Annotated in this window: 53 protein-coding genes and 1 pseudogene (2 of these 54 running past the window's edge); 24 read left to right on the top strand and 30 right to left on the bottom strand. The window is 44.4% G+C overall.

Annotated elements, in window-relative coordinates:
- Both GWP40_RS02165 and GWP40_RS02160 read right to left on the bottom strand, forming a co-directional pair.
- Nucleotides 1-356, bottom strand: partial view of an MptD family putative ECF transporter S component gene (locus GWP40_RS02165; protein ID WP_212565867.1) — the 5' portion only. It extends 262 nt beyond the left edge of the window; the window shows 356 of its 618 coding nt (coding positions 1-356); it begins with the start codon at nucleotides 354-356; the stop codon falls past the left edge of the window.
- A 775-nt stretch (nucleotides 357-1,131) separates the two neighbouring features.
- The gene (locus tag GWP40_RS02160) at nucleotides 1,132-2,109 is read right to left on the bottom strand and encodes a helix-turn-helix domain-containing protein (protein WP_212565866.1); all 978 of its coding nucleotides are present in this window, start codon (nucleotides 2,107-2,109) and stop codon (nucleotides 1,132-1,134) included.
- Nucleotides 2,110-2,314: 205 nt separating this feature from the next.
- On the opposite strand from GWP40_RS02160, the gene fusA reads away from it, so the two are divergent.
- The 3 genes from fusA to GWP40_RS02145 all read left to right on the top strand — a co-directional run bounded on the left by fusA (nucleotide 2,315) and on the right by GWP40_RS02145 (nucleotide 5,650).
- Nucleotides 2,315-4,405: an elongation factor G gene (gene fusA, locus GWP40_RS02155; RefSeq protein WP_212565865.1), complete on the top strand. Its 2,091-nt coding sequence runs from the start codon at nucleotides 2,315-2,317 to the stop codon at nucleotides 4,403-4,405.
- Between the two features lie 10 nt (nucleotides 4,406-4,415).
- Nucleotides 4,416-5,099 (top strand): hypothetical protein, encoded by a 684-nt coding sequence (locus GWP40_RS02150; RefSeq protein WP_212565864.1) that lies wholly within the window; start codon nucleotides 4,416-4,418, stop codon nucleotides 5,097-5,099.
- Between the two features lie 383 nt (nucleotides 5,100-5,482).
- Nucleotides 5,483-5,650 (top strand): hypothetical protein, encoded by a 168-nt coding sequence (locus tag GWP40_RS02145; RefSeq protein WP_016522731.1) that lies wholly within the window; start codon nucleotides 5,483-5,485, stop codon nucleotides 5,648-5,650.
- A gap of 49 nt (nucleotides 5,651-5,699) precedes the next feature.
- Here the strand turns inward: GWP40_RS02145 and GWP40_RS02140 are convergent, their stop codons facing one another.
- A complete protein-coding gene (locus GWP40_RS02140; protein ID WP_212565863.1) occupies nucleotides 5,700-5,909 on the bottom strand; it encodes a hypothetical protein in 210 nt (69 codons plus the stop codon).
- Nucleotides 5,910-6,007: 98 nt separating this feature from the next.
- Here GWP40_RS02140 and GWP40_RS02135 point away from each other — a divergent pair, with 98 nt between their 5' ends.
- On the top strand, nucleotides 6,008-6,850 hold the full coding sequence (locus GWP40_RS02135) for a hypothetical protein (RefSeq protein WP_212565862.1): 843 nt from the start codon (nucleotides 6,008-6,010) through the stop codon (nucleotides 6,848-6,850).
- A 43-nt stretch (nucleotides 6,851-6,893) separates the two neighbouring features.
- On the opposite strand, the gene GWP40_RS02130 is transcribed toward GWP40_RS02135, so the two are convergent.
- Nucleotides 6,894-8,915, bottom strand: coding sequence for a hypothetical protein (locus GWP40_RS02130; protein ID WP_212565861.1), 2,022 nt, complete (start codon nucleotides 8,913-8,915; stop codon nucleotides 6,894-6,896).
- A 227-nt stretch (nucleotides 8,916-9,142) separates the two neighbouring features.
- Between GWP40_RS02130 and GWP40_RS02125 the strand changes: the two genes are divergently transcribed.
- The 3 genes from GWP40_RS02125 to GWP40_RS02115 are packed head-to-tail and all read left to right on the top strand — an operon-like array spanning nucleotide 9,143 to nucleotide 12,512.
- Complete coding sequence (locus GWP40_RS02125) at nucleotides 9,143-10,609, top strand: tetratricopeptide repeat protein (protein WP_212565860.1); 1,467 nt, start codon at nucleotides 9,143-9,145, stop codon at nucleotides 10,607-10,609.
- Nucleotides 10,610-10,618: 9 nt separating this feature from the next.
- Nucleotides 10,619-11,794 (top strand): TraB/GumN family protein, encoded by a 1,176-nt coding sequence (locus GWP40_RS02120; RefSeq protein ID WP_212565859.1) that lies wholly within the window; start codon nucleotides 10,619-10,621, stop codon nucleotides 11,792-11,794.
- A gap of 22 nt (nucleotides 11,795-11,816) precedes the next feature.
- Nucleotides 11,817-12,512: a DNA alkylation repair protein gene (locus tag GWP40_RS02115; protein WP_414162754.1), complete on the top strand. Its 696-nt coding sequence runs from the start codon at nucleotides 11,817-11,819 to the stop codon at nucleotides 12,510-12,512.
- A gap of 59 nt (nucleotides 12,513-12,571) precedes the next feature.
- On the opposite strand, the gene GWP40_RS02110 is transcribed toward GWP40_RS02115, so the two are convergent.
- The 5 genes and pseudogenes from GWP40_RS02110 to GWP40_RS02090 form a co-directional block, all read right to left on the bottom strand.
- Complete coding sequence (locus tag GWP40_RS02110) at nucleotides 12,572-13,279, bottom strand: PP-loop family protein (RefSeq protein ID WP_212566510.1); 708 nt, start codon at nucleotides 13,277-13,279, stop codon at nucleotides 12,572-12,574.
- A 61-nt stretch (nucleotides 13,280-13,340) separates the two neighbouring features.
- Nucleotides 13,341-13,988: a helix-turn-helix transcriptional regulator gene (locus GWP40_RS02105; protein ID WP_212565857.1), complete on the bottom strand. Its 648-nt coding sequence runs from the start codon at nucleotides 13,986-13,988 to the stop codon at nucleotides 13,341-13,343.
- A 15-nt stretch (nucleotides 13,989-14,003) separates the two neighbouring features.
- A complete protein-coding gene (locus GWP40_RS02100) occupies nucleotides 14,004-14,930 on the bottom strand; it encodes a tetratricopeptide repeat protein (protein ID WP_212565856.1) in 927 nt (308 codons plus the stop codon).
- Between the two features lie 71 nt (nucleotides 14,931-15,001).
- Nucleotides 15,002-15,166, bottom strand: a pseudogene (locus GWP40_RS13550) (OmpA family protein); the annotation flags it as partial.
- A 46-nt stretch (nucleotides 15,167-15,212) separates the two neighbouring features.
- Complete coding sequence (locus GWP40_RS02090) at nucleotides 15,213-16,322, bottom strand: OmpA family protein (protein ID WP_212565855.1); 1,110 nt, start codon at nucleotides 16,320-16,322, stop codon at nucleotides 15,213-15,215.
- Nucleotides 16,323-16,669: 347 nt separating this feature from the next.
- Here GWP40_RS02090 and vapB point away from each other — a divergent pair, with 347 nt between their 5' ends.
- The 7 genes from vapB to GWP40_RS02060 all read left to right on the top strand — a co-directional run bounded on the left by vapB (nucleotide 16,670) and on the right by GWP40_RS02060 (nucleotide 21,386).
- Entirely contained in the window at nucleotides 16,670-16,900 is a 231-nt protein-coding gene (gene vapB / locus GWP40_RS02085) for a type II toxin-antitoxin system antitoxin VapB (protein WP_212565854.1), read from the top strand.
- Entirely contained in the window at nucleotides 16,900-17,304 is a 405-nt protein-coding gene (gene vapC, locus GWP40_RS02080; protein ID WP_212565853.1) for a type II toxin-antitoxin system tRNA(fMet)-specific endonuclease VapC, read from the top strand. The genes vapB and vapC overlap by 1 nt, the downstream gene beginning before the upstream one ends.
- 1,124 nt (nucleotides 17,305-18,428) lie before the next feature.
- On the top strand, nucleotides 18,429-18,551 hold the full coding sequence (locus tag GWP40_RS13225) for a hypothetical protein (protein WP_269140250.1): 123 nt from the start codon (nucleotides 18,429-18,431) through the stop codon (nucleotides 18,549-18,551).
- Nucleotides 18,552-18,605: 54 nt separating this feature from the next.
- Nucleotides 18,606-18,815: a hypothetical protein gene (locus GWP40_RS02075; RefSeq protein WP_212565852.1), complete on the top strand. Its 210-nt coding sequence runs from the start codon at nucleotides 18,606-18,608 to the stop codon at nucleotides 18,813-18,815.
- On the top strand, nucleotides 18,802-19,176 hold the full coding sequence (locus GWP40_RS02070; RefSeq protein ID WP_212565851.1) for a type II toxin-antitoxin system VapC family toxin: 375 nt from the start codon (nucleotides 18,802-18,804) through the stop codon (nucleotides 19,174-19,176). Before GWP40_RS02075 ends, GWP40_RS02070 begins: the two co-directional genes overlap by 14 nt.
- Before the next feature lie 428 nt (nucleotides 19,177-19,604).
- Complete coding sequence (locus GWP40_RS02065; protein WP_212565850.1) at nucleotides 19,605-21,044, top strand: potassium/proton antiporter; 1,440 nt, start codon at nucleotides 19,605-19,607, stop codon at nucleotides 21,042-21,044.
- A gap of 84 nt (nucleotides 21,045-21,128) precedes the next feature.
- A complete protein-coding gene (locus tag GWP40_RS02060) occupies nucleotides 21,129-21,386 on the top strand; it encodes a SemiSWEET family transporter (RefSeq protein WP_212565849.1) in 258 nt (85 codons plus the stop codon).
- A 69-nt stretch (nucleotides 21,387-21,455) separates the two neighbouring features.
- On the opposite strand, the gene GWP40_RS02055 is transcribed toward GWP40_RS02060, so the two are convergent.
- Together GWP40_RS02055 and GWP40_RS02050 are read right to left on the bottom strand one after the other, a co-directional pair.
- A complete protein-coding gene (locus tag GWP40_RS02055; RefSeq protein ID WP_212565848.1) occupies nucleotides 21,456-23,366 on the bottom strand; it encodes a bifunctional metallophosphatase/5'-nucleotidase in 1,911 nt (636 codons plus the stop codon).
- A gap of 93 nt (nucleotides 23,367-23,459) precedes the next feature.
- Nucleotides 23,460-24,596: a YibE/F family protein gene (locus GWP40_RS02050; protein WP_212565847.1), complete on the bottom strand. Its 1,137-nt coding sequence runs from the start codon at nucleotides 24,594-24,596 to the stop codon at nucleotides 23,460-23,462.
- A 159-nt stretch (nucleotides 24,597-24,755) separates the two neighbouring features.
- Here GWP40_RS02050 and GWP40_RS02045 point away from each other — a divergent pair, with 159 nt between their 5' ends.
- Nucleotides 24,756-26,852 carry a methyl-accepting chemotaxis protein gene (locus tag GWP40_RS02045; protein ID WP_212565846.1) on the top strand — a complete coding sequence of 699 codons (2,097 nt, stop codon included), beginning with the start codon at nucleotides 24,756-24,758 and terminating at the stop codon, nucleotides 26,850-26,852.
- Nucleotides 26,853-26,941: 89 nt separating this feature from the next.
- Here the strand turns inward: GWP40_RS02045 and GWP40_RS12560 are convergent, their stop codons facing one another.
- Complete coding sequence (locus GWP40_RS12560) at nucleotides 26,942-27,412, bottom strand: PD-(D/E)XK nuclease family protein (protein ID WP_230974542.1); 471 nt, start codon at nucleotides 27,410-27,412, stop codon at nucleotides 26,942-26,944.
- Between the two features lie 155 nt (nucleotides 27,413-27,567).
- The gene (locus GWP40_RS02040) at nucleotides 27,568-30,441 is read right to left on the bottom strand and encodes a UvrD-helicase domain-containing protein (protein WP_230974541.1); all 2,874 of its coding nucleotides are present in this window, start codon (nucleotides 30,439-30,441) and stop codon (nucleotides 27,568-27,570) included.
- A 316-nt stretch (nucleotides 30,442-30,757) separates the two neighbouring features.
- Between GWP40_RS02040 and GWP40_RS13545 the strand changes: the two genes are divergently transcribed.
- On the top strand, nucleotides 30,758-30,895 hold the full coding sequence (locus GWP40_RS13545) for a transposase (protein ID WP_371922017.1): 138 nt from the start codon (nucleotides 30,758-30,760) through the stop codon (nucleotides 30,893-30,895).
- On the top strand, nucleotides 30,841-31,161 hold the full coding sequence (locus tag GWP40_RS02030) for a hypothetical protein (protein WP_212565844.1): 321 nt from the start codon (nucleotides 30,841-30,843) through the stop codon (nucleotides 31,159-31,161). Before GWP40_RS13545 ends, GWP40_RS02030 begins: the two co-directional genes overlap by 55 nt.
- Before the next feature lie 360 nt (nucleotides 31,162-31,521).
- On the opposite strand, the gene GWP40_RS13220 is transcribed toward GWP40_RS02030, so the two are convergent.
- From GWP40_RS13220 to GWP40_RS01995, 8 genes are all read right to left on the bottom strand, one after another.
- Complete coding sequence (locus tag GWP40_RS13220) at nucleotides 31,522-31,644, bottom strand: hypothetical protein (RefSeq protein WP_269140249.1); 123 nt, start codon at nucleotides 31,642-31,644, stop codon at nucleotides 31,522-31,524.
- A 351-nt stretch (nucleotides 31,645-31,995) separates the two neighbouring features.
- On the bottom strand, nucleotides 31,996-32,844 hold the full coding sequence (locus tag GWP40_RS02025; RefSeq protein WP_016522500.1) for a carbohydrate ABC transporter permease: 849 nt from the start codon (nucleotides 32,842-32,844) through the stop codon (nucleotides 31,996-31,998).
- Nucleotides 32,845-32,875: 31 nt separating this feature from the next.
- Nucleotides 32,876-33,811, bottom strand: coding sequence for a carbohydrate ABC transporter permease (locus GWP40_RS02020; protein ID WP_212565843.1), 936 nt, complete (start codon nucleotides 33,809-33,811; stop codon nucleotides 32,876-32,878).
- Between the two features lie 250 nt (nucleotides 33,812-34,061).
- Complete coding sequence (locus GWP40_RS02015) at nucleotides 34,062-35,366, bottom strand: ABC transporter substrate-binding protein (RefSeq protein WP_212566509.1); 1,305 nt, start codon at nucleotides 35,364-35,366, stop codon at nucleotides 34,062-34,064.
- Between the two features lie 272 nt (nucleotides 35,367-35,638).
- Nucleotides 35,639-37,414, bottom strand: a complete 1,776-nt coding sequence (locus GWP40_RS02010) for a hypothetical protein (protein ID WP_212565842.1) — start codon at nucleotides 37,412-37,414, stop codon at nucleotides 35,639-35,641.
- A gap of 39 nt (nucleotides 37,415-37,453) precedes the next feature.
- Nucleotides 37,454-37,807, bottom strand: a complete 354-nt coding sequence (locus tag GWP40_RS02005) for a cupin domain-containing protein (protein ID WP_212565841.1) — start codon at nucleotides 37,805-37,807, stop codon at nucleotides 37,454-37,456.
- A 183-nt stretch (nucleotides 37,808-37,990) separates the two neighbouring features.
- Nucleotides 37,991-39,565, bottom strand: coding sequence for an autoinducer-2 kinase (gene lsrK, locus GWP40_RS02000; RefSeq protein WP_212565840.1), 1,575 nt, complete (start codon nucleotides 39,563-39,565; stop codon nucleotides 37,991-37,993).
- Between the two features lie 20 nt (nucleotides 39,566-39,585).
- Nucleotides 39,586-40,512 (bottom strand): sugar-binding transcriptional regulator, encoded by a 927-nt coding sequence (locus GWP40_RS01995; RefSeq protein WP_212565839.1) that lies wholly within the window; start codon nucleotides 40,510-40,512, stop codon nucleotides 39,586-39,588.
- A 298-nt stretch (nucleotides 40,513-40,810) separates the two neighbouring features.
- Between GWP40_RS01995 and GWP40_RS01990 the strand changes: the two genes are divergently transcribed.
- The 5 genes from GWP40_RS01990 to lsrF all read left to right on the top strand — a co-directional run bounded on the left by GWP40_RS01990 (nucleotide 40,811) and on the right by lsrF (nucleotide 46,591).
- Entirely contained in the window at nucleotides 40,811-42,313 is a 1,503-nt protein-coding gene (locus tag GWP40_RS01990; protein WP_212565838.1) for a sugar ABC transporter ATP-binding protein, read from the top strand.
- Nucleotides 42,314-43,318, top strand: coding sequence for an ABC transporter permease (locus GWP40_RS01985; RefSeq protein WP_212565837.1), 1,005 nt, complete (start codon nucleotides 42,314-42,316; stop codon nucleotides 43,316-43,318). It abuts the gene before it with no gap.
- A 4-nt stretch (nucleotides 43,319-43,322) separates the two neighbouring features.
- A complete protein-coding gene (locus GWP40_RS01980) occupies nucleotides 43,323-44,315 on the top strand; it encodes an ABC transporter permease (protein ID WP_212565836.1) in 993 nt (330 codons plus the stop codon).
- A 230-nt stretch (nucleotides 44,316-44,545) separates the two neighbouring features.
- Nucleotides 44,546-45,625: a substrate-binding domain-containing protein gene (locus GWP40_RS01975; protein ID WP_212565835.1), complete on the top strand. Its 1,080-nt coding sequence runs from the start codon at nucleotides 44,546-44,548 to the stop codon at nucleotides 45,623-45,625.
- Between the two features lie 81 nt (nucleotides 45,626-45,706).
- The gene (gene lsrF, locus GWP40_RS01970) at nucleotides 45,707-46,591 is read left to right on the top strand and encodes a 3-hydroxy-5-phosphonooxypentane-2,4-dione thiolase (RefSeq protein ID WP_212565834.1); all 885 of its coding nucleotides are present in this window, start codon (nucleotides 45,707-45,709) and stop codon (nucleotides 46,589-46,591) included.
- A 139-nt stretch (nucleotides 46,592-46,730) separates the two neighbouring features.
- On the opposite strand, the gene GWP40_RS01965 is transcribed toward lsrF, so the two are convergent.
- Nucleotides 46,731-47,393 (bottom strand): methionine ABC transporter permease, encoded by a 663-nt coding sequence (locus GWP40_RS01965; RefSeq protein ID WP_212565833.1) that lies wholly within the window; start codon nucleotides 47,391-47,393, stop codon nucleotides 46,731-46,733.
- On the bottom strand, nucleotides 47,390-48,391 hold the full coding sequence (locus GWP40_RS01960; RefSeq protein WP_212565832.1) for a methionine ABC transporter ATP-binding protein: 1,002 nt from the start codon (nucleotides 48,389-48,391) through the stop codon (nucleotides 47,390-47,392). The genes GWP40_RS01965 and GWP40_RS01960 overlap by 4 nt, the downstream gene beginning before the upstream one ends.
- Before the next feature lie 690 nt (nucleotides 48,392-49,081).
- On the opposite strand from GWP40_RS01960, the gene GWP40_RS01955 reads away from it, so the two are divergent.
- The gene (locus GWP40_RS01955) at nucleotides 49,082-50,584 is read left to right on the top strand and encodes a Do family serine endopeptidase (protein WP_212565831.1); all 1,503 of its coding nucleotides are present in this window, start codon (nucleotides 49,082-49,084) and stop codon (nucleotides 50,582-50,584) included.
- 199 nt (nucleotides 50,585-50,783) lie between these two features.
- Here GWP40_RS01955 and GWP40_RS01950 read toward each other — a convergent pair whose 3' ends face one another.
- From GWP40_RS01950 to GWP40_RS01935, 5 genes are all read right to left on the bottom strand, one after another.
- Nucleotides 50,784-53,162, bottom strand: coding sequence for an adenylate/guanylate cyclase domain-containing protein (locus GWP40_RS01950; protein WP_230974540.1), 2,379 nt, complete (start codon nucleotides 53,160-53,162; stop codon nucleotides 50,784-50,786).
- A gap of 377 nt (nucleotides 53,163-53,539) precedes the next feature.
- Nucleotides 53,540-54,292 carry a sensor histidine kinase gene (locus GWP40_RS12555; RefSeq protein WP_230974539.1) on the bottom strand — a complete coding sequence of 251 codons (753 nt, stop codon included), beginning with the start codon at nucleotides 54,290-54,292 and terminating at the stop codon, nucleotides 53,540-53,542.
- Nucleotides 54,237-54,968, bottom strand: coding sequence for a HAMP domain-containing protein (locus GWP40_RS12550; protein ID WP_230974538.1), 732 nt, complete (start codon nucleotides 54,966-54,968; stop codon nucleotides 54,237-54,239). The genes GWP40_RS12555 and GWP40_RS12550 overlap by 56 nt, the downstream gene beginning before the upstream one ends.
- On the bottom strand, nucleotides 54,934-55,620 hold the full coding sequence (locus GWP40_RS01940) for a response regulator transcription factor (protein ID WP_212565830.1): 687 nt from the start codon (nucleotides 55,618-55,620) through the stop codon (nucleotides 54,934-54,936). The genes GWP40_RS12550 and GWP40_RS01940 overlap by 35 nt, the downstream gene beginning before the upstream one ends.
- Complete coding sequence (locus tag GWP40_RS01935; RefSeq protein ID WP_212565829.1) at nucleotides 55,620-56,195, bottom strand: hypothetical protein; 576 nt, start codon at nucleotides 56,193-56,195, stop codon at nucleotides 55,620-55,622. The genes GWP40_RS01940 and GWP40_RS01935 overlap by 1 nt, the downstream gene beginning before the upstream one ends.
- 169 nt (nucleotides 56,196-56,364) lie before the next feature.
- Between GWP40_RS01935 and GWP40_RS01930 the strand changes: the two genes are divergently transcribed.
- Entirely contained in the window at nucleotides 56,365-56,958 is a 594-nt protein-coding gene (locus tag GWP40_RS01930; RefSeq protein ID WP_212565828.1) for a hypothetical protein, read from the top strand.
- A gap of 218 nt (nucleotides 56,959-57,176) precedes the next feature.
- Here the strand turns inward: GWP40_RS01930 and GWP40_RS01925 are convergent, their stop codons facing one another.
- Both GWP40_RS01925 and GWP40_RS01920 read right to left on the bottom strand, forming a co-directional pair.
- Nucleotides 57,177-57,596, bottom strand: a complete 420-nt coding sequence (locus GWP40_RS01925; protein WP_212565827.1) for a TOBE domain-containing protein — start codon at nucleotides 57,594-57,596, stop codon at nucleotides 57,177-57,179.
- 32 nt (nucleotides 57,597-57,628) lie between these two features.
- A protein-coding gene (locus GWP40_RS01920; RefSeq protein WP_212565826.1) for an ABC transporter substrate-binding protein crosses the window boundary here: on the bottom strand, nucleotides 57,629-57,671 show its 3' end. 1,004 nt of this gene lie beyond the right edge of the window; 43 of the gene's 1,047 nt are visible here — the last part of the coding sequence; its start codon lies beyond the right edge, outside the window — the gene reads right to left on this strand; the stop codon is at nucleotides 57,629-57,631.

The following is a 57,671-nucleotide window of genomic DNA, read 5'->3' as shown; positions in this document are numbered from 1 at the left end:
ACCGGATTTTTGTAGGTATTATTACCAAGCATCAAAAGCTCGCAGATGAGACCTACTACAAGCATCACTGCAGAAAACCATGCCGAGCCGAATGCAGCCATCATCAATCCGCAAAAAATTGCCGTTACAAGGAATGTTCCGTGTTTCGCCGTTTTGTTTGACATAACAATGTAGAGCGGTGCGCAGAAAAAAGCCATCACGCCGACGTAAAAAAGGTAATCGAGTGCGGGCGTTGCCGCTATTGTCATCACCATCTTAACGATAACCATAATCACCAGCATCGCGATATTAAAAATCGAAAGTGTGATAATATCCTTTAACCGCAGCCGTGCTGAACCGTCTGTTTTTACTTCCATATTAGTTCCTCCTCTTGAGTTAACATCTGCTAACTCAAGAGAATACTATAGCGGCAATGAACAGCTGTTTTCCACTCCATTCAGTCAAAACCTATCCGAAAAGCCGTGAAAATTGGCCAGGCAAACGCATCAGGCTGTTTTTTTAATATCCCCGCAGAAAGATTGAGACTATTCGACCAGAGTTGAACCTCTTTGCGGTTCAAATGGTCTCACAGTCTCAATTTTTCCGCGATTTATATCTATTCTGCCTGATGCGTTTACCCCTTTGATGGAAAAATGTGCGAAATTTTATGCAAAATTTCGCACAGAAGAGAGGCTTGAGGATAGACCTTCCGTTAGCCTTTTGAAATAGATGGTACAGATGCTAGGAGTGCACAAAAAACACCCGCAGGCACGACAAAGAATGAACATCCGTGTACATTCTTTGTCTGCGAGTTCGCAGTGCGAACTCGATTCCGTTTGAAACCACTGCCATCCTTGGCAGTTTTGATACGTCGAGGATTTTCAAAAGCGGCACGGATGCCGCCGGTATTAGACAGACGCGATGTTTTGACGTAAGGCAAAACTCGCAGTCAAAAATGTACAAGGATGTACATTTTTGACGTTGCGTTAGGGATTGCAGCGATAGCCTTTTTTGCTGCCGAAAGAAGTCAAATGCAGTTTTCGACGTGAGGAGAAACACTGCTGAAATGATACAAACGCAGCAAAAAGCTATAAGCGTAAAGCCCGACGGGAACCGGAACGCCCAAAATAATTATCCATTACAAATTATCAATTATAAATTATTCCGGCGGTATTCCCGCGGAGAACATCCGAATGTATTCTTAAAAGCGGAAGAAAACTTATTTGGATTTTCGTATCCGATTAGGGAGGCGATTTCCGTAATCGATTTTTCCGTAGTGTGTAATAGCTGCGCCGCTTTTTGCATTTTGTATTCTTTTTGAAAAGCATAGATCGGTTTTCCGTATACCGCCTTAAAACAGTCTTTCATTACCGTTAAACCGATGCCGTATTTTTGCGACAAATCTTTTAACCGCGGATTTTCGCTCCAGTGTTCCGTAATATCAGCTTTAATCGCTTTTATCTTTTTTATATATACTCCTGAAAAACAGGTATGTGCCGCAGACTGCTTTTGCGGTTTATAGTGCTGCAATAAAAACAACAGCTCTAAAACTTTCAGCCGCAGGTAGCCGTTTGTTGTATCAGAGGGAAAGCGGCAATCTTGGGATGCTTCATATAATTCATTGAATATACGGAGCAGCATTGGCGGTGTTTTAATAACTGCGCATTTATTGTCGGGACAATAGTTTTGCAGTAGTGCCGCTAGGTCAATGGATATGCCTTCGATAGTATTCTGAAAAACCATACCTGTCTTTTTGACATCGATAATGATTGTACAGCCGGTGTAATATCCTAACGGGAAATAAGGCTTTTCGGTTTGAGCTTCCAAAACACCGATGGCAAAATCACCTTCACCGATATATGTAAAATAACCGCTTTTATATTCGCATTCAAACCTGCCTGATTTGCAATAGGCTATTTCCAGAATATTCGGTACCGGCTCTTTTCGGTAATCACATGAGGCTGCTTCAAAAGTTGTAAGTGCATAATCAATCCCCGGAAATAAATGAAAGGTTTTCATACGCCCGTTCGGTGTATCGCAGTTGATAGCATATTCCGTTATCAAATTGGTATTAGATATAATAGCGGCGCGTGTCCCGTGCCATTCGGTTGCGTGTACACAAGAGTTCATATTAGACCTTCGCTTTTTTTTAAGAGTATATACAATCTCTATATATGTCAATAAAAAATGAATTTAAAAAACTTTACTCTTGCAATCCAAAACCGTTTCCAGTATAATTTATAATCTTGCTTACAGGCAGCTTACGAAAATTGATATTTTTAGCTGTCGGTTTTTGTGACGTAAAAAAATCTATTAGAAATGAGGTAGAAGAATTATGAGTAGTGATATTTCAAAAATGAGAAATATCGGTATAAGTGCGCATATCGACTCGGGAAAAACAACCCTTTCAGAGCGTATCTTGTTTTATTGCGACCGTATTCATACCATTCATGAGGTACGCGGAAAAGATGGTGTCGGCGCCGTTATGGACAATATGGAATTGGAACGGGAGCGCGGTATCACCATTCAGTCCGCATCGACACAGGTAACATGGAAAGACCACACCATTAACGTTATCGACACGCCCGGACACGTTGACTTTACTATCGAAGTTGAACGTTCATTGCGTGTTTTGGACGGCGCTATTTTGGTACTTTGCTCCGTTGCCGGTGTACAGTCTCAGTCTATCACCGTTGACCGCCAGCTTAAACGCTACCATGTTCCGCGTATTGCCTTTGTTAACAAGTGCGACAGAACCGGCGCTAATCCGTTAAAGGTGCGGATGCAGCTGCGCGAAAAACTGGGACTCAACGCTTACATGATGCAGCTCCCAATCGGCCTTGAGGATAAACTCGAAGGCGTTATCGACCTCGTAACGATGAAGGCGCTTTATTTTGAAGGAGACAGCGGTACCGAGCTCCGCGTGGCCGAAATCCCGGCACACCTTCTTGATGATGCAAAAAAATATCGCGAGGAAATGATCGATGCGGCTTCGATGTTCTCCGATGAGCTTGCAGAAGCATATCTTGAAGGCGCCGAAACGGAAGAGATGATTCGTGCAGCGGTACGTGTCGGTACTTTAAAAGAAGCCTTTGTGCCGGTATTCCTCGGTTCGGCCTATAAAAACAAAGGTATCCAGCCATTGCTCGATGCCGTTACCTACTACTTGCCCAATCCGACGGAAATTACCAATAAGGCGCTCGATTTGGATAAAAATGAAGAACCCGTTGTGCTGACCTCCAACCCCGATGATCCGGTTGTGTCGCTCGGCTTTAAGCTGGAGGATGGAAAATACGGTCAGTTGACGTATGTGCGTATCTATCAGGGAACGCTGAAAAAAGGCGGTGAATTGTACAACACCCGCTCACGCAAAAAGTTCAAGGTTGGACGTCTTGTCCGCATGAACTCTGCCGAAATGGAAGATATTTCCGAAGGCGGCCCGGGAGACATCGTTGCGCTCTTCGGTATCGAATGCGCATCGGGCGATACGTTCTGCGGCGGCGACCTCAACTACGCCATGAGCTCCATGTTCGTTCCCGATCCGGTTATTTCGCTTTCGGTTACCCCCAAGGATAAAAAATCCGCCGACCAGATGGGCAAGGCATTAAACCGCTTTACCAAAGAAGACCCGACCTTCCGCACATACGTTGATCCGGAATCGAACGAAACGATTATTCAAGGTATGGGTGAACTCCATTTGGATGTATATATCGAACGGATGCGCCGCGAATACAAGTGCGAGGTAGAAACCGGTATGCCGCAGGTTGCCTACCGCGAAGCAATCAGCCAGCGTGCGGACTTTAACTACACCCATAAAAAGCAGACGGGCGGTTCCGGTCAGTTCGGCCGTGTTGCAGGCTTTATCGAACCTACCTCCGAGCAAGACTACGAGTTTGTCGATCAAATTAAAGGCGGCGCCATTCCTTCGGAATTTATTCCGTCTTGCGATAAGGGCTTTAGAGCGGCCGTTAAGAAGGGCACGCTTATCGGCTTCCCGATTGTCGGCGTACGGGTTACCATTAACGACGGTCAAACACACCCGGTAGACTCTTCCGATATGGCATTCCAAGCCGCAGCTATCGGCGCTTTCCGCGAAGCGTACAAAAAAGCAAATCCGATCGTTCTCGAACCGATTATGAAGGTTTCAATCGAAGGCCCGCAGGAATTTCAAGGAAATATCTTTGGACTTATTAACCAACGTCGTGGTATAATACTTTCGTCCACTGAAGATGAACAGTTTACCCGCGTTGACGCGGAAGTCCCGTTAAGCGAAATGTTCGGATTTTCAACCATTTTGCGCTCTTCAACACAGGGTAAAGCAGAATACTCAATGGAATTTGCGAAGTACGGCAAAGCTCCCCAAAGCGTTACGGAAGCTTTAATTAAAGCGTACGAAGAAAAACGCAAAGCGGAACAACAAAAATAGGAGGCGGGAAATGGTTAAAGAGGATTTAATCGAACGCAGCGCTGTTCGTAATTTTGAAAAAGCGCTCGGAGGGGCGTTACAACCGGGGGAAATCGGTATTGTAACGGCTAAAAGAGGCGTTGGAAAAACTTCCATGCTGGTTCAGCTCGGATTGGATCAGCTGCTGCAAGGTAAACCGATTGTACATATCTCGTTCAGTCAGCAAACCGATTATGCCATTACATGGTATAACAATATGTTTGACGAAACAGCCGAGAAAAAACACCTTGAAAAAGCTGCTGAATTAAAATCTGAAGTTATCGCACGGCGCATCGTACTCAATTTTAATCAAGATATCGTGCGTACCACTCAGATTATCAAGACCGTAAAGGCGCTGTTTGAAGTAGGTTCAAAGCCTTCCGCACTGATGATCGATGATTTCGATTTTTCTAAAGCGGTTCCCGAAGCGATTCAGCAAATAAAGGCTTTTGCCAAAGAAACCGGTATGTTCGTCTGGTATACGGCTTCCGCCGATGTACGCGAAAAGGCGATCCACCCCGACTTAAAGCCTTATGCCAACGATCTTGATGTTATCCTGTATTTGGAACCGTCGCCGGACGCCATTAAAATATACGCGCTGAAAGCCCGCGGTAAAGCGAATTTTGATACCGGCTGCAAGCTTGACACCAAAACAATGCTTTTAGCGGAAAAATAATTTTCCTTATAGCTCCGGATAAGTACACCGAGGCTATAACGGCTATCGAAAAAGCCCTGTCGATTACATTCGGCAGGGCTTTTTTTTGTGCGAAATTTTAAATAAAATTTCGCACATTTTTTTTGACAGACGGGTAAACGCATCAGGCAGGGTAAATAAAAAGCGCGGAAAAATTGAGACTGTGAGACCATTTGAACCGCGCAGGGGTTCAACTCTGGTCGAATAGTCTCAATTTTTCCGCGGGGATATAAAAAAATGTCTGATGCGTTTGCCCCAGCTCATTTTTGTTTTTCTCTTGACTTTAAGGGGTATAATGGAAGAAAAGTTCTAAACATGAATCAATTCCATAGTTTGGGACACCTTAACGAAAAAGGAGGGCAAAAATGCCGAATACGACAAAACGTCCGGCGGGAAAGAATCATCCTGCGGATATCCAAAATGCCAACAAAGGAACTAACGGAACCAATATTACCTATGATAAAAATCAAGGTAATCGCGGCGCTCAGTTGAATCCGAATCATGCGCCTAATAACAACGGGCAGAGTAAGTAGGAGATATTGATAATGAAAGTTATAAAAAAATATATCTCCGTTATAAGCGCTATTTTATTACTCTGCCTCGCGATTGGGTGCAAAGGATCTGTTGATAATTCGAAGCCAACACCAACACCAACACCAACACCAACACCAACACCAACACCAACACCAACACCAACACCAACACCAACACCAACACCAACACCAACACCAACACCAACACCAACACCAACACCAACACCAACACCAACACCAACACCAACACCAACACCAACACCTACACCTACGCCTACGCCTACACCTACGCCTACACCTACTGCAAACGGGGCGTATGCGCCGACGGATGTAAAGGTTGAACTTAATAGTAATACAGTGAACGGCATAACTATTTCGTGGACAAGTACCGGCGCTAAGAACTACTGGGTGTATTACAACACAAGCAACGATTCATCTACGGCAACCGTCTTGACCAATACGGTTTTTTTATCAAAGTATTCCGCCACATTATCGACGACAGGGACGTACTATTTTTGGGTAAGGGCCGCCGACGATTTTACATCATCAAGCAGTTTGAGCAGTTTCAGTAATGTTGCGTCATTATCGTTTACGTACACGGAACTTCAAGTACCGACTAACGTACAAGTGGAGCTTTCTACGACAAAACTCAATACGGTTACGGTGAGCTGGACTACAACCGGAGCAAAATACTACCGGGTTTATTATGGGACAACCAATGACACGGCATCTGCCATATTATTAAGCGACACGGTTTCATCAACAAGTTATTCTAAGACTTTCTCGGCTTCCGGTACATATTATTTCTGGGTAAAAAGCGCCGACGGATTTCTTGCTACGAGTGCCACAAGTGATTTTAGCTCTGTCGTAAGTTATAATCTTGTTCATCAAGATTTACCGGTACCGATGAATCTTACCGCTGCAAAAGATGGCGCCGGAGAATATTCGGGAATAAAACTTACGTGGGATTCCACTAAAAGCGCTTGGTATCATGTATACTGGGGAACGGCGGATGATATATCGGCTGCAACAGTGCTTGATAGATTTGTGTTAACCAACTCTACGCGAGTGTATGCAAAGCACAACCATCTCGTTTCCGGTAAGACGTATTATTTCTGGGTAAAAAGCGCTGACGGTTATAACACCGATGATAATACAAGCGCCTTTAGCGTTGTTGCTTCATATACATGGACGGAATAAGGCCTTAGGTTGTCTGTTCCGAGACAGAAGTCTCGGAACAGGTTTACTCTGCATCCTCCGGTTGAGCGGGATTTTCCGGTTGCGGAACCGATACAGGCGCTGCGGCTCCTTGCGTTTCCAGCGTTTGTTTAGAGGACGCTTGATCGGAGGCTGTAGGAACCGTAGAAGGAGCGGCTCCGGCATTTGTATTTGAACCGGAAGCAGACGGGGCAGTCCGCACGGAAGCAGGCTCCTGCGGAGCCGAACCGAGCGAGAGGCGTATTGTTTCGTATTCGCTCTTATGTCTCATCTTTAAGTATAAAATCTTACTTCCTGCATTATAGGCATAGCCGGAGGAGTTATACATTTCAAAACGGGCATCGCTCCTAAACGGAATACCATACATCTCAATTCGATAGAACGATCTAATACCGTGCAAGGTAAGATAGTGAGATTGTCCTTCCGGAAAGCGAATTCGCAATACCAAGGTTTTTGAAGTGTTTTCCAAAACCTCGATGTTCTGCGCACAAGTCCACGCCCAAATACCGGCTTCCGCCTGCAACGCGAGCGACTGAGCATGAGGATACCAACTGTTATCCGGTTTTAGCAAAGGATAGAGAGTACCGGCATCCAGCATACTGCTGTCATCGGCAGTAATTACAAGCTGTGTCGATTTGCTGCCGGTTACGGTAAACCCTACGGGCAACCCAGCCGATTCGCTCGAGTATCTCAGCAAAGAGGTTATCAGCATCCGGGCAACGGACTGCCATACCGAAGATTGAACTGCTCCGTACCGCATCAATATTTGTGCAGAAGTTAAAGAGGCTGCACTGTCGATATAGGTGCTGTTATTGCTTAGATATAAACCTTCATTAATCAGCAAGAGGGATTCGGTAATTTTTTTCTCACACAACGGCAGTAAATCTTCAAACAATGCCTTTTGTTCAGGGTAGTAATGCGTACAGTCGAGCCATACTGCCAACAACCCTGCCGCCTGCCGTGCGTCAAGCTGCGCAGCATCCAGCTTTCCTATCAGTCGGAATAAACCTTCTATGCTGCGTTTACTGCCGCGATCGGTTAAAAACGGTATTAAGCTGTCTTGTTCAAAAATTTCAAGCGAATTATCCGTGATAAGGGCAGCATATAACTCTCTTTTTTTTGTGTCGTCAGCTGCCAAACCTACATGGGTTTCCTGTATATTATCGTAAAAAGGATTTGAAAGATATGTTCGAAGGTTCCGCGACAGCGTTTGAGCAGGAGCAGCTTCCATCGCTCCGGCAAATTTGCTGCGCTGTCCCATTTCGGCAATATATGCTGTTAAGGTTTTCTCCGTTATCTGTTTAGATGAAAGCGCCTGCGTACCCGCGCGGATGACTGCCGAGGCAAAAGTGTTCAGCGCCGCCGTATACGATTCCGCAGAAGCCTGCACCATCGATGGGATAGTCGTGATATCGAGCTCTTCAAGCGGCAAATAGGTTTTGTAAGAGGCAATCGGCTGTGTCTTTTCGAGTACCAGATGAGGTCCTTCTAACTGCGCCGCCGTATTTTCCCCATCCGTGTCAAATCCAAAGCTGCCGGTAAACGTATATTGTTTTTTACCGGAACGCACAAAAATCTTATCGTCGGCACGCTCGATACCGGCATTTTGAGTAATTTTCCACGGAAGCAATACTCTTTTTATTCCTTCGGGAAGCATGGCTTCAATCAAGAGGCTATCAACTTCACCCCGCTTTTCGGAAAAAAAAGAAATAACCACATCATCAGAGCAGTGTACCGAAAAACGAGCTTCCGTTTCATAAAATTGGTACGATAGTATACGCATAGGAGAGAGCGTGTCCGCTACATCTACGGCATAAGCAGGATTTTGCTCGCTAATATATAAATCAAGCCCATTCGAGACAACATGCAGAGGTAAAAGAGGAAGCGTCTCGCCCGCTTCGGTACGCTCCTGTCTGCCTGTAACGAGCATAGAGCCTAAACTTAAAGAAAAAGTTTGCCCTTTGGTAAACTGAAGAACAAAAATACCGAAAATAACACTACAATAAAGGACGGTATACGCAACTACTCTGCCGACAATATGCTTCATAGGTTGTTAGTCTAATAAAAGGGGATAATAATTGCAATCCTCCCCTTTGCAAATATACGATACATCTGCGTTGTCGCATCATTAAAAGTGTACACGGATGTACAACTGTTTAACATAACCGCTAGACCAGATTGAAAAACTTGGGTAGACTAGCGGGGTTATGCAAAAGCGAAAGTCTTTGAGCAGTTTCTTTAGTTTTAGTTAATCACCGTTCCGTAGGAGTCTTCATGAAAAATTTGTATGGAAGTATTTCAAAAAAAACCGTATGTATTTGCCTTATAATCGGTATGCTTTCCTGCTTAAGCGCACAGAGTGCAAAACCTCATACACAGTCTAACCGGAAAGTATCCGAAAAGACCGCGGCAACCGACAATACGACGAAAGCTACTGAAGAAATCCCACCGCGTGTTATATTCGGACAGCAGCTTAGTGCATTACTAAGCGAGCAAAAATGGGAAGAAGCCATCGCACTCTTTGACACATTGCCCGAAGAGGACAGAGATTCCCTTTCAATACGGAATTTAAAGGTTGCCGTACTCATTTCAACCGGACGTATAAAGGATGCGGAGACAACGGCAAAAGCTCTGGAAAAACAATATCCCAACGACCTCAATGTTCTGTATTCAATGACAATGATTGCTCAAGCAAAAAAAGATAAAAAAATGCGAAAAACGTATTTAAAAAAGATATTAAAGCTTGAGCCAGATAATGTACAGGCATTACTGGAAGAAGGCATCGATTTTTACGACCAAGGAAACTATAAAGAAGCAGGGAAAACATTCAACAAAATTTTGCAAAAACACCCGAATGATATTGAAGCACTTATTTGGTGCGGTAAGGTGTATTATTTGGATAACAAGATGACGGAGGCGGAGCAATGCTACCTTACAGTCTTGAAGTATCAGCCGAAGAACAGCCTTGCAATTGCCGAATTAGCACGGATAAAATCGGAAACAAATCGCATGGCTGAAGCGATTGCGGATATACAAAAAGCAACTGAATTGGAACCCGATACCGCTTCGCATTGGACAGACCTCGGCTCTTATAATCTACAAATAGGAAGAAGAGAAGAATCACTTGCTGCATTTAACCGCGCCATCGAACTTATTCCCGATTCATATTTTGTCCATATTTACCTTGCGGGATTAAACGATGACCTCGGTAATAAGGAAGATGCGATAAAGCATTACAAAAAAGTAACCGAACTCTATCCTCAATATTACTTTGCGTATGAAGGACTCGGGATTTTGCTGTTTGAAAAAAAAGATTGGGAGGATTCCCGCCGCGCCTTTGTAAACGCCCTGCGTTATGCTCCCACAAATGTCTATTATGCACTATCCGCAACGGTATGCAGCTATAAAATGGGTAAGAAAAAAGAAGCGAAAGATTTTATGTCAAAATATCTTAAAACGATAGACCGCACAAAACACGAAACCGATTACTATCTATGCCGCCTCTTTATCGACTTCGCCGGTGATAGTGATGTCAATAACCGCATCACAAAAGAAAAAGATGAAACGGAACGCTTACGCAAGTTTTTTTATCTGGCTGAATTCTATCGGCTGGCAGGTAAAGGACATCTTGCCGAAAAAGTTCTGCTCGAAATCAAAACAACCCAGACTCCGAGCTTTTTTGAATACCGGCTTGCGGTAAGCGAGCTTACTGCGAATACGGATACTACGGCAAAAAAATAGGACAAGCTCATGAATCAAACGTTGAAACGTATTACCTTAAATGATAAAGAAATCATCTTGCTTGGAACGGCGCATATTTCAAAAGAAAGCATCGATGATGTTGAACAGTGTATCCACGACGAACAGCCCGATTGTGTTTGCGTCGAATTGGATGAACAACGGTACAAAGCGCTTACCGACGAAAAGCGCTGGCAAGAGCTCGATATTATCGAGGTGCTTAAAAGCGGAAAAGGCTTTTTGCTGCTTGCTAATCTCGTGCTTGCCGCTTTTCAGAAACGGATCGGCGCCGATGTCGGGGTTAAGCCGGGGGATGAAATGAAGGCCGCCATTACCGCCGCGAAAGAACTTTCGATTAAAACCGAACTTGTAGACAGGCCGATTCACATCACGCTCAAACGGGCATGGGCAAAGAACAATCTGTGGGGAAAATCGAAGCTTTTGGCAACGCTGCTCAGCAGCGCCTTTTCTACCGAAAAACTCAGCGCGGACGAGATTGAAGCGCTGAAAGACAAAAGCGAGATGGACAGCATGATGGCGGAAATGGCGGAATACTTGCCGCAGGTAAAAGAAGCCCTCATCGACGAGCGTGACCGTTATTTAGCGACAAAAATATGGAATGCGGCAGGAAAGAAAACCGTTGCGGTTTTAGGAGCGGGACACCTTGAAGGTACCGCCGCCTACATCGAAAAACTCCAAAACGGGACAGCGCCGAACGATGTATCCGATATTGCGGACGTACCGCCGAAGAGTGGTTTTGCAAAAATTTCGGGCTGGATATTACCGGCGCTGATTGTGCTGCTTATTGCAGCGGGTTTCATGAAAGGCGGTGTTGCAGCGTCAAGCGCGTTGCTGATGCGCTGGCTACTCTGGAACGGAAGCCTTGCCGCATTCGGCACACTGCTTGCGCTTGGTCATCCGTTGAGCATCATAACCGGCTTTTTGGGCGCCCCGCTTGCAACCCTTAATCCGTTTATCGGCGTCGGCTTATTCACCGGCATTGTTCAAGCATGGGTTCGCAAGCCTCAAGTTGCCGATATGGAAAATCTGACTACCGACGTAACGAGCATTAAGGGTTGGTACAAAAATAAAATTGCGCACATTCTGTTGATCTTCTTTTTATCCAGCCTCGGCGGAGCAATCGGAAACTTTATCGCAGTGCCTGCACTGGTAAGCGGCTTATTATAAGGAAGTGTCCGGCGCGATTGTCATGGAGAGAATGATGGAATCAATTCAAAGTAAGCTTTTAGCGATGCAAGATATATCATATCGGGATTTTAATGCAAAGCTCATCCCTACCGTAGACCCGAAACTTATGATTGGGATCCGAACGCCTCTTTTACGAAAATTTGCGAAAGACCTGTTTAAAACAGAACCGAAGCAGTCTGCTACTTTTATGCAAACCCTTCCGCACCGGTATTTTGAAGAAAACAATCTCCACGCATTCCTCATCGAAAATATCAAAGACTTTGATACCGCCATAACCGAAACGGAACGGTTTTTACCGTTTATCGACAACTGGGCAACCTGCGATACCTTTGTACCGCCGCTCTTTAAAAAATATCCAGATGAGGTATATCAAAAAATTTTGCTCTGGATACGGTCGCCCCGCACTTATACCGTCCGGTACGCCATCAATCTCTTGTTGTCGAATTATCTTGATGACCGGTTTAAACCGGAAATGCTTGAACTCGTTGCCTCTGTAAAATCGGACGAGTATTACATCAATATGATGATTGCGTGGTATTTCAGCTTTGCGCTGATTAAACAGTACGATGCAGCGCTCCCATATATCAAAAAGCAAAGGCTTGCCCCCTTTACCCACAACAAAACCATTCAAAAAGCGATAGAGAGCCGCCGGATTTCTCCGGAAATAAAGGACTACCTGCGAACGCTGAAAGTGTAAAAGAGCCTGCTATACACGCCCGTCGATAAGTGAACAATAACAATATATCGCAAATGTTGCTAGGGTAGGTACGCCACATTGATATTCCGTAACGCATCGAAGAGCTTACGCTTTAACTCATAGTTGCCGCCCGTTAGCTTATCCAATCGGGAACGGGCGATTTTTCTGCCTGAATTATCCTGATAGCTACAGGTACAGGTGGAAGAAATATACCCCTGCATTTCAGCATGACGGATAATCATCGGAATGTCGGCAAGGCAGAGCGGGCGGATAAATGTCAACGGGAATTTATCGAACCTCAGTACCGGAGGCATTGCCGCAAGCTCTCCTTTGGTGAGCGCATTCATCAGCGCCGTTTCAAGGATGTCGTCCAAGTGGTGCCCGAGCGCAATTTTATTAAAGCCGTGTTCCTGCGCATATTTGCTCAGTTCCAACCGGCGCTGGCTGGAGCACCACCAGCAGTTCATCTTTTTGCCGGTTTTAAGCCGCTCTAGTACCGAAATGGTTTTAACGGTTAAATCAATGCCCCAGCTTTTAAAGCGCGCCGCCAATTCAGGGGCAAACTCGGAGCCGATATCCGTAGCAATATGGAGCGCGGCGGCTTCAAAAATCGGATGGCGGCGCTGCAGCCGCGCTGCAAAATATTCCGTAAGGGCGGTCGAATCCTTTCCACCGGAAGCGGCAATCAAAATCCTGTCTCCAGCTTCTATCATGTTATATTCGGAAACAGCCTTATCGATGGTTCTAAACAGCTTGGGGTTTGCCATAGTGAAGAGCCGTATGTGCAAGCAGCCTATTACCGCTGCCGGTATAAAGTGCGGCTTGAAATCATTGATGCCCGTTTGCACCGGCATCTATATAACTGTAGAGCGTGTACTTGGAAATGCCGAAGTGGGTTGAAATCTTATCGCCGGATTTTGTAATTAAAAAAGCACCGGAGTTATTTAAAAACTTAATAGCCGCGATTTTGTCTTCTTTATTCATTAACGCAACAGGCTTACCCACAATACGGACGGACTGTTCGATAAGTTCGTCCAACAAATCGTTGACATTTTGAGGAATATTTTCAGGTTCATTTTTAGTGCTGACGGGTGAAATAAGCTGCTGTAACACATTTTCTGCCATCTGCATCGGCGTAATATCAAGATTGATCGAGAGCACCGCCTCGATTGCATTATCTTCGCCTCTGATAAACATACTACTTGATTTAAGAATGCGCCCGTCCTTTGTTTTGGTCAGATAGCTCAGTTTATCTTCCAACGTTTTATGATCGCTATGCAGCGCCTCAAGCACTACATGAGACGGGCCGTCGCCTAGCTTTCGCATGGTAACATTGCCGTTTTCTATGATAACGATGGAGCTGTTAGTATAGTCAGCCGTCAGATCATGTACAAGAACTTCGCAATTATTACCGAAGTGAATCGCAATACCATGTGCAATTTGTTGTAGCAGCGTAAGGGTGTGTTTGGACATCATACCGTGTAATTCCTTTTATCTTTCATTGTTTTTTAACTGAATATCGTTTTGCAACTTATGTATTGCCTGATTGAGCTGCTGCACCGCGGTGTTTTGTGGATCGGCTTGAATCGCTTTTTGCAGGTATCCAACGACAGTTTCCGTATCGGCGCTTCCTGTCATCAAATAGGAATAAGCGGTTAAATACCATGCAAGTTGCAATTCGGCGGGAGAAAGATCGCCTGTTTCTGCAGCGGCTTTGTACTCATCACCTGCTTTAAGATAATTCCCCTGCTGCGCAAAGCTCTTTGCCCGTATGTCGGCGCTCATCAATACGTACTTTCCTTTGAGTCCCGATTTATTATGAGGATCCAGTGCGGGGACTTGCATGCGTAAAGAATCATAGCGATGCGCCTCCGCATTGCCGACCGTATTTAAAAACTCATCGATCGCACGGGCTTTTTCCGCTCCTTTTGCCGTATTGATACGCTTTCGCGCTTCAACGACGCTTGTCCGCTGTGCAGTCAGCGCTTTGATTTTTTCTATCAACTGAGCTTCTGTTTTTATATCAGCTTCTATAACGGCAGCGGCATACATATCTCGTTCGGCTGTTTGTAGTACGACAAAAGGAACTTCAGGCACTGCATATTCCGAAAACAATAGATAATTCTTTTGCGCCGTCTTTCGTTCACTTTCAGTAGGATTGTGTAACAAGTCGATAAAACGGGCGGCATAGTCCTCCGCTAATTCCGTTTTGCATGATTCGGTAAGGATATTTTTTGAAAACTCTTCCGCTTCTTGTGACCAATCGGAACCGGTAAAGATAAGCAGAATATCCCGACCATCCTTGCCGTAATTTTGAACTTTTCCCCCATCGCGTTTTGCCGAAGAAGTAGAAACACAGCTGCTCACCATAAAGGCAAAGCAGATACATAGTAATCCATATCGATATAATTTATACATAAAGCGATTATATCATTAAACTAACAAATCGCAAAGAGATCTTTTTGTGTATGTCAGTGGGTGGGGATAGTTTATTCCATAACGGTGATTTCGACACGCCGGTTTAGTGCGCGTTCCGCTTCGGTTCTGTTCGACGCAATCGGCTTTGTGCCTCCTGCGCCGCTATAGATGAATACACCGGCCGGGATGCCGCGTTTGGTCAGCTCATCGACAACTGTTTTTGCACGCCGGAGAGAGAGTCCGTGTTGGGTGCTCTTATCGCCGACATCAGCGGTATGGCCTTCAACAAAAAGGTTTTTTAAAGGTCAGCGTTTTTAATATGGCGGCTATTTCATTGAGTTTTTTATCTTCTCCGTGTAATAATTCCGCTTTATCTGCCACAAAGTTTACATTCTTCAAATTCAGCAGTATGCCGCGCGGCGTTTCCTGCACATTAAAAATACCGTCTCCCTTATCTTTTATGCGCTCCTTGTTTGAGCTCTCCGGTTTTGCCGGTACGTGCGGTGTTGTCTCGCTTAGCGTTTTCTCAGATTGCCGGACAGGAGGTTTCGCAGGTTTCTTACTGTCGCCAAGTAATGCCGGTACCGGTATGGAGCCGCCGTTATAAACGGTATGCTGTCCGTAGTTATAAAAATGCAGCAAAAAGCCGCGCTGCCGGATTGTTTCGTCACCCTTGTAAAAAAATGTTTCATCGATTTTTTCTCGAATAAAGAGCGGGCGGCTCCGCTCATCCAGATAAATATCCGCCGTCCTGCTTCCTTCCGAACGGAGCATATCAGCATCGCCTAACTGATCTTCACCGTGATACCGCACGGCAAACACCGCCTTTACATAATGAGTATCCTTTCCATTATATTTCTTTTTGCCGATGTATTGATATTCAGCCAATACCGGAATCCGCGTAGCATTTTTTCCTTGCTGTGGACACACTACGATCACACTTTCTGCTGTCCATTTTTTTCCGATATCTTGCAGGTCAAGCTGTTGTGCGGGGCTTGCCGGAAAGTTCCGCAGCAGCGGATAACCCGAGTCTTGTGTAAAGTCCAGTCTGGAATGGTGTAGTCCTGACCGGTTCGCGTTTCCGACTGCCGGATGAGCCGACTGTGTAAAAGCAATCGGTCTAATTTCATCAAGTTTTTTTGCCATACCAACCATATTCTTGCGGGTTTCTTCCAGCACAAAGGCCTCCCCCTCATATCGATAGGCCGGCTCATCGTTATAAACGGCAGCTTTTTCATCAAGGTAGATATACGCTTCCCGATAGGTAAGCCCCGCATACGCGCCGTTTTTGTAAACCGAATAGTCGGCGCGCTCCGAAATGCTGATTCTCCCGTTCGTAAATGCAATAACCGGAATCAATACACAGGCAATAGATAGTATCGGTCGTTTCACTCATTTCTCCTCTAACAAAGCGTTCACTGCACCGGCTCTTATCGGCTGTCTTTATTATCATCGTCAAATAAAAAAAGATAATTACCGCCTCTGCCGCGGTTGCAGATTCCGAGGTATGTTAATAAAGTTAAATTATGGGGTTCCCCTCACTTCGTTCGGGTCGCTACGTCCGCTGTTCCGCTTTCGCTCCATTCCTCCACTTCGTTTCGGAACACCTTCGGTGCAGCTCCCATCGCTAACCCTGCATACAATAAGATTAAAAAAGCTAAAAATTGATTTCCGGGACAAATAGAAGTTGACGATAATTTTACTCCTGTATATACTATAATGTATACGGAGGCGCTGATATGGTTTGTACAAAAGTATTCACAAGTGGAAATAGTCAGGCTGTAAGGATACCGAAAGAATTTCATATTGATGTTTCTGAATTATTCATCAAGAAAATCGGTTCATCAATAATCCTAACACCAAAAGAAAATAATTGGGAAAATCTTGAAAGAAGTCTTTCCGAATTTTCTGATGATTTCATGGCAGAAGGAAGAAGTCAACCGGCAATGCAAGAAAGGGAAGGTTTTTGATGTATTTGCTCGATACAAATATCTGTATTTTTCTCATAAAGAATAAAAATCAACATTTAAAGAAAAAGATATTTAACTGTAAAAAAGAAGAATTATTTCTTTCTTCTATTACAATTGCTGAGTTGGAGTATGGTGTTTCAAAAAGTCAATTTAGAGAAAAAAATCGCCGTGCTCTTCTGAATTTTTGTTCCGATTTTACTAACATAATAGATTTTACGACAGAAGATACAGAAATATACGGGATGATTAGAGCTTATCTTGAAAATAAAGGGATTCCGATTGGACCTTTTGATACACAGATTGCTGCTCAAAGTTTAGCAAGAAATCTGACTGTGGTTACAAATAATACAAGAGAATTTTCCAGAATACCCGGATTAAGAGTCGAAGACTGGACAAAAGAATAATAAAAACCTACCCCAATTCAAATCTGACATTGCAAAGTCCTATACGGGCAATGTAATAGACCTACTCTGAAACTTTCGTTTTCGAATAGATCGACGAATTCTTGCATCACACAAATAGCACCTTAAAATGCAACAGTTGAACAAAGTGTGAGCTTTGGAAACTACTGCATTGATGCGCTGAACGCGTATATGTTAATAAGCGACATCGTCAATTCACACCATCCGTGGCGTAAATTGACTTGCGAGTTTCACAAAAATATAATTTTTGTGAAACGTCGTTGCTGTTTTATTCGCCCGTCATCCTGAAGCGGTTTTGTGCAAACTCGGCATTCACTACTGCCTCAGGACGGCGGTGGTTCCATGCAGAAACGAGATTTGCTTATCGCAAATCTCGCAGGCAAAAATGTACAAGGATGTACATTTTTGACGAACGCACTATTTCAGTGGCTGAAAATAAACCTACGATGCAGGAACAATTCACATCCTTATACTGATGTAACAAGTAGAAACTCTATAAAAGAAAACGATTCCTTAAGGTTTGAAGCAACTTTGCCTGACGGTAAAATTGTAGAAAATTGGTAATCAATGGTGTTAAACAGGAATATGAAACTGGTGTAAAGATGTATTACGATGTAAAAGCAGCTGATCTTGGAAGCGATAAGATTGAAATCAGCGTTGTTTTTAAAGACATTTAGAGAAATACTATTAGCAAAAATAACACGGTAAAACCGGCTGGCAATCAATCAAATATGCAAAATCCCAATAAGGGAACAGCTGGTGCAAATCGCAGCACGCCCAAAGCCAAGAAAATCGCGGCGAACAACTTAATTCAAATAAAAAAGGGAAGTAATGTATAATAAAAAAAGAATCTAACATCCGCCTGTCGTCCGGCGCACAGCGGCGTCCAACACGCGAATTAAGCTGACGGCGGAACTCAAAAGCCTTACGGCCTTCTCGCTTCTTGCAGCTTATCCGCCGCCCGTTAGATGGATGGCGCAGAGCGCCACTTGCTGTTAGTAAAGTAAATCTTCCGACATTTTTTACCAAGAAAAATATAAAATCGTTGGCGGATTTTATGAAAGGAGTACTATTGGCGATGTATTATTGATAAATGGGGAATTTCTATGGCCATCAATTCCATGCCGTTTGCAAATCGAGGAGAGCAAGCTGCGATTGTTTTTGGAATTTTGGGCGTGGAAATATCGACAAAAATCCAGCAAAGTCAAGCTTGTCTGGATTTTTTATAGAAAAACGTGACTTTTTATGTTATACTATTGGTAAGTTGCAGAAAGGATGTCGTTATGTCTTATGAAACAATGGTTGAACAAATAAAAACAGTTCCTCAAGAATGTCTTGTTGATATTGAAAACTATATTCAGTTTGTTTTGTATCGATATAATCAGAATGTAAAAACTGAAAAAACTCCAAATCTCTCAAAATATTTTGGTTCTGTAAATTTAAAAAAAGATGGTCTTTCAATTCAAAAGGAAATGAGAAATGAATGGAACTGACTTTGTAGCTGATACAAATGCGTTAATTTATCTTCTAGACGGTAATTCTTGCATGAGCCCATTTTTACAGAGTAAACTTGCATTTTCAGTTATATCTGAAATGGAACTCTTGTCTTTATCTGGAATAACAGCTACAGAAGAAAGTAATATAAAATCACTCCTGCTTGATTGTAAAGAAATTTCTCTTACAGGCGAAGTAAAAGAAAAAACAATCGAAATTCGCAAAAAATATAAAACAAAACTTCCCGATGCGATTGTTGCAGCTTCCGCAATTGTAAATAATCTACCACTTATTACCGCTGATAAAAGATTTAATCAGATAGAAGAATTACAATTGGAATTAATTATTCCAGTTATGTAAATAAAACCTAACACTCTTCTTCAACCTGACATTGGGGATGTCTCAAAAGTTGGTTACTTTTTCGCTATCTATGCGAATTTAAGTCTTTATACGGTAATAACTTTTAAATCTACCATGGATGGCAGTGGTTTTAACAATAACAAGTTTTCGATGAGAAAACTTGAAGATAAAAACGGTACAAGGACGTACCGTTTTTATCGTAACATCGCATCTAAATCTAAGGAAACTATCCAAAAACTGTTACACAATACGCTTTAGCGGATATGATAAATCATTTTCTTACAGAAAAAACCGATAGGCTTTCAGTTTTTGGACAGCCCCATTTTTCCAACAAGCGGGCAAACGTCCGATACATTTGCTCTGTCTGGCTCTGTTGATTTTACTGCTAAAATCGGTACAATCGGCATAGCTACAACTTTGAGGTTCCTATGATTCTGTTTGTTTCCTTTCTTATCATTTTGGCCATGCTGTCAACCAAAATCAGTGATAAATTCGGACTGCCGCTCCTTATCGGTTTTATTCTTATCGGTGTCCTTGCCGGAAGTGATGTCTTAAATTTGTTCTATTTTGACAATGCGCTTTTAACCAAAAAAATTGCAGATATCCTGTTGATTTTTATTATTTTTGACGGTGGTTTTTGTATTACAAAGGAGACGTTTCACAAAGTTGCAGGACCATCGATGACGCTTGCGATTCTCGGCGTTGCACTGACTTCGGCGACACTCGGCTTTCTAATTCACTTTGTCCTTGAATTCGATTTAGCGTATTCGATGCTAATTTCTTCCATTATTTCTTCTACCGATGCGGCCGGTGTTTTTATGATTACCAAGTCGAACCCGATTAAGGATAACCTTGCCGCAACGCTCAATGTTGAATCCGCAGCGAACGATCCGATGGCGATCTTGCTTACCCTTACCTTTGTGCATATCGCGACAGGGGCTTTTCAATCTCCAGCTCTGGCTGTTGCACAGCTTATTTGGCAGTTTGTCGGCGGCATTATTATCGGTTATTTTGCTTTTCAAATTTCAGTCTGGTTGTTTAACCGGCTGCAGTCGGATAATAGAGGGAATTATAACGTTTTGATGCTCGGATGCGTACTGCTTGGATACGGTGCAGCGGAGCTTTGCCAAGCAAACGGGATTATCGCGGTGTTCTTTATGGGCTATTGGATCGGCAACACAGCCTTCCCTGCAAAGCGCAGTGTCGGAAATTTTCTCGAAAGTGTTTCCACTATTTTTAATATCACGCTCTTTATTATGCTGGGACTTTTATCGTTTCCGCATCAGTTTGTCCATATCTGGAAAGAAGCGCTCATCATTGTCGGTATTATGATGTTTATCGCCCGTCCGCTTGCCGTGTTGGTTTCTACGTTCCCGTTTCAATATACCCGGAAGGAAAAATTCTTTTTAATGTGGGGCGGCATTAAAGGCGCGGTTCCGATTGTTCTTGCAACCTATCCGCTTTCAAACGGGCTAGATGAAAACGGCTTTATCTTTAATACAATCTTTTTTGCCGTTTTCCTTTCCTGTATTATTCAGGGAACGACGCTTGCGCCCCTTGCTCGATTGCTTAAATTTACCAATCCTAAAAAACCGGAATCGCTGTATTCGGTTGAGTTGTATTCACTTAAAGCAAGCGACATCGATATCTTCGATATTTATATTGAAGATCATTCCGGCAGTATCGGTCAAAAAATCAGTAACCTCCATTTAGATAAAGATACGCTTATCAGTTCAATTGTGCGGGATGGTAAAATCATCTTTCCTAAAGGCGATACCGTCATTCAAAAAAGCGATATTCTCTATGTACTCGCTCATTCGGCAAAAATAAAGGAAATTACGGAAAAGCTTAACGAACCGAGCGAGTGAGATATAGGGCGTGAATATTGCTCAATACCGATAAAACAGATATAGTAAATCCATTAATTCCGGACTAATACAAGAGGAGTCACAATGAGCGAAAATAAATTGAAAATTCTTGGATGGATAGGAACGGCATTGTCGGTTACCATGTACATATCTTATATCCCTCAGATTATGGATAACTTACACGGAAATAAAACCGTTTTTCTTCAACCTTTGGCAGCAGCTGTCAACTGTACGATATGGGTTTTATACGCATTGCTGAAAGATAAAAGAGATTATCCGCTCGCAGCAGCAAATGCACCGGGCGTTATTTTCGGTTTGATAGCAGCAATTACCGCTCTTTAGGCGCCCGCGAGTTTCTAATAAGTCTATAGATATACAGAACTTATTAGAAACCCGCAAATTATACTTTTCCTACTTCTTCAATTCATGAATATTGATGGATTTAATGTTCGGGGTTCTACCGTCTGAAGAGGTCGGAATCTTAATAGTTCCAGCCCTAATCTCATCAAAAATCTTATCCCGTCCGGCAACATTCGGATCAAAGCCGATGAGCTTCCAGTTGTAGCTAACCTTGGGAGTAATAACTCCCTTATCAACATCCTTTACATACGCGCCGATTAAATCACGTATGCGTCCGGCGTCCTGCATCACTTCATACGAATCGTAATACACGTCTTTAGGCGTTGCAAGCTTCAAACTTTGCAGCGTACCAAAGCGGTAGTTGTTGACAGCAACCTTATACACCTTTTTAGGATCAAGGGCTTCCCCTTTTATCTTCGCGTTTGCGATTCTATTCCCAGCCTCTTTTGAAATATCGATGTCGTAGTCGATACCTTCAAACATATCGTAGTTGTAACCGCGAACATTGGGGTTGAACGAAATCGTTACGTCGCCTTCCTTTGCAGTGTTATAATATGATGCCGACCACTCCATGTATTTTAAGAGGTTCTCGCCGGTCATATTAACGCCCATCAGCGTATTGGAATATTTATAGATAAAGGCGACATCTTTTTTCTTAAAATCTCCTTTCTTTAAATTCATGTCAAAGCGGAAGGCGGCCGCAGCAGCAACATCAGCCTTCGTGTAATACAGCTGCACATCATTGATTAAGTCGATAAGGGCGGTATCTTCCAGCTGAATGGTAGGCATGGTGGTAACCTTGTCTTTTCCGGTAATGTAGTCTACGCGCGGGATAAAATCAGCGGTAACCTTTCCGACGATGAGGTTTGCATCCGCAACAGATTTGTCATGCACAAATTCAAACTCTTTTTCCATCGCTTTATCGGCAGCGATTTTGGCAGTTTCGCGGTTTTCCGCTTTTACGGAAACAACCTTCCATGCGCCGTTATCCTTTTTAACCTGTACTTCGCCAACGGCCAAAGCCCAACCGTAGCAGCCCGGCTCAATGATCCATGTTTTATCACCGTTCTGGCCGTCTATAAGGGTGGCATACCGAGCGTGTTCATGCCCGCCGAAGATTAAATCGAACTCAGGGATTTGCTTCGCCATTTCGATAACGCCGCTGTTGGTGCCGTATTCACCGTTACGTCCAAGGTGGAAGGCGCCGATTAAGACATCGTATTGCCCTTTTAAGGAGTCGACGGTTTCGCGCGCAACGGCAATCGGGTCTTCAAACTCCAGTCCCTTAAAGTGAGAGGGGGCGGCAGCTTCCCACATCGGGATATGGGGCGGCACCATACCGATAACGGCCACGCGGACTCCTTCAATATCAAACAGCTGATAGGGCAGTACAAAATTGCTGCCATCCTTGGTGTTTTTGATATTGGCGCTTAATACCGAACCGTTAAAGTGGCGGATATTACGGGCAAGGAATTCTTTTTCAAAATTGAATTCGTGGTTACCCAATACCCAAATATCGTAGTTCATGTAATTGAGCGCTTGAATCATCGGGTGGGTGTCAAGGTCGTTAAACAGGTCGGCGCTGTTATCTTGCACCGTGTCGCCAACGTCGATTAAAACGGTGTTGGGATTCTGTGTGCGAAGTTCCTGTGCAAGCACGTAAGTTTTTACAAAACCTGCTGCCGGTGTTTCTTCGCACACTGCGTAATCGTACGCATAGAGCCGTCCGTGTACGTCGCCTGTTACGCCGAAGGTAAGGGTAACGGCATCCGCGCCCGGTTGTCCCTTTTGGATAATCTTGTGGGTAAGTTTTACCTCATCAGATTGCTTTCCGCGTGCCTTTGCGGTACGTGCAGCGGTCTGTTCCGTGCTTCGTGATGCAGAATTTGTTTCGACGCAGGCTGTCAGCGAAAAAACAAAAACCAGTGCGGCTATAAAGCCGAGCATTCTTTTCTTGATCATGTGCATACTCCTTCACATTTTTTAAGCAAGTCCACCACAACTACATTGGGCTGCAGGAACTTCCTTCTTATCTATAGAACGGATATTATCCGCCTATTTTCTCATTTCATTTGCAGCCGGTATCCGCAGTATAAAAAGCGCAACCAACGCCGTACACGGAACCGCGGCGATAATGCCGATGCTGCCGGAAATGCCGTGCATAATTTCTATGACGATGCGCGGTATATTGATAAACTGCGTAAAACTCATGCCGTAGCCCCAAATCATCATCACCAGCGGCAGCGACGAGCCGGCAAAGGCTAAAATGAGCGTGTTACTCATCGTGCCGGTAATATCTTTACCCACCGTCAGCCCAGACTGAAACAGCTCTTTTTTAGTGAGGCGCGGATTGGCGGCTAAAATTTCCTGCATGGAAGACGCAATCGACATGCTGACATCCATCACGGCGCCGAGCGAGGCAATCAAAATTGAGGTGAACAATAGCCCATCCAGCTTGAGATTGTAGTCGGGCGCTAAGTTGAGTAGCTGCTCGCCGCCTTCCATATTAACGCCGGAAAGCTGCGCCGCGAAGGACACGATTACCGAGATAATGCCCGCAATGGTAATGCCGGCGACGGTGCCTGCGATGGCCGTATAGGTTTTGCGCGTAAAGCCGCCTATCAAAATAAAGCTGACGATGGTCATAACGGAAACAAGCCCGATAGAAACCGGCACGGGCGGGAACCCTGCAAACAGGGCGGGGATCAGTACGGTAACGATGAGCACACAGGTAAAAATGAGTCCAAGTGCGGATTTTAAGCCCTGTCCCCTACCGAGGAGAATCAGTGCAGCAAAGAACAACCCCACCAGCACAAAAACATAGATGTCGCGTTTGAGGTTATAGAGCCACACGGCCGTTTTCCCGCCGCTCTCCCGCAGCGTGAACACCGCCTTTAAGCCCCTATAGGCAAAATTGCTGTGCAAGCTGCTCAGCGTGTTATACACTTCAAATACTTGGTTTTTATATTTCCCTTCGAGAATTTTAACGCGAAGTTTTTGCGTACCGCGATATCTGCCTTGCACGACAGGATCGGGAGAAAGGTCTTCTTCCAAAATCTCCATCACAATCCCCTCAGCAAACTCTTGGATAAACGGAGATTCCGGCTTGAGTTTATTTGAAATTTTCGGCATACCGAAACAGAGAAGCGCTGTAATCACCAGCACTGTCCCTGCAAATACTTTTTCTTGCATACTCTATGGTAGAATTATATCGCGAGATTCCCCCACCCGTCAACATTTTTTCTCTATGTCAATAGTTTTCTCCCTATAGTTTTCTCCCTATTTTCAAAAGATATAAAATATGATATACATACCGCTCAACTCAAAATTATTTAAAGCAGGATACAGAGCATGGTAAAAAAACGTTTTTCAATCAGCAATAAGTTGATTATCATTTTCGGGCTTTTAATTGCAGCTGCCTCGCTGACGGAAGGTGCACTGGCAATCGGCTTTGCACGGAAAGCCGTAATTGAAAAATTGGAAGTGCAGCTTGTCGATAAAGCTTTGGATGAAGCGGAAATTATCGACGCAAAAATCAGTGCTTTTTTTCAATTTTTAGAAGGGTTATCTCATATCCCAATACTGTATGATTCAACCGCTTCCTATCAAGAAAAAATAGAACAACTGCAGAAAAATACAATGAGCAACGATATAATAGAAGAACTCAACATCAGCGATACCGCAGGTATTTGTTATGCAAAAAGCGGCACGGTAAATGTAAGCGACAGGGCATGGTTTAAAGCTTCAATGAAAGGGGAACATTTTGTTTCCGACTTACTGATTTCAAAAACAACTCAAAAGTTGATCAGTACGTTTTCGATTCCGCTTTATGATGAGGAGCAACGCATCACGGGTGTTTTATCAGCCGATATTTCCGGTCTATGGTTCAGAGATAATATCAAAGATATTACCATCGGCAAAAGCGGCAATTGCTACATCATAGGGCCGACGGGAGCAACGATTGCCGATCAGGATATTGATGCAGTAACAAGTATGCTCAATCCCAGTCAGGAAGGACAGAGCAATATGGAATTAGATTCTTGCGGAAGATTTGAACGGAATGCTATCGCTTCTTCGCAACCCGGCATCGGCTATTATGAGTACGAAGGGGTTCCTAAAATTGCAGCTTATACGAAACTGAAATCAGCCGCATGGACTACTATTGTATGTGCGCCCGTACACGAATTTATGGAAACCGTCAATACACTCCGGCTCAGTCTGATTTTAATCGGATTTGGTATTTTTGCAGGATCTGTTATCATTGTCTATTTAGTAGCCCGAGGAATGATAAAACCGGTTAAACGAACGGTTTCGGCTTTAAAAAACATCGCACAGGGAGAAGGTGATTTAACCATAAACCTTCCTGTAACGGGGAATGATGAGGTAACAGACTTATCCGAATATTTTAATGAGACGATTGCAAAAATAAGAAACGCGATCAAATCGATAGGCGTAAATTGCAATGAAATGGAAGAAATCGGAAACGAGCTCTCTACCAATATGACCGAAACGGCGAGCGCGGTGCATCAAATCAGTACGAATATCGACAGCGTAAAACAACAGGCAATGACTCAAGCAGCAAGCGTTACTGAAACCGCTGCAACCGTTGAAGAAATTGTTCGCACTATCAAACAATTGAATACAGGTATTGAAATGCAGGCAGCGAGTGTTGCTCAGTCTTCGTCCTCTATCGAAGAAATGGTCGCAAATATTGCCTCCATCACACAGACGCTTGCTAAAACCGACAACGCTATTAAAGACCTTACAACAGCGACAGGCGACGGCAAAGCAACACTTGTAACATCAAATACCGTAACTCAGAAGATTGCGGAAGAATCAGGTTCACTGATAGAAGCTTCGAGCGTTATTCAGCACATTGCATCGCAAACCAACTTACTCGCAATGAATGCTGCTATCGAAGCAGCGCATGCAGGAGAGGCTGGAAAAGGCTTTGCTGTCGTCGCCGATGAAATTCGCAAGCTTGCTGAAGATTCCGCAACACAAGGAAAGACAATTACCGCAACCTTAAAAATGCTCTCAGCGGAAATAGAAACGCTTTCCGCTTCATCAAAGACGGTAGAAGATAAGTTCAATGCAATATTCAACCTTGCTCAGCAAGTTAAAGAAATGAGCGCCAGCCTAACGGAATCGATGAAGGAACAGGAGCATGGCAGCAAAGAAGTTTTAACCGCTATTAAAAACATCAACACGGTAACAGCGGAAGTACAAGCCGGCTCCGAAGAAATGCTGAAAGGCGGTGAAGGGGTCGCTCAGGAAATGCGAAAGCTTGATAATCTTACCCGCATCATAACTGACAGCATGAACGAAATGGCGGCGGGCGCGATGCAGATTAACAATACCATGCAGGAAGTAAACGAGATTACGCAAAAAAACAAACAGAGTATCGATAATCTAGTAGAAGAAGTGAATAAGTTTAAAACTCATTAGGGGTTATCCTAAGAATCTAAGGAAACACTGATAATGCATTACGCTTCTGTCGTCTTGCTTTTATTATAATAACAAGACGGATGCTAGCCCTACACTACCTCTACGGCGGTCTTGCTGCGGAGATAGAAAATATAGGCTTTAACCGATTTGGGCGACTGTTGTCCGCCGGGGGCTTGACCGAACCCTTCCATTTTATAAAAATTTTCTACGGCAGCTTTGTAGATTAAAAGCTGCCTTCGATGTTGTTCAGGATAGATTTTTTGATCGGTTTTATAATCGATGATATACGCGGTATCTTCGTATTCAAAAAGCAAATCGATTTGCCCTATGACGAGCTTCCCTTCGTAGAGGGTTAAAAAGCCGTATTCGGTCTTTCTGAATGAAGCCTCTGCCGCCTTTTGTCCCAGCGGAGAAGAAAGAAAAGCGGTGCACAGTTTTTCCACTTCCCGGGCGTACTTTGCAGGCAGTGTACACGGGCGGTCTAAAAAAGCGGGCTTCCATCGCTTTGTGCACCAAGGTTCCGAACTCGGTGGAGGAAAGCTCATCGCCGTCCTTTTCACCGGTATTGTCGCCCTGCTCGATATGTTCATTTAATTCGGTATGTTTCATAGTTTTAGATTGAGCCATCGTTTGTGAATATTCCATACTTTGCGCTTCCTTACTTTGAAGCATTGCAAGCGGTGCTTCGCTTAACCGGAGCCACTGCCGGTCTTTTTCAAATTGAGTTGCCGGTATGACGCGCGGTTCCGCAAGTGGAAAGTTTTTTTTCCGCAGCCTGTCGGTATAGGGCACGGGTTTTATCAAGATTGAAGTGCTGCCGGTCTTCTGCGGTGTACTGTACGGTCGAGGCGGGGAGCGGTAACACTTCCGTAAAATGTACGCAGTTGATATCTCCGGATAGCGCCGGTAATAAGAGCTGAAAAAAACTTCGGTTATTTTCTTCCTTCTGAGGTTGTACAAGCTGTTGGCGGATTTCGTCCAAAGTTCGGGGCGTTTCCGATAGTTCCTCAATATCGCCGTCGGTTTCCTGCACACCGCTCATCAGCAGCCGAACCTTAGCCCGCGTAACGGCGACGTAAAGGAGCCGCTTTGTTTCGGCGAGGTGTTTAGCATTCGCTTCCTGCCGCAGTTCCTCAAAAAAGATATTGACGGAAGGATCGTTTTTTGTTTCCGGCGGCAAATGGATAACCGGCCCTAAATCCTTGTGCAAAAAGACCATGCCTTCCTTTTTTTCAGACTTTCCCGCATTGCCGCAGTCGGGAATACAGACAATCGGGAACTCCAAGCCCTTGCTCTTATGTACCGTCATAATTTTAACCGCGTCGCCGCCGTGTTCGAGCGGAATTTCCATATCTTCGACCCGCTCTTCCGCGTGAATATACGAAATCAGTGTGTCGATAAAAGCCGAAAGACTCTGCCCCGTGGCATCCGCTTTTACCGCAAGCGCAAACAGGTAGTCGTATAGTTCCAGATAGCGGTGGTAGCGCGGCTCCGTAAGCAATATGTACCGGTACCCTTCGTCATACCACAGTGCGGTAATCAATTCGGCATTACTCTTTTTTTTGATAGAGCCTTGGAGCCGCTCAAAAAGGGCGCAGGCATTTAAGAAATACTGCCGGTCTTCCGTATCCAGTTCTTCGGCAGCGGAGGGAGTAAAAGGTTGGGGGGCATGCTCAAGGCTGTGCAGCATCAATCGGGTAAAAGAGCGGTCGCTGAGGTGGACAAACGGCGAGCGGAGTACTTGGGCATACACGGCTCTGTCATGCGGGTACACCGCTAGGCGGAGCAAGGCGCAGATATCGTTGAGCGGCGCGTCGTGGAACAATCCTTTTTGCTGTACGGAAATGTACGGGATTTTAAATGCACGGAAAAACCGTTCGTAGACTGCTTGATGCGTCGAAGCGCGCAGCAGCACGGCAAAATCCGACCATGTACAGGGACGGGTAGACTGTGAGGCGTCATCGTATACAAGGTAGTGTTCGTCATGGAGCGCGGCTATTTTTTGCGCAAGTGTATACGCCTCGCATTCAATCGGTTTGAGAAAAGCGGTATCGGTGTCGGCGCCCTTCGGAAAGCGTTTTTTGTCGATAAATAAAATATCCGTCTGAGGCGCTAAATGGGGAACCGCCTCTCTGCTGAGGATGGGAATAAATTCCGCTTCAAACGCAGGCACGGTGCCGATAAGGGGTCGATTGGTTTCCGAATAAAAGACCCGCATAAATATGCTGTTAAAAAAGTTGAGCAGTTCCGGTTCAGTGCGGTAATTTGTTTGCAAGTTAATAGAAGCGGAACCGCCTCCTTGCCGTAAGTCCTGTGACAGCGTGCGGAACACCGAAACATCGGCGCCCCGAAACGCATAGATCGATTGTTTTTCGTCCCCGACAAAGAAAAGTTTATCCGGCACCAGCTCATCCGGCTTCGGTATCGATTGGTCGGTACGTTCTTCTTTTTCCGCAAGCAGAAACAAGAGGTCGCGCTGAAGGCTGTTATTATCTTGAAATTCATCGATCATAATTCGATGGGTTTGTTTTTTATAAAAGAGCCGCAAGTCGGGATCGGTGATGAGCGCGTCAACGGCAAGCTGAGCAATGTCGCCGAAATGCAGTATGCTCCTCCGCTTTTTTTCGGCAATGAACCGTTCCTGCAAAATACTGCAAAGCGCGTATATCTTTTGCATCTGCTCTTTGTGTGCATAAAAATGATACAGACTTTGCAAGCGGCCGGAGCTTCCGCTCAGTTCACCGCAGAGCGCCTTGCACGCTTTTACGTCCTCATCCTTTTTTGAACCCATCGTTTTTTTAACGCTGCAAATCGCTTTCAGCCGTTCAAGAAAGACAGGGCTCTGCGGGTCTTGCAGCGTAAGCGGGAATTCAGGGAGTTGCACGTATGCTTCTTTTACTGCGCTGATGTAGTTATCGTTTCCTTCAAGATGAGCGGCAATATCTCCGAGAATGCGTTCGGCTTGTTTGCGATAGCCGGTAAATAATGGTTCGGCAGCGGTCAGCTGATTCTGCAAGGCCTCAGAAAAATCAATCGGGCGGGAGACCGTAACGTAATCGTTTAATATTTTGACAAAGAAGTCGTTGATAAAATCGGTAATCGGTTTATCGCCGAGTAGATATTGCAGGTTTGTGTCCGCGCGGTGTTCAAGGAAAAAATCCAGCGAAAGGTTATAGGCGAGCCGTTTCGATTCGGTAAGATCGATAGTGAAATCCGGACTGATACCGAAGCGTCGGCATGCGGTTACGGCAATCTTATGACAGAATGCATCGATAGTCATAATTTGCGCCTTAAAAAAAGAATCCAATGCAGCGCCGGCGCGGTTCCGCTGTACCGCATCATCGGTTCCCGCATACATCTTTTGCAGCTCCCGATAAATACGCCGGTGCATTTCCGCCGCCGCCTTGTCCGTAAAGGTGAGGGCAAGGATATTTTCAACCTGATAGTTTTTTTCGGTAATCAGGTACACATAGCGGCTTGCCAGCACCTTTGTCTTGCCCGAACCGGCGCCCGCCGCCACAACGGCATTTTCATCCGTTTTTACCGCCTGTTTTTGATGTTCGTTTAAATCTTTGCAAATGTCTATCATGGTTTCTGCCCGTGTGTTCTTTGCGTGAGGGATTGCAGCGATAGTTTTTTTGCCGTTGGTTTAAGCAGCAGCAGTTTATGAAGCGAAACGTAATAACACTGCCCGGAACTTTTCAGTAATGGCAAAAAGCTACAAGCGGAAAGCCCGACGGTTTTCGCGAATGCGTAAACCGGCACGCCACTATTCTTAATTAAGCATTCCATAATCCTCAATCACTCATTAAATAAATTGAATCTATATCTGTGAGAAGCTTATGGAGTCAGTGTAGGATATGCGGTATATTCTGTCAATTATATAGTAAGGTTATCACCGACTCATGGCGGTGCCGCAGATGCTGTTAAAAGTATTGATATACTGCTACCTTACCGGTTGCTATTCGTCGCGGCAGATTGCCAAGCAATGCCGAGAAAAAGTGCAGCGAATAAATATACGTTTGTGTGGAAAGGCTCGGTAGAAAAGTACGAAAAGAAACTTGATGAGAAAGTAAAAGAGTTGATAAAAGAAATTAACACGATTGCCGAACAAGAAAATGAGATATATGGAGATAAAGATTTACAGGAGCTTGGAGAAGGAGCAACGGTTACGAGTGAAGAGATCAAAGTGGTTGCGCAAAAGATAAACGACAAGCTTGAAGCGTTGGCAGAAAACAGTGAAAAAAAAGCAAAGACGGTTAAAAAAAACCGGAGAAAGCGAAGAAAGCACTTGAGAAAGAGTTACTGACGCGAAAAGAAAAATACAGTTAGTTCTGTGAAGCAGGGACTATACAATTGGTAATAAAACAAAACTTTTGGGACAGCCCCTGTCGTTGAGCGATATACTCGGACGTACATCGCTCAACAGCGGCACGGATGCCGCGCGTATTAAGCAGAAACAAGTTTGACACTGGTCAAACTTGTGTTCAGCGAAGTACACGGACGTACTTCGCTGAACGAGCAACGCCGTAGATGCGTCGTATCTCCAGCGCTTTTGAAAATAGTGGCACAGTAGATGCCCCTTTCCGTAAGCCTTTTGAAATAGACTGTTAAAAAACGTACATCCGTGTACGTTTTTTAACGACAAGTTTTTCTAACGAAAAACTTGCTACTGCTCACAACCACCGCCGTCCATGGCGGTACTGATACGTTGAGGATTGTCAGTAGCGGCACGGATGCCGCTCGTGATAACCGGAAGCGATGTTTCGGCTTCTGCCGAAACTCGCGCCAAAACTATACACGGATGTATAGTTTTGGCGCAGATGTGCCGCCTTTCCAGCGCTTTTGAAAATAGTGGTACCGGATACAAGGCGCAGAGCGAATAACACCCGCAGGCACGCTAACGAATGTACGTCCATGTACATTCGTTAGCTACGAATTTAGCCTTACGTCTAAATTCGTTTCTGCTTCATACCCCCGCCATCCTTGGCGGTTCTGAAAAGCTTTTGCCGTAAGCCTTTTGAAAATAGACGGGGCAGGTACGAGGCGCGAGCACAAATTAACCGCAGGCGTATCTTTGATACGTTGAGGATTAATTTGTGCGCAGCAACGAAGTAGATGCCCCGTATATTTCAAAAGGTGGTTAGCCTTTGCGGGATTCGTATACAACCGACCCCCCAATAAAGTATTTGGAAAGTCCGAAGAAGATCAACATCATCGGAATGCTGGCAATAACGGCAGCGGCCATCATTGCACCTTCGTCGGTGCTCCGTTCTGCCGTAAACGAGGTGATATACTGCGGGATGGTTTTCATCGTATCGGACTGAGAAACCAGTAACGGCCACAGCAGGTTATCCCACTGCGTTCTAAACGAAAGGATTGCGAGCGTTGCAATAACAGGTTTACAATTCGGCAGTACGATATGCGAATAGATGGAAAACTCATGCATACCGTCCACACGCGCTGCATCCAAAAACTCATTCGGAAAGGTAATAAGGTATTGGCGCATCATAAAAATACCGAATGCGCTCACCATAAAGGGCAATATCAGACCTGTGTATGTATTTTGGATATGCAGCTTAGTCGCAATCATGTACAGCGGTATCATAATAGCTTCAAACGGAATCATCATCGTTGCCATAATCAGCATAAAGATGAGGTTCCGTCCGCGGAATCTGAATTTAGCCAGTCCATAACCGGTGATGGATGCGAGCAGAACCGTGGTAAATGATACGCTAATTGCCACGATAAACGAGTTGATAATATTCCGAACGTAAATGTAATTGCCGTCATTGCCTTTAATTGCTGTTATAAAGTTGACATACTGCCAGCTGTCGGGTATCCATTTATACGGCATCTGCATAATCTCTTTTCCCGACATAAATGAAGCGGTCAACATAAAAATAAGCGGCATTACGGTAAAAGCAGCAAGCGCCAGCAATAATACTATTTTGATAACCGAAAGCACTCCTGTCGTCATAGATTGTTTCATATTTAACTCCTATGCATCTTGCGGCGCTCTCTTAATAATCCGTCTCGTCGGGCTTTGACGAGCGGAATTGTAGCCATGTTAAAAAGAGCATGATCAAAAATAATACGATACTCATTGCACTTGCACGACCAATCCGCTGTAACTTAATACCAGTTTGATAGATATTCAACGTGATAACGTTAATCGGTCCGAGCGAGGCTCCGTTCTGGGTAAAAAGATATTGGGTGCTGAACGTTTTTAAACACTGCAGCATCGCCATAATTGAAACCAATACGACCGTCGGTTTCAGGAGCGGTAGCGTAATCGACCAAAAGACTTGGAATCTATTTGCACCATCGATTAAAGCTGCTTCGTATACTACCGGAGGGATGGTCGAAAGACCGGTAATAAAAAGAATAACAAAGTATCCGATATACTTCCAAAAATATACAATCATTGTAGAAAGTTGAAGCATCGTACTGTTTAGCAACCATTGATGGTCAACGCCGGGCGTGGAAAGGAGTTTATTAATCCAGTAATTTCCCAATCCGCGAGGGTCAAAAATAAGCAGCCAAATAGCAGCGGCGACAACCGACGATAGAATAGCAGGCGTATAATAGGCTATCTGAAAAACTTTTTTTAAACTGTTCCGCTGCAATGAGCTGATAAGCACCGCAAACAAGAGACTTAATATCACAAGCGGTATAAATGTTCCCAATGTAAAAACAACTGTTGCACGCAGTGAATTTAAGAATGACATCGGATTATCGTATCGGGAAGCGTCAAAAATATAGAAATAATTTTGTAGACCTACAAACTTAGGGGGGATATTGCTGAGTACACGCTTATCGAAAAAACTTTCGATGAACGCATTTATAATAGGATAAAAACTGAATACCGTAAAAAACAACACCGCGGGAGTAACGAAGATAACACCCCACCGTGCGATTTTTTTTTCGATACCGCCGCTCTTTTTTGAGTTAGACATAACCGCTTTTCCTTTACCGATGAATACTAGACCTGTTCAATAGTTTCGTTGTCGAACAGATTTAATCAACAACCCCGACGCAAGCGTCAGGTACCGTGCTCAATGTTTCGCACGGTATGTTCTATAAGGTGGTTGCAGTCGGCTTTAATACCCTTTGTTACGACGCAAGCGTCGGGGTATTAAACCCTCCGCACGAATAAAACAGCCTCTAAAAACACCGTTTTTTAGAGGCTGTTAATGACTGTTTTAACTATTTGTTTTCTTCGTCAAGAATTTCTTGCGCCGTTGCCCGCAAAGAATCCAGCGCTTTTTCGGGAGCTACGCCGGACAGCATAACCGATTCAACTGCCGAGCGGATTGCTGTTTGCAGCTCTGCACTGTTCGCTCCGTAGTACACCATGTGACCTTTGTTCATATCGTTGATAAACACATCGGAATACGGCATATCTTTGAGTGTTTGCGATTCGAGCAGGGCCTTGGTGGGCTGGATAATGTTACCGCCTTCCCGCAGATAATCTTCCCCGTGCTTGAGTAAAAAGCCGATGAGCTTCCATGCAGCCTCCTGCTTCGCCTTGGAAATATCGTTGTTAACCATTAAGAAATGTCCGTAATAGCAAGCGGGAACTTCTTTAACTGCGTCTTTAAATTGAGGGAACGGAACAACCATCCATTCACCACTATTATAGAAGTCGGGATTATCCTTGCGGATTCGTCCCTGCTGGTATAAACCGGTCGTTGCCATTGCAATATCGTTATTGTCTTTGTTGAACAGGTTACGTGCGCTCTTGTAGGTAGGAGAACCGAGGTTCTTTCCGGAGGGTCCCCAATCGCGCATAAAGGTAAGGAACTTGATCCATGCTTCATCCCCGACAATCGCTGTTTTGCCATCATCGCTGATCAGTTGACCGCCGAGCTGTTCCACCATCGGAACAAAGGCAACAAGATAATACGGATAGCGGAAATCGAACCCTCTGCGTACCAGAATATCACCGTCGCGGATAACCAATTTTTCGGAAACGGCAACCATATCCTCCCATGTTTTGGGATAATCTTTTTCGGGATCCAAACCGGCATCGCGGAAAATTTTCTTATTGATATAGATACACCAGTTGGTAATTTCAAGCGGCAAACCGTATACTTTTCCGTCTTTCGTTACCGCATTGAGGATTTCCGGCAAATAGCTGTCATAGATAGCAGCCTGATCCGCATAACCGGCAGCTTTGGGATCGACCGGAGCAACTCTGCCATTCGCAACGTAAGAATATTCATCTTCGATAGACAAATTAAAAATATCCGGTCCCTGATTAGCTGCAAAAGCGGTCTGTACCAGCTCAATCAGCTTTGCAGCGCCCTGAGTTGTCCGCTCTACTTTGATATTCGGGTTATCCTTTTCAAATTCGGCGATCAGCTTTGTTTCAAGCTCGGTACGGGCGGGATCTTCATGCGTCCAATAATGAAGCGTGATAGGCCCCTCTTCCTTTTTTTCCTGCGCACACGACATAAGAGCCGCAATCATCAGCCCTGCAGACAGAATGCTAACCAATTTTTTTAACATAGGTTTCATACTCCTTCTGACCCTCATCTGTAGATTTGGTTTGTTACGATGAGAACATCTTTTCTATTTTCTCACACTATCGCTGAAAGGTCAATTAGAAAAACAAGACATTGTGGACAGAGAAGAGAGATGGTATCCCCCTTGCCTAAGCGGGACCGGTTAGGCAAAATAGATTAAGCAACATTTCTACCAAGGAGATACCGCACGAATAAAAAAAACGGCCGCGCGTTATGCACGGCCGTTAGCGTTAAAGTATTCGTTCTATGCGCGGATTACTGTTTAATCGTAAATGTACCTTCGTTTATAAAGCGAGATTGCCCCGTTACTCCGATTGACGATGCATTTTCATTTGCACTGATAGGCGTTCCGTTGATTGACAGAGAACCTACCGTCGTCGTCGCGCCTTTTTCGTTGCTTACGAGAACGTAGAAATTTTTATTCGTATTTTCAACCGATACTTTTCCGCCTATATCGACGATACCACCTTGAACGATAAACTGTTCATTGCGTACGTCTTCTGCCTCAGGAGCAATACCGGGCTTGCCGCCTTTTCCCATATCGGGTCCCGGCGGTACCGCGCCGATAAACGGAGCAATTTTTCCGTCATTGTATCCGCTGATTTTGACATCACCTTTTACATAGGTGCCGAAGCCATCAAAGGCTGCACTTTGAAAAAATGCGTTTTTTCCTTTTGCAGTCACTTCTACCGAACCCATCCTCGAAATTGTTTTTTCCGCACCCGTCCATCGATTATGCCCTGTCGCGACGATTGCAGCGGCTCCTCTGTTCGGACATTCCACTTTTACCTTGCCGTCGACAGTCGCCTCGAAAACACCTTGCACGGTGTATATCGCGGAAAGCGGACCGTCTTTGTCTTTTTCGGCTGCATTGTAGACATATACATTGCCCAAGCGAGCTTTCGGTCCTGTCTCCGTTACTTTACCGCCGAGAATACCGCGTGCGGTATTAAAATTCGCCAATGCAACGGTTGCATCCGCTGTCGTTCCCTTGTTATTGCATTTTACGATCATATGATCGACATCGATTGTACCGCTTGGAGCGACGTAGTAAAAGCCTGCCGTCGCGTTGTTTCTATAACCGGGGCTTCCGTCGACAGTGCCATCGGGATTGTAGATGCCTTCAATTCCTTCTGCAACGATTTCGATCGTACCGAGTTTAATAAACGGTTCGTCGATCCAATCCATACCGTCGGAATACTCTCCGCGGTCGAATTCGTTGATTGCAAAGATTGCGTTTCCGTGTATTTTATTTAATCCGTGAATGTACAATCTACCTTGTCCTATCAACGTCGAACCGCCGCCTCTGAGATTTCGTACCGTGCGGATTTTGGCAACGCCTGCACCGGCACCGCATGAAATTTGGAGATCACCGTCAATGCGGATTGAACCCGCGTACGGACTCGGATTCCCATCTGCTCCGACGGATCTGCCGTCTGCAAGCCAGAGAACTGCTGAATCGTTTGCGTTTGCATTGTTTGAACCGAGTATGAGCGTACCACCCTTATCGACATCGATCGCATGATTGAACGTATCGTTTAAAACACTTGTCGCGGCCGTGTCATTTGCTTTTTGCGACACTTCAGGATTGCTTGTTCCGGTACCGCCGACGATAAAATGAAACGTATCGAAATCATTGACGGTTTTTCCGCTCCATATTTGAAGCTTTGCCCCCGATTTTACTTTAATAAATTTTCCTGCCGGAACGAAAAGTGTTTTTTGTCCGTAAGATATAACTTTACCGGGTACGCACACTTTGACGTCTGCACCGCGTTCGATGACGACACCGTCAAACGGCAAACCCGTATCGGCCGCTTTCCATTCGCGGATATCACCGTTCAAAAAACCGATGGTACTGTTTGCCGACCACCCGCCGTTAAAACCAAGCAGTGCGTTCATGTCTTCCTGATTTCGAATGACACGAACACGATCAGTCAGTACTGTAGCGCGGGTCGATACGCAAGATGCGAGAATTGCGATGAATGCCGCTGTAAATATCAGTCGGATTCCCTGTTTCTTCCACTTATTCATATATACCTCCTCCATAAAATTTTTCTAATTTAAAACTCTTCAATTAATGACGGGATTATCCACCTCAATCTTATCGTTGTCTTGATAAGGAGCAAGCGTCGACACCATGCGCATCACGGCATTTGATCGATTGATAACATAATGAACTTCCTTAGGTTCAATATGGATGAATTGTCCCTTTGTCAGATGATGCACGACGTTATCGACAACAATATCTACCTCACCTTCAAGGATATAAAAATTTTCTTCCATTATGTCGTGATAATGCGCTCTAAAATCCTGTCCCGGTTGAAACTGCACTATCGCAAAATTCATTCGAGGGCCTTTCATCAAATACTTCGGCCCGTGATCCTGAAAACGATACTCTTTATCCTTTTCATCTACTATAAACATATTATTCTCCTATTATGCTCTGGGCACCTCTAAAAACTCGGTTAGATTTGCTTCGCATCCTTCGGAATAGAGGTGCCCGTCGAGTTTTAATTTAAGTCTTTATAATATAATGACTTAAATTAAAACATCGCAAGTTACATCTAAAGAAAACTTCTAAAACCTGAAGTTTTTAGAAGTTCCCGTCTATTTTCCGGTAATGCCCGGCGCAACCCACATGTACTGCGTGATGCCACGATCGCTCAAATCGAGTTGGGCATCGTATATATTCCGCCATATTTTATACATTTCCATGTATTTTTTATGATGTTCCATATTCGGCTGTAGTGTCGTTTCGATTTTCACCATCGCCGCCGCCGCTTCTTTTATGCTGCCGTATATACCGACACCTGTCGCCGCAAGCATTGCCGCCCCAAGCGCGGTTGCTTCTTTTACGACCGGTATGCGCAATGGAACACCGAGTGCATCGCATACGATTTGCGCCCACAACCGGCTCTTCGCAGCTCCGCCGCCGAACGTTACCGCGGACGGCATTCCGCCGCCTTTTGATGCAACGAGTTGCATATGACCGTAAGTGATCAGCGCAGTGCTTTCGAGGATGGAACGATAAAAGGTATATTTATTGAACAGCTCCGCTTCAAAGGTGAAGTTCGTAAACGTAGGGGCTGCATGGCGCCATGCAGAAAAATTCATAACATCGCTAAATGTGCAGAACATACCGTTCGAACCGACCGGGATTTTTTCGGCGCGTTCATCCATCAGCGCATAGACATCTTTACCTTGCGCGGCAGCTTCTTTTTGTTCTTCAGTACAAAATCCGTCGCGATACCAGCGCATCATCAGGCCGGGCTTAAATGCAAGCGCTTCATACTGCCAAAGGTTCGGCTGTACATGGCAGTTCACCCGTATATCGCAGTCGTCCGATATGCTTCCGCTTGCGGTGTTATATTCATATTGCCAAAATGTCCCGCCGAAAACAGCCGCTTCGTTCGCTTCCGTTACGCCGACTCCGATTGTGCCGAGCTGAGCATCTCCGCCGCCGACAATAATAGGGGTTCCTTCTTTCAATCCGGTTTCTTTAGCGCCCTCTTTGCTGACGTGGGAAACGAGCGTACCGCATTCCTGTACCGGCGGGAAGATATCGCTTTTAAGACCGCAACGCTCTGCAATCGTTTTATCCCATGTCCGCTTTGTCAATGAAAAAAGCCCGCTTGTAGAGCCGTTACTCGGTTCCACAACCAGTTTCCCGCTCATTTTATAGATGAGCCAGTCGTTAAACATACCGATAGAAGCAATGTTCTCATATACTTCCGGCAAATTATTTTTTACCCAAAGGATACGCGGCAACGCACTGAGCGAATACGTTTGTCCGGTCTCAAGGTAGAGTTCATGTTCAAGGGAGAGCGACTTTTTTTTAAGCTGTACCACTTCGTCGGTACTACGCGCATCGACATTGGCACATGCCCAGATTTCTTTTCCTGTCTTATCGTATAAGATAATCCCTTCGCGCATACAAGTTGTCGAAACGGCAACGATGTCGGCATTGTTGATGTGTGATTTTTCCATTACCCCGGCGATACAGCGGCGCGCATAGTCCCAATTTTTTCCCCAATCGAAGTTCATACTCCCGGGATATTTCGGATCTTCAAGATGTTCCCATTCTTGCTGCACGCATTCGATTTGATTTCCTTTTACATCAAAAATGACAGCGCGAACACTCCCCGTACCGGCATCTATAGCCATCAAATACTTTTCACTCATAATTATCTCCCAATAATCCTTTATTTATTTTCAATGAGCCATTGTGCAGTCGTTTCATCCGTTATGAGAATATTCGGATACTGTCCCCGAAGCGCCGCTCTGATTGCGGGGCGTTTGACCGTTCCTGCAGCAACAGCAATGACATTGTGCAGTTTCTTTAATGCTTCCGGTGAATACGTAATAAGGCGTTCTTCGGTAGAAACCGGAATAAAAGTTCCGTTTTCGTCAAAAAAATGAGCAAGCACATCACCCGCAGCGCCGCGCATTTTGAGAAAATCGAAATCGTTTTTTTGTATGATACCGGACTTAATAACAGTCGCATTATCATCCATACCGCCGATACCGATAACCGAACAACTTGCCGTCGGGTGCATCCGCGAAATTTCAATAACGGCTGTTTCCTTTTTTATTGCGTCAACAATTTCTTTTGTCGATGCAACGAAAGGGGCAGGAATAAGGTAGAGTGATGCATTTCCGGCAGAGAGCTGTGTATTGAGCAGATAAATACTAACGCCACCGGTGAGCGAGATATACGTCGGTTTCTTTTTTGAAATTTGCGAAAAATAGTTCATAAACCGTCCGGTCGTATCACCATATCCGATATTGATGATGGGTGTGTCGGAAAAGTGTTCGTCGATGTACATGGCAGCCGCCTTCGCAACCGCATCGTTAAGCGTTTCGGAGGTATGACGTTCATCGGAAGGGATTACAAAGGCATCATCAAGCCGGTAGATATCGATCAGCTCTTGCTCAGTTTTCAACCTGCCTCTAAAATCGTTATGAATGCTGATTTGCACAACGTTTTCCCGTTCAGCCTTTTCAAGCAATCTTATAACACGCATACGGGAAATACCGAGCATATCAGCTATTTCTTTTTGCGTTTTCTTTTGTATGTAATAATACCATGCAATACGTACGATAAGCTCTTTTTCCCAATCATCCGCCATTGTATTTTTTTCTCCCAAACGAACAAAATATCACACTATGAACATATTATCACATTAGATCTAAAAAAACAAGATTTAACTAACAGATTATTAGGACTAAATATTCGTTTTCTTCATAAATTAATTGATAAAACTTTAAAATAGCAAGAAATCTCTATCTCGCTGAAATTTTGCTATTTTATCAAATATACATTTGACAAATCGTTTTTTTCGTCTTATACTTAATTTATTGATAAATGTTCATATCAAGAACAAAAGTTCTTTAATTTTTACTCTTGAGCGAGAGAGGAAACAACCTATGGATGAAAACGCAGCGCCGTTGCTGTCGGTAAAGAAAATCTATAAATCTTTCGGTTCCAATGCCGTACTTAAAGGCGTTGACCTTAATGTCTACCCGGGAGACATCCTTGCCCTTATCGGAGGTAACGGCGCCGGTAAAAGCACGCTGGTAAAGACCATTATGGGAATAAACAGACCGGAAAGCGGAGATATCCTTGTAGACGGAAAACCTATTCATTTCGGAAGTCCATCGGCCTCGCTGCATGCGGGAGTATATCTTATACCGCAGGAGCCGATGCTTTTTTCAAATATGACGCTTGAAGAAAATATTTTGATGGGGATTCCCGGTAAAAAGAAAGAACTTCATAAGCGTCTTATGGATATTATACAGCAGCTCGGCTGGAAGCTCGATTTTGATAGAACAGCGCGTACGCTCTCGATTGCGGAACAGCAGTTGGTAGAAATCTTACGCGGTCTGATGCGTGAGGCGCGCATCATGTTTTTTGACGAACCGACGTCTTCACTTACGTTTGAAGAGGTTAACTCTCTTTTTAACATTATCGCCGAATTGAAAAAAAAGAAAGTCGGCGTCATTTATATAACACATCGTTTAAATGAAGTATTTGCTATAGCAAACCGCATTGCGCTTTTGATAGATGGTACTATTACGATGGATGGCGACACCAAAGACTTTACATACGATATGTTGTTAAAAGGGCTCGCACCTGAAAGTGTCGAAAAAATGCTCGAAGAAGAAACGATTGATACGACGGAAGCCGAAAAAAAAGAGCCGGTACTTTCACTTAAAAATCTCAGCGGTTACGGTTTTGCCGATGTCAATCTTGATGTCTATCCCGGAGAAGTTCTCGGTATGACCGGTGTCGTAGGAGCCGGTAAAACGGAGCTCGCAACGACGCTTTACGGCCGCGATAAGGTGCTGGGCGGAAAAGTGTATTTAAACGGAGAAGATATTACGGGGTTGAAGACTAAGCGGATCATTGCAAAGGGGATCAATTATCTTCCCGAAGACCGGTTTTTAAACGGGATTTTTAAATTGACAACGGTGCGTAATAATATTACTTCCATAAGACTTACAACGTTAAAGCGAATGCTTATCAATACCGTACAAGAAAAATCGCTTGCAAAAAAATACATCGATGAATTTCATATTAAAGTTACCGGCGACGGCCAGATAATGGGTTCTCTTTCCGGCGGCAATCAGCAAAAAGTGATTATCGGAAGATGTTTTTCTACAAATCCGCACCTTGTTATTCTTGACGAACCGACGCGCGGTGTTGATGCGGGAGCTCGCAGTGATGTGTACGCGATTATCAAAGAGCTTAAAAAAACAGGCGTAGCTATCTTACTGATCAGTTCCGATATGGAAGAAATCATTACGATGAGCGATCGGGTCGTTACCATGTACCGTGGTAGAATTAATCATGAATTTTCAAAAGATGAAATAAACGAACAGGCGCTGATGGCTGCTTCATTCGGTGTAGAAAAAGGGATGGTTGGATAAATGCAGTATATATCCTTTAAGCGGATTTTTAAGGCAAGAAGCCTCTTTTCGCTTGCGGTAGTAGTTATACTTTTTCTTCTTGTCGGTATTGTTAATCCCGATTTTCTCGGTACGCGAAATTTAATGCAGACGGTAAACTCAAGCGTCGTATTTGCGCTTTTGTCTATCGGTATCGCATTTGTACTGATTATCGGTGAAATCGACGTTTCAGTCGGTGCAGTGATGGGGTTGACTGCTGCGGTAAGCGCAACGTTAATTCGTGACGGCAGTCCGTGGTCGCTTGCTATTTTAGCAGCTGTCGGAATCGGTATTGTATGCGGACTCATAAACGGCTATGGGCTCGTATATCTCGGCATTCCTTCCATTATTATGACACTTGGTATGAACGGTGTTATCCGCGGTCTTATCTATGTCTATACCGGCGGAAAATGGGTTGAAAACATTCCGTTTGAGTACAAGGCGGTCAGTCAAGCGACTGTCGGCGGTATCACTTACATTTACTTGGCAACATTCATTATCGCAGTCGGTGGTTCACTGTTGCTGCGGCGTATTGCCATAGGACGAAATTTTTATGCCGTAGGGGACAATATCGGCGGCGCTGAGCTGGTCGGCATTCCCGTAAAACGCACGCGGATAAGCGCCTTTGTGCTCAGTTCGTTCTTTGCCGCCGCAGCCGGTTGTATCTATGTAAGCCGCATCGGATTTGTTACGCCGATTGCAGGAAACGGTTACGAAATGAAAGCGATTGCGGCCTGCGTTCTAGGCGGCATCAGTCTGTCCGGCGGTGTAGGTTCGTTGTTCGGCGCGCTGATAGGAGCCATCATCATGGCGTCGATAGACCGCATCCTCGTATTTTTAAAATTTTCTTCCGATTATGACAGCACGATTACCGGTATTTTATTGATCACGATTGTTACGATAGACGGGCTGGTACAGCATTATGCGGCTGAAAAGGCACGGAGAACGCGCCTCTTAGCAAAGACAGCCGGAACGGAGAGTAGGTAGCTATATGGGAAAGAAACGGTTTGCTTTTACAAATGAATTATTGCTGATTGCCGTTATTGTATGCGAAATTATCTTATTCGGTATGTTGAACCCGCGCTTTTTACGTCCGATTGTACTGCTCGGTTCAATCAATGACTTTATTTCGATCTGCATCATCTCGCTTTTTGTAACGATGGTTATTATTGCCGGCGGGATGGATATTCAAGCAGGTTCAATAGTCGGCCTTTCATCGATTGTTATAGGCGTATTTTTTCAAAGCGGTGTAAATATCTATGTGGCCTGTTTGCTTGCGATTATTGCAGGTATACTGTGCGGACTGTTAAGCGGTTTTATCATTGCGTATACCAATGTACCGCCCATGGTTGTAACACTCGGCGGTTCGTTTTTATATTCCGGTTTAGCGGTTTCGATTACCCGTATTGCAAAGGTTGAATTGTACAAGGGTATTAGCGGTTTCCCTGCTGCATTTACGGCAGTTACGCAGTTCCGTTTTTTTGGAATTATTCCTTCTCAAATTTTATTGTTTTTAATTATGGCAATAATTGCCTATATTATTCTGCACCGTACTGCCTACGGACGTTCCGTGTATTTGTGCGGTATTAACTCGAATGCTGCCGAATTTTCCGGGGTAAATACGCGATTTATCAAGATGACGACGTATGCGCTTTCCGGGGCCGGTGCGGCAATCGCCGGGATTGTACTTACCTCATATCTCGGTACCGCAAAGGCTGACTTTGGTAAAGAATTAACTCTGCCGATTATAACGGCCGTCGTACTCGGCGGTACGGCAATTACCGGGGGGAGTGGCAGTATTTTCGGGACGGCGCTTTCTGCGCTGGTAATCGGAATTATGCGATTCGGTTTATCGATGGCAGGAGTCAATACTCAGTATCTTGATATACCGGTCGGCATGTTACTGCTTATTATTGTTGCATCTCGCGGATTTTCCGGGAAAGGCTTTTCGAGCAATCTAACCGGTATTTTCCGCAAGCGATAGGGGGCATTTTTAAAAAACAAATTTTATTTTTTAAAGATGTCTATAGGGCATCTCTAAAAACTCGGTTAGATTTTTAGAGATGCCCGACGAGTCTTTTTGATAAGTCTTTATATTGTTATGACTTATCAAAAAACATCGCAACTAAATCTAAGGAAACACTCTAAAAACTTGCGGTTTTTAGAGTGTTTCCTTAGATTAAAACAACGGACGACAAAATCAGGAGGTAAAAAATGAAAAAACTGATGTCGATTATGTTGGCAGCGCTCTTGGTCGGCGTACCGGTATTTGCCGGCGGCTCAAGTGATCAGGGCTCTGGTGGTTCAAAGAAAGACGTTGTTGTCGTATTTATTCCGAAAATCAGCGGCAATGCTTTTTTTGAAGTAGCAAATGAAGGTGCTCAAAAACTGGCAAAGCAGGTCGGTTTTACCGTAAAGTATGACGGCAGCCCCGATGCAGCAGTGGCGAATCAGGTTAATATCATTAACAATGCTATTCAGCAAGGTGCCGATGCAATCTCAATTTCGACCGTTGATGCAGCCGGTGTCGATCAAGCATTGAAAGCAGCTCGCAAAGCCGGCCTTGCCGTTATGACATGGGACTCCGATTCCAATCCTGATGCACGGCAGCTTATGACATCTCAGGGAACCCCCGATATCCTCGGCAAAATGCTTGTTGATATGGGCGTTACCTCTCTTAAAGAAAGAGGTAAAAATCCTGATACGGATGTTATCAAATACTGCTGGCACTATTCTCAGGCAACGGTTACCGATCAGAATTCATGGCATGTCGCAGGCGAAGCTTATATTCGCCAAAAGTATCCCAAATGGGTTAATGTTGCGCCGGATAACTACTATTCCAACCAAGATGCGGAACGTGCAATTACAGTTGGAGAAGCGGTTCTGTCTGCTCACAAAGATATCGACTTAATTATTTGTAACGACTCGACTGCTCTTCCCGGTCAATGTCAAGCCGCACAAAACCTTGGTCTTAATCAGAAAAAGGTAACCATTACCGGTTTTGCAACACCGAATGCGATTAAGGACTATTGCCGTGCAGGTATTCTTACTCGCTGGGGCTTGTGGGATTGCGGTATTCAAGGTGCAATTTCCTGTTACCTCGCCTACTGGGCAGCAACAGGACACAGTATGAAAGTCGGCGACACAATCGATATTCCTACCATCGGTAAGGTAACTATTCAGCCGAACACGGTACTTGATCCGAAATCTTATACGGCAAACGATTCCGGTGTTGTATTGCTTCCGGAGCGTGCAGTATTCACAAAAGAAAACATGGATAAGTATAACTTCTAAATAGAGGTTATAGGGGAACCTTTAAAGACACAGCCGTTTTTAGAGGTTCCCTGTATCACTTTTAATGATAGGAATGATAGTATGGCAGATTTAGACGGTTTAAAAACAGCTCACGATTATCACACGGATGTCCCTTTTGCCGTTGACGGAGCATTTTATGTAAAAGGGGCTGGCAATCTCGACTGGGGTATGAAAAAACACCTGTCGAATATTTTTAATCCTCAAACCGGTAATACCGTGATGTTCGCATTTGATCACGGTTATTTTATGGGGTCAGTTTCGGGGCTCGAACGGCTCGACCTTTTAATTCCCCAGCTTAATGATCATGTCGATGTCCTTATGGCAACACGAGGAGCATTGCGCACCTGTGTGCGTCCCGACTGCAAAAAAGCTATTGCGCTCAGAGTGTCTTCCGGTTCCTCTATGGTACAGGATGACTTAACCCATGAAGTTGTTGCCGTCAATATTGAAGATGCGATAAGGATGAATGCCGACTGCCTTGCAGTTCAGACTTTTATCGGCGGCGACGGTCAGCTGGAAAGCATCGACAATCTTTCTGCGGTTATTAATGCAGGCATTCGCTATAGCATACCGACCCTTGGCGTAGTCGCAGTCGGTAAGAATATGGAACGCACCGCACAGTATTTTAAACTTGCAACACGTATTATTGCCGAACTCGGTGCAAACATTATAAAAACATATTATTGCGAAGATTTTGAAGAAATCGTTGCTGCATGTCCGGTACCGATTGTAGTAGCCGGCGGGAAAAAGCTCCCCGCACAAGAAGCGCTCGCATTGGCCTATCATTCAATCCGCGACGGAGCCAGAGGGCTTGATATGGGACGCAATATTTTTCAGAGTGCTCATCCTATCGCGATGGCCGATGCAATCGGAAAAATCGTTCACCACAAATATACCGACAAAGAAGCATTTGAATTCTATACGGAACAAATTAATAAAAAATAAAGGTACGACCAGGGCAAACAAATCTGACATGTTTGCCCTTTCTCTCAGCTTTTTAGTAGGAAGGCTAATTAATCAGTACTACCTCTTCATCCTTAATGCAGCTTCCCAGTCTTTACAAAAGACAGTGAGCGAGTATCTCCTACCGCTGTTTTGCAAGCGCCGTACTGATCCTCGTGCCGATAAATTGAATAAGCTCTACCATCACTAAAATGACGATGACCGCCGCCAGCATAATATCACTGCGGAACCGCTGATAGCCGTATCGGATTGCCAAATCGCCAAGGCCGCCGCCGCCGATTGCACCCGCCATTGCCGAATATCCGATAAGGTTGATAATAGTGAGCGTAATGCCTGCAACGAGGGGCGGCAGCGCTTCCGGTATCATCACTTTAAAGATAATCTCCATAGTAGAAGAGCCCATCGCAAGAGCCGCTTGGATAACACCGCGGTCGATTTCCAGCAAGGCGCTTTCGATAACCCGTGCAACAAAGGGGGCGGCGGCGATGGAAAGCGGCACGACCGTTGCGGCGGTTCCGATGCTGGTACCGATGATGAGCCGCGAAAACGGAAAGAGCAAAATCATCAATATAATAAACGGGAATGAACGTAATACGTTTACCACCCGGTCGATAAGTTGATGCAACACCGGTCTCGGCATAAGGTTCCCCTCCGCAGTGATGCATAGCAGCACGCCGAGCGGCGCTCCGAGTATAAAAGAAAAAAGCGTAGAAAAGAATACCATTATGAGCGTTTGCGCCGTCGCTGTTCCCACAAGCTGTACTAACGTTGACCATGAACTCATTGATGTGTCTCCTCTACTTTGATGCCGTTTTGATTAAGATAAGCAAACGCTTTTTGCATATCTTCGGGTGAACCGTTAATATCGACAAAGAGGGTTCCGACCACCGTTTCACCGACCTTTTGCATACCGCCTGCACAGATATTAAATTCAATGCCATAATCGCGGGAAATTTTACTCAAAACCGGCTCACTCGTGGGTTCACCGGAGAACCGGAGCGTATAGGCGCCGCCGCTTTTAGACCATCGGATAAGCTGTGTGTCTTCGGGATTGAGCGGGTTGATATGCATTAAGAAGTCTTTGGTTACTTCCGACTTCGGCGCAGAAAAGATTTCACGCACGGAACCCGTTTCCGCCACGGCGCCGTTATCGATAACGGCCACTTGCTGGCAACAATCGCGCACCACTTCCATCTGATGCGTTATCATCACAACACTTAAATTCATATCCTTTTGCAGCCGCTTGAGCAGCTCCAAAATTGAGCGTGTTGTCTGCGGGTCAAGTGCGCTCGTCGCTTCGTCGCAAAAGAGGATATCGGGAGAAACCGCCAAGGCACGGGCAATAGCCACCCGCTGTTTTTGTCCACCGGATAGGGTACTTACCCGTGCATCGCCGCGTCCTTCAAGCCCGACAACATTCAGCATTTCTTCCACTTTTGCTGCGATAGCACGCTTCGGCATTCCGGCAATTTCAAGCGGATAGGCGATATTGCCCGCAGCCGTGCGCGATGCAAATAAATTGAAATTCTGAAAAATCATCCCGATTTTTTTATGTTGATTGCGTAAGAGCTTGCCTGTCAAGGTGTCTACGCGGGAGTCACCATAGTAAATCTCGCCCGAATCCACCGGTTCCAAAAGGCTTATCAGCCGCACGAGCGTCGATTTTCCCGCGCCGCTTTTTCCGATAATCCCGAAAATCGTATTGGAAGGAATTTCAAGGCTGATATTATCCACCGCTTGAAGTTCTCCGTACCGTTTGTTTACGTTTACTAACCGTATCATCCGTACATACAAACAAAATATAAAAGCTCTGTCAAGTTATTATTGCCGATGCGTCAGGGTAAACACATCAGACGTTTTGTTGATCACCCCGCAAAATCAGGAGGCTGTTCAAGCAGAGTTGAACCTCTTCGCGGTTCAAATGCTTGCCCACCCTCCTGATTTTGCGATCTATATTCTATTCGTCTGATGCGTTTACCCCTTTGCTGAAAAAATGTACGAAATTTTATTTCCTTAAAATGCAACAGTTGAACAAAATATGAATTTTGGAAACTGTTGCATTCGTGCGCGAAAAGCGCACACATCAATACGCAAGTTTTCGAAAGAAAACTTGACGGTTAATACATCCGCCACGGACGGCGGTGGTTAGAGCAGAAGCGATATTTTGGCTTTGCCAAAATTCGTTATCAACTGATGGACAGGGATGTTCATCAGTTGATGAAGGCATCATTGTAGACGCTCACCTTATACCTATGAAATTTCGCACAGAAGGAAGACAATCGCTAAAAATTTTTTAATGCGATTGCTCTAGCCGATACGTGTATCATAATAGTATTTTATATGTTTAAGAAGTAATTGAAAACTTCTCAAAACTTCAGTTTTAAGAAGTTTTCCTCGGCTTTATTTTTTATTTGCGAAATTACAGAGGCTGTGAAAATTCTTTCGCGGCGTTCTTATGTTGGAGGTAAACGTATGCATTTAAGACAAAGATTTCAAACGGTACTGTCATTTACCGCACTGTTGAGCATGGTTGTAATGATTTTTGTATCATCCTGCTCTGCAAGTCCTGCTTCTGCAACAACAGTATATGCTGACACAAAGCATTCGGAAGCAATTACAAAAGAGACGATTTCCTTGTTGGAAGGGCTGCAAAGTGCGAACCGGCAAGTATCGGCGGCAATTTTACCGTCAGTAGTAACGCTATCGGTTACGGAAATTAAAAAAGTCCGCAATCCCCTTTCGGGAGACGGTTTTCCGTGGTTCTTTTTTGGAATGCCTAATCAGAATAACGGTGAAAAATCAGAAGGGAACGATAGCGGCGAGCAAGAATATAAATCAGAAGGGATGGGTTCGGGTGTTATCGTTCGTAAGAACGGCAATACCTATTATGTGCTGACTAATCAGCATGTTACCGGTACGGCTGAAAAGATTATCGTCAAGTTATATAACGGACATACCGCAGAAGGAAAACTGGTCGGCGGAGATCAGCGACGAGATATTGCACTGGTTTCATTTGAATCCACCGAAAAAGATATTGCTATTGCTGAATTGGGAAATTCCGATGCGGTAGAGGTTGGCGATATTGTCTTTGCTGTCGGTTCTCCGCTCGGGTATGTTTCGACGGTTACCCGCGGTATGGTCAGCGCGGTCGGGCGGTCGGGCGGTCCGAATAATAACATCAACGACTTTATTCAAACCGATGCCGCCATCAATCAGGGAAACTCCGGCGGCCCGCTCGTCAATATCTACGGGCAAGTTATCGGTATTAACACATGGATTGCATCATCAAGCGGAGGGTCACAGGGACTTGGTTTTTCCATTCCGATCAACAACGTCAAAGGAGCAATCGACTCACTTATTTCCGACGGTAAATTGAAATATGGATGGGTTGGTGTCCAACTGACGAGCGCCGACGAAACGGTTATGAAAGCTCTGGGGCTCGGTGAAAAAACCGGCGCTTTGGCTATCGACATCTTCTTAGGGTCTCCTGCATTTAAAGGCGGCATCCGTCCGGGCGATTTTGTCGTTAAGCTGAACGGTAAAGAGGTTAAGAGCGTCGATCAACTTGTCCGCGATGTCGGCGATCTTCGTAGCAACACTACCGCTGAATTTGTGGTTATCCGCGATGGTAAAGAACAAACATTCTCTGTAAAGATTGAAGAGCGGGATCAGAAAATCGTTACCGACTCGTCGAAATTATGGCCGGGATTTATCGGTTACGAACTCAGTGATGAAATACGCGATAAATTAAAGCTTGATAAAAAACAAACAGGCGTGCTGGTAACCAACATTACCAATAAAACGCCCGCCGTTATTATCGGGCTTAAATCAGGTGATATTATTACTGCGGTAAATGATGTACCGGTAACCAATATGCGCGAATTCTATCGTGAATTATCAAAGATCAAAAAAGAAGTGTGGTTCGATGTACTGCGTGAAGGACAAACACTATCGACTTTACGCTATAAGTTTTAAGTTAAGATAAAAGCTGAAAATGAAAAGCGCCGATTAACCGTCAAGATTAATCGGCGCTTTTTTTTTATTCGTGCAGAGGGGTTAACCCCTTATTGCTGTGCAACGTATGCTCTGCGTCGGGGATGTTGGCTCGTAATATATTTGGTAAATATCGCAGAGAAACTCTAAAAAATGCAGTGTATAAAAGCTTTCCTGCCATTTATTTCATCCGCATAGCAAAGACACCCTTCCAGTCTGCCGGAGGTGGAGAACTGCGATAATGAGCTATTCTGTCTAAGAAAACTTTTGCAGGTTGATCGTTATATTTTTCTACACATTCCATAAAATACTTTTCTGCGGTCTTCCATTTGCGTTGTCGATAATAGTCAAGTCCTGTTTCAAAAAGCTTTTTTAAATCATAAATTTTATCGCTGGTATTTTTTTTGGTTTCTTGCAAAACTTCAAAAATACGCACAACTTCTGTTTTCCCTTTTACTGTTATATAATCAAGTTCACGGCAAATAAATGCATTGTTCAAATTGTTGTAGACGGCTTCAGAAATAATAGTCTTTGATCCATATTGTTTATTTGCACCTTCAAGCCGTGCTGCCAAATTAACCGTATCGCCAATGGAAGTGAAATCTTTTCTTGTTTCGGAACCGACAGGGCCGAATATAACATAACCCGTATTTATACCGATACCGAGTGAAATTGTTTCTCTTCCTACTTTCATAGCTGCTTGGTGTTCACGATAAAGCGCTTCCCGTATTTCCATCGCTGCCTTACAAGCATTTATCTCTTTTCTTGGACCTGCAAAAAAAGCCATCATTTCGTCCCCGACATACTTATCAACATCACCACCGTTATCAAAAATAATTTTAGTTTCGATGTTAAGATAGCGATTTAACATCGATATAACCTCTCTTGCCGGCAATTTTTCACAAAGTTTCGTAAAGCCTCTAATATCGGTAAAAAGGAAACAAAGATTCCGCGAGATACTTTTTGAACCGACATCTTTTTCTGCATTTCGAAGGGTATGGAACGAAATATATGGAAGCATACCACGCACAAGCGTAATAATATTTTTTATTTCCTTCGAAAGTGTTTTTATTTCATCGCGTGTTTTCAGATTATCTTCAAATACAAGTCTGTTTGCCTCAATCTTTGCATTACCCGAAAATATTTCGTTTAATATATTGGTCGTCTTTCTAATATTTACGCAAAGCTGAATAATAGGCTCGGCAATAAAATCGGCAAGGAAAAGCGTAATGATAATTGCAGCGTATGCAAAAACTGCTGCAAGTGCAAAGATAAATACTTTTGCTTGAAAATACGGACGCTCCAGTATTTCTTTCATATATGTTACAACGGCGAAACCAACCAGCCTTTGACCGTCTTTGCGCGAAAAGGTTATAGGATATATATATATGCAGGAACCCTTTTCCGGTTTATAAATAGGCTGACTTCGAGTGAGTGTATTTTGAAAATGTTGTATGTAAAGAGCAGCTTCTTCCGCAGTAATGCGTTTTTCTTCTGCCGGTATATTACGCACCGCCCCCTGCTCCGTTGTATACGAGAATACATTGAAATCGGGAAGTACTGTAGTGTCATTAATCTTATCAAGAAACACCGGCTCGTTACTGTCTGTTGTAATAATATCTACACGGCGATGCGGAAATGGAGAAGATGCATTTGTCTTTTTTATGCCTTCAAGAAAGGCGCTTATTTTTGCATGAAGCCCATCTGAAAAATCATAAATGGCCGCAACCTGTTCGGCTTGATTCTTACCGGTTGTATTGACATTTTGCGTTAAAAGCAATTTGTAGTTCTTTAAATCCGTATAAATAAAGACAGAAATATTAACAATAATTGTAACAAGAATCACCGCTGCAATTTTATTTTTTAGATGCGTTTTCTTGTCAGGATCTTTTACTCGCCCGATCAAGTTTTGGATTTGTTCTTTTATATTTATATTGAATCTTTTCCCTTCCGGTTGTTCGGCTACTATTGTTCCCGATTTAGTGCTTACCTGTGGTTTATTCAGTTTATCCGTTTTTTCATCTTCCAAAATCAGCTGCTTGTATTCAGAGTACGCCTCATTATTTGCTTTTATCAAAGGAATCCCGCGACTGATTAAAAAGACATGAAAAATAAAAGCAGTAAAAAAAGCAGCGTATACTAAAATACTTAACCCCTGAAACCAGCGTATAGTGTTGGCAAATGTCATCATCCCCGAAATAGCAGCTGCAAGATAAAATGTTACTGCAACAAAAGCAGAAATAATAACGATATTCTGTGTTATTTTTTTATTAAAGATAGAAGTTAAAATAATGAGAAATGCTACGGGCAATAAAAAAAAGGAGAAACAGCTTATATAAAAAAAATGTAAATTCCTTTGAACTAACCCTGAGAATAGAACCGTAAACGGGTACAAGAGCTGCGGAGTTTGCTCATAATTGAGCAGATCCATTTTATCCATGCCGAACGGCATAAACATCAATGCAGCCAAAATAACAAGGGAAACAATTTGCAGCATATAAGGGAATTTTGCTGTCTGTGTATGTACTGTTTCTAACTTTTCATCTTCGATTTCGCTCATCACAATGTCCTATATTTTTAGAATAGCTTATAACCTGAAGGAACGTCTTTCAACGACCTGCCGATATATTAATGATTACCTATAGTGTATATTCTCGGTATTTTTTGTCAAGTGAACGTCCTGCGTGCCATGATAAACGCATTAGGCGATTTTTTTTAACAGCCCCGCAAAATAATTAGGACTGTTCGACCAGAGTTGAACCACTTCGCTGTTCAAATGGTCTCACAGCCCCAATTATTTTGCGCTTTTGCTCTACTTTGCCTAATATGTTTACCTGTTTCATCTGCTAAAAAAATGTGCGAAATTTTGAATAAAATTTCACACAAAAGGAAGGCAACCGCTTAAATTATTTCTGGTACGGTTGCCTTAATTAGGAATCACGGCAGCTGCAGCATTATACAGGCGCCTGTGTCTTGAGTATTTACGGCACTGATTGAACCGCCGAGCGCATGCACAATGCTTGCCGCTATCGACAATCCAAGTCCCGCACCGCCTGCACCTCTCGTATGTGCGGCATCTCCGCGGTAAAAGCGCTCAAATATATGTAGCAGTATATCTTGCGCAATTCCCGGACCGTTATCCGAAATCGAAATAATATATGCGCCTTCCGATGCAGGCGCATCAGGAAGGCGCTCTGCTTCTAAAAGCGGCTGTACCGAAAGTTCGATATGAGTATATTCTCCGGCAAATTTTACGCTGTTGGAAATTATAATAGTGCATACTTGATGGAGCAGCGCTTCATCCGTATACACGGTTGGCACCCCAATACTTTCGGTAAAGCTCACATTCGGTGCGTAGCTTTGTGTACTGTCGATAAGCCGCGTAAAAAATTCGGCAACGGGAACAGGCGTTTTATGAATCCGTATATGCCCGTTTTCAAGCCGGGTCATTTGCAGCAAATTTTCGATAATAGCTTCCATCGAATGTGCTTCGCGGATCAGTGCCGAAAGCGATTTTTCCAAACGGTCGGGATCGTGCTTTCCCCAACGACGCAGCAGATTGGCATGACCGAGAATTACGGCAAGCGGTGTTTTTAACTCGTGCGACACATCAGCTGTAAACCGGCGCTCCCGTTCAAAATCGGTTTGCAGGCGAGAAAGCAAATCGTTCAATGTTTTTTGCAAGGACATCAAAGTCGTCGTCCTTATCCGTAACGGGAAGCCGGTCGGTTAAATTGGAGCCGCTGATGTTCTTTGCCGCATCGGTCATAGCACGAACGCTTCGCATTGTACGTTTTGTCATAAAAAACACCGCGATGTACGAAAGCAGCAGCAACGGGACGGTAACCACGGCGAGAATGCTCGGTATGCCGGAAATAATGGACTCCGCCGTATCGGAATCCATATTCAACGCCGTCTGTATAACGTAAGCCTCCCCCGCATGAACGGATACTGCATAGTAGAGAATATTTAAATCGCCGTCGATAAAGTATTGCTTTGCCGTATACCGTTCTGCACGGCGGGGTGTTACCGGCAGCATCGGTAAAAAAGGGTCGTTCGTTGCAATCACTTCCTGCGTGCCGCTCTGATACACGGAAAACGTAATATAATACGGAAGCTCCGCATCAATTTCTTGTACGCGGCCGTTCTTCAGTGCTTCGGCAATAATTCGAGCGGCGGAAATAAGTTCGCGGTTTTGCTGCTGCCTAACGCCGGAACGAAGCAGCACAATAATACCGGCGGAAAAAAGGGCAATCATCACGGCAAACAAAAGAGAGAAGCGCAGTGAAAGCTGCCGTACCGTCGATATGCGGAGCTGCCGTACCGGTGAATCAGATGCTTGCATTGCCGGTGTCCCGTATAACATAGCCGACGCCGCGTACCGTAGAGATGTATTCCTCACCGGTTTTGTCATCGATTTTTGCACGCAAATATCGCACATACACATCGACCGAATTTTCATCGATGTAATGATCTGCACCCCATACCGTATTGATGATGGTATCGCGGCTTAAAACGGTGTTCTTGTGTTCAAGCAATGTCTTCAACAAAAGGTATTCGGTTTTCGACAACATAACCCGTTCTTTGTTTACCGTTACTTCCATACTGTTCGGATTAAGTTCGATACCGCGCAGTTTTAACGGCGTTATTCCCTGTGCATTATTCCGGCGCATCACAGCCCTCATCCGCGCAAGCAGCTCTTCAATCTCAAACGGTTTTGCAAGATAGTCATCCGCCCCGGAATCAAGACCGCTCACCTTATCGAATGTATCCCCCCGCGCGGTGAGCATAATAACCGGCGTATTCGACGTTTTTCTGATTCGCCGCAACACTTCAAGTCCGTTCAGCTGGGGAAGCATAATGTCGAGCAGCACAAGATCCGGCTCATTCTTTTCAAAAATATCCAAAGCGGTTCTGCCGTCTGCAGCGTAGAGAATATCATATCCTTCATGCTCAAGTTCAAGCTGTAAGAATTCGGCAATGCCCGAATCATCTTCAACGATTAATACCCGTGCCATCAATCTTTTTCCTCAAAACGAACATATTCATAATGGTGATGATTATGCATTTCTTCGTGCATTTCCTTAGGAGGTTTCTGCGGCGGAATATTTAAAAATCTAAATTTATATTCTTTGTTGCATTCCATATCATCAAAGTGTGAAAGATAGAGCGGAATATGATTAAAGCTTTTCGCTTCCGGTAAATCAAGATGAAACGGACGATTTGGCGTATCTTTTCCCGCAGATAAAAAAGAGTCCCGAATCAATATTTTTATTTTATCACCTGCTTTGTTAAAAGCAATTAGCGCATCGGCAGGTAAAAACTGACCGTTTATGCTGATATGTTTTTTTTGGAGTGTACGCGGATCGGCAGGCATATTGAATTTAATCTCTATTTCGATAATGCCGGCTTGCTCGATTTCGGTTTCTATTTTTGTAACATAAAAAAGGCCGTCGGCATTTGCCATCCGCATACCGCGGTACGAAAATGCATGTTTAGCGTCCTTCGGTTTATCTGCAAAAAGTGCACTGTGCATAATAAGAAAGATACATACCGATATGATAGAGACACTCAATGTCTTACGGGTAGTCATAACCGTATCATACCGTATTCTTTCCGTTTTGTGTCAAAATTCCCGATTAAAATATTTTAATCTTTTTCCAATGCAGGCTTCATGATACGGCAAGCCCAATACGGTATAGTCGTGCACAGACGGTGTGAAAACTTAAACAACCGTACTTTGTTTTTTTAGGAGTATACAAATGAACAAACAAATGGTGAAAAAGGCTGCGGCATTCGGTATCGTTGCGGTATTAGCGGTGGGAGCCGTTTTTGCAAAACCGCATCAGTCGAATTCAAAAGATTGGAAACATCATAATGATGCCGGAGCCGCGGAACGTCCGATGCCGCATAACGGTAAAGGCGGCGAGTTTAACGAACGCCAAATGCAACCTGACGGCAAAAGCGGAGAGTTCAACCGGCGCCCGATGATGAACGATGCCGCTGCACAAACGGGAAATTCGGTTATGGGTAAATGGATTGCCCGCGATGAAAATAAGGCAGTCAAGGTCGAGTTTGACCGCGACGGCAGCATGGAAATCGAATGGCTGCAAGGCTTTACTTCATCGACGGAGTGGGAAGGTTTCTGGACTGCTACCGATACCGAAGTTACCTTTACCGTAAGAAGTAAAGAAACCGAAACATGGACAAACGGCTCTAAAAAGGAAATCCGTGAAAGCATGAACGCAGTGTGGAAGCTCCAGTACACCCGCAATGACGATAATACGCTCACACTGACCGGCAGCGACTTACCCAAAGAGCTGGCAAACCTTACCTTGTCTCGGCAGGGTCGCTAAGCTGTATCAAAACGCAGGGTAAACGCATCAGATGCTTGTTTACTATTCCCGCAGAAAAAGTGGAGCTGTTCAACCGGAATTGAACCTCTTTGCGGTTCAAATGGTCTCACACCCCCACTTTTTCTGCCATTTCTCTTTATTCGTGCGGAGGCTTTAATACCCCGACGCTCGCGTCGGGGTTGTTGATTGGTCTGATACACTTGCCCAGCTCCTGAAAATCAGTCAATACCAACCATCACGGAAGTAGCTTTGATAACAGCCAGAGCAGCCTCGCCCTCTTTCAAGCCGAGTTCCTCTACAGCGTTGTTGGAAATGGTGGCGGAGATGGTACAACTGCCCAGCGCACTGATGCGTACGATGGAATTGACGGCACCCTTTTCTACTCCCAGTACCTTGCCGGGAAATTGGTTGCGGGCGCTCAGGGGCAGATGTTCACCACGGCCGACCATAACCTCCGTGGCTTTGATGACAGCGTAGGCCTTTTTGCCCGGTGCCAATCCCAGCTCCCGTATGGCATTCATAGAGATCGTTGCGGACACGGGCGTTCCGTTGACATCAATCGTAACAATGCCGTTGACGGCTCCCTCGGCCACCTTAGTTACGGTACCGGGGAACTGATTTCTTGCGCTTAGTTTCATTTAGAACCTCCAAATTATCGAATGATCGAAAATTAGTCTAATTTAGGCGTTTCATAATTCAAAATCATCTGCGCC

It is taken from the genome of Treponema vincentii (assembly GCF_018336815.1).
Taxonomy (GTDB): domain Bacteria; phylum Spirochaetota; class Spirochaetia; order Treponematales; family Treponemataceae; genus Treponema.
This window is presented reverse-complemented; position numbering and strand designations above follow the sequence as displayed.

Excerpts from the sequence above, each read along its gene's own strand:
- GWP40_RS02125 (WP_212565860.1), top strand. The coding sequence starts at position 9,143 with ATGAAAAATTTGTATGGAAGTATTTCAAAAAAAACCGTATGTATTTGC.
- GWP40_RS02150 (WP_212565864.1), top strand. The coding sequence starts at position 4,416 with ATGGTTAAAGAGGATTTAATCGAACGCAGCGCTGTTCGTAATTTTGAA.
- GWP40_RS01925 (WP_212565827.1), bottom strand. The coding sequence starts at position 57,596 with ATGAAACTAAGCGCAAGAAATCAGTTCCCCGGTACCGTAACTAAGGTG.
- GWP40_RS01995 (WP_212565839.1), bottom strand. The coding sequence starts at position 40,512 with ATGGCGGATGATTGGGAAAAAGAGCTTATCGTACGTATTGCATGGTAT.
- GWP40_RS02025 (WP_016522500.1), bottom strand. The coding sequence starts at position 32,844 with ATGAAACAATCTATGACGACAGGAGTGCTTTCGGTTATCAAAATAGTA.
- GWP40_RS02075 (WP_212565852.1), top strand. The coding sequence starts at position 18,606 with ATGTCTTATGAAACAATGGTTGAACAAATAAAAACAGTTCCTCAAGAA.
- fusA (WP_212565865.1), top strand. The coding sequence starts at position 2,315 with ATGAGTAGTGATATTTCAAAAATGAGAAATATCGGTATAAGTGCGCAT.
- GWP40_RS13225 (WP_269140250.1), top strand. The coding sequence starts at position 18,429 with ATGGCCATCAATTCCATGCCGTTTGCAAATCGAGGAGAGCAAGCTGCG.
- GWP40_RS02145 (WP_016522731.1), top strand. The coding sequence starts at position 5,483 with ATGCCGAATACGACAAAACGTCCGGCGGGAAAGAATCATCCTGCGGAT.
- GWP40_RS02105 (WP_212565857.1), bottom strand. The coding sequence starts at position 13,988 with ATGATGTCCAAACACACCCTTACGCTGCTACAACAAATTGCACATGGT.
- GWP40_RS01935 (WP_212565829.1), bottom strand. The coding sequence starts at position 56,195 with ATGACTACCCGTAAGACATTGAGTGTCTCTATCATATCGGTATGTATC.
- GWP40_RS02115 (WP_414162754.1), top strand. The coding sequence starts at position 11,817 with ATGGAGAGAATGATGGAATCAATTCAAAGTAAGCTTTTAGCGATGCAA.
- GWP40_RS02070 (WP_212565851.1), top strand. The coding sequence starts at position 18,802 with ATGAATGGAACTGACTTTGTAGCTGATACAAATGCGTTAATTTATCTT.
- GWP40_RS13545 (WP_371922017.1), top strand. The coding sequence starts at position 30,758 with ATGGCGGTGCCGCAGATGCTGTTAAAAGTATTGATATACTGCTACCTT.
- GWP40_RS02130 (WP_212565861.1), bottom strand. The coding sequence starts at position 8,915 with ATGAAGCATATTGTCGGCAGAGTAGTTGCGTATACCGTCCTTTATTGT.
- GWP40_RS01965 (WP_212565833.1), bottom strand. The coding sequence starts at position 47,393 with ATGAGTTCATGGTCAACGTTAGTACAGCTTGTGGGAACAGCGACGGCG.
- GWP40_RS01980 (WP_212565836.1), top strand. The coding sequence starts at position 43,323 with ATGGGAAAGAAACGGTTTGCTTTTACAAATGAATTATTGCTGATTGCC.
- GWP40_RS01975 (WP_212565835.1), top strand. The coding sequence starts at position 44,546 with ATGAAAAAACTGATGTCGATTATGTTGGCAGCGCTCTTGGTCGGCGTA.
- GWP40_RS02160 (WP_212565866.1), bottom strand. The coding sequence starts at position 2,109 with ATGAACTCTTGTGTACACGCAACCGAATGGCACGGGACACGCGCCGCT.
- GWP40_RS02120 (WP_212565859.1), top strand. The coding sequence starts at position 10,619 with ATGAATCAAACGTTGAAACGTATTACCTTAAATGATAAAGAAATCATC.
- GWP40_RS02060 (WP_212565849.1), top strand. The coding sequence starts at position 21,129 with ATGAGCGAAAATAAATTGAAAATTCTTGGATGGATAGGAACGGCATTG.
- lsrF (WP_212565834.1), top strand. The coding sequence starts at position 45,707 with ATGGCAGATTTAGACGGTTTAAAAACAGCTCACGATTATCACACGGAT.
- GWP40_RS02015 (WP_212566509.1), bottom strand. The coding sequence starts at position 35,366 with ATGTTAAAAAAATTGGTTAGCATTCTGTCTGCAGGGCTGATGATTGCG.
- GWP40_RS02045 (WP_212565846.1), top strand. The coding sequence starts at position 24,756 with ATGGTAAAAAAACGTTTTTCAATCAGCAATAAGTTGATTATCATTTTC.
- GWP40_RS02010 (WP_212565842.1), bottom strand. The coding sequence starts at position 37,414 with ATGAATAAGTGGAAGAAACAGGGAATCCGACTGATATTTACAGCGGCA.
- GWP40_RS01960 (WP_212565832.1), bottom strand. The coding sequence starts at position 48,391 with ATGATACGGTTAGTAAACGTAAACAAACGGTACGGAGAACTTCAAGCG.
- GWP40_RS02005 (WP_212565841.1), bottom strand. The coding sequence starts at position 37,807 with ATGTTTATAGTAGATGAAAAGGATAAAGAGTATCGTTTTCAGGATCAC.
- GWP40_RS01985 (WP_212565837.1), top strand. The coding sequence starts at position 42,314 with ATGCAGTATATATCCTTTAAGCGGATTTTTAAGGCAAGAAGCCTCTTT.
- GWP40_RS02110 (WP_212566510.1), bottom strand. The coding sequence starts at position 13,279 with ATGGCAAACCCCAAGCTGTTTAGAACCATCGATAAGGCTGTTTCCGAA.
- GWP40_RS02040 (WP_230974541.1), bottom strand. The coding sequence starts at position 30,441 with ATGATAGACATTTGCAAAGATTTAAACGAACATCAAAAACAGGCGGTA.
- GWP40_RS01990 (WP_212565838.1), top strand. The coding sequence starts at position 40,811 with ATGGATGAAAACGCAGCGCCGTTGCTGTCGGTAAAGAAAATCTATAAA.
- GWP40_RS02030 (WP_212565844.1), top strand. The coding sequence starts at position 30,841 with ATGCCGAGAAAAAGTGCAGCGAATAAATATACGTTTGTGTGGAAAGGC.
- GWP40_RS02050 (WP_212565847.1), bottom strand. The coding sequence starts at position 24,596 with ATGCAAGAAAAAGTATTTGCAGGGACAGTGCTGGTGATTACAGCGCTT.
- GWP40_RS12555 (WP_230974539.1), bottom strand. The coding sequence starts at position 54,292 with ATGTCCTTGCAAAAAACATTGAACGATTTGCTTTCTCGCCTGCAAACC.
- vapB (WP_212565854.1), top strand. The coding sequence starts at position 16,670 with ATGGTTTGTACAAAAGTATTCACAAGTGGAAATAGTCAGGCTGTAAGG.
- GWP40_RS02020 (WP_212565843.1), bottom strand. The coding sequence starts at position 33,811 with ATGTCTAACTCAAAAAAGAGCGGCGGTATCGAAAAAAAAATCGCACGG.
- vapC (WP_212565853.1), top strand. The coding sequence starts at position 16,900 with ATGTATTTGCTCGATACAAATATCTGTATTTTTCTCATAAAGAATAAA.
- GWP40_RS01950 (WP_230974540.1), bottom strand. The coding sequence starts at position 53,162 with ATGAGCGAAATCGAAGATGAAAAGTTAGAAACAGTACATACACAGACA.
- lsrK (WP_212565840.1), bottom strand. The coding sequence starts at position 39,565 with ATGAGTGAAAAGTATTTGATGGCTATAGATGCCGGTACGGGGAGTGTT.
- GWP40_RS01930 (WP_212565828.1), top strand. The coding sequence starts at position 56,365 with ATGAACAAACAAATGGTGAAAAAGGCTGCGGCATTCGGTATCGTTGCG.
- GWP40_RS01955 (WP_212565831.1), top strand. The coding sequence starts at position 49,082 with ATGCATTTAAGACAAAGATTTCAAACGGTACTGTCATTTACCGCACTG.
- GWP40_RS02065 (WP_212565850.1), top strand. The coding sequence starts at position 19,605 with ATGATTCTGTTTGTTTCCTTTCTTATCATTTTGGCCATGCTGTCAACC.
- GWP40_RS12550 (WP_230974538.1), bottom strand. The coding sequence starts at position 54,968 with ATGTTATACGGGACACCGGCAATGCAAGCATCTGATTCACCGGTACGG.
- GWP40_RS02055 (WP_212565848.1), bottom strand. The coding sequence starts at position 23,366 with ATGATCAAGAAAAGAATGCTCGGCTTTATAGCCGCACTGGTTTTTGTT.
- GWP40_RS01940 (WP_212565830.1), bottom strand. The coding sequence starts at position 55,620 with ATGGCACGGGTATTAATCGTTGAAGATGATTCGGGCATTGCCGAATTC.
- GWP40_RS02100 (WP_212565856.1), bottom strand. The coding sequence starts at position 14,930 with ATGTATAAATTATATCGATATGGATTACTATGTATCTGCTTTGCCTTT.